This window comes from Streptomyces sp. NPDC091280, assembly GCF_044768565.1.
Taxonomy (GTDB): domain Bacteria; phylum Actinomycetota; class Actinomycetes; order Streptomycetales; family Streptomycetaceae; genus Streptomyces.
Map to the genome: position 1 here is coordinate 574,546 of NZ_JBIVUZ010000004.1, position 47,677 is coordinate 622,222.

The following is a 47,677-nucleotide window of genomic DNA, read 5'->3' on the forward strand; positions in this document are numbered from 1 at the left end:
CCTGGTCATGTCGACGCTCGACGTGGTCGCCGGATGCGGCGCCCGCCCCGCCGACTTCCTCGACATCGGCGGCGGGGCATCCGCCCGGATCATGGCCGACGCACTGTCCGTCGTCCTCCGCGACCCGGCCGTGAAGTCGGTGTTCGTCAACGTCTTCGGCGGCATCACCGCGTGCGACGCGGTGGCCGACGGCATCGTACGGGCGCTGGAGACGGTCCGGCTGACCAAGCCGCTGGTCGTCCGGCTCGACGGGAACAACGCGGCCCGCGGCCGGGCGATCCTCGACGGCCACGCCCATCCACTGATCCAGCAGGCCACCACCATGGACGGCGCCGCCCGCCGCGCCGCCGACCTCGCCAACACGCACTGAGGAGCCGGGACATGGCGATCTATCTGACCAAGGAGAGCAAGGTCCTAGTCCAGGGCATGACCGGCGGCGAGGGCATGAAGCACACCCGCCGGATGCTCGCGGCCGGCACGGACGTCGTCGGCGGCGTCAATCCCCGCAAGGCGGGCAGCACGGTCGACTTCGACGACCGGGTCGTCCCCGTCTTCGGGTCGGTCGCCGACGGTATGCGGTCGACCGGAGCCGATGTCACCGTCGTGTTCGTGCCGCCCGCCTTCGCCAAGGCCGCCGTGACCGAGGCCGCCGACGCGGGCATCGGCCTCGCCGTCGTCATCACCGAGGGCATCCCGGTCCACGACACGGTCGCCTTCACGGCCCACGCCAGGTCGCAGGGCACCCGGATCATCGGCCCCAACTGCCCCGGCCTGATCACCCCCGGCCAGGCGAACGCGGGCATCATCCCCGCCGACATCACCAAGCCCGGCCGCATCGGCCTGGTCTCCAAGTCCGGCACGCTCACCTACCAACTCATGTACGAGCTGCGGGAGATCGGCTTCTCGACCTGCGTCGGCATCGGCGGGGACCCCGTCGTCGGCACCAGCCACATCGACTGCCTCGCCGCGTTCCAGGACGATCCCGACACCGAACTCGTCGTCCTCATCGGGGAGATCGGCGGCGACGCGGAGGAACGGGCCGCCGCGTACATCCGCGACCACGTCACCAAACCCGTCGTCGGCTACATCGCCGGCTTCACCGCACCCGAGGGCCGCACGATGGGCCACGCGGGCGCCATCGTGTCCGGCTCCTCCGGTACGGCGGCGGCGAAGAAGGAGGCACTGGAGGCCGCGGGTGTCCGGGTCGGGCGGACGCCGACGGAGACCGCCCGGCTGGTGCTGGACCGGCTGGCGGAGGCGTGAGAACCGGCACGTGATGTCACTCATAGTCCATGTGACGTGACTGTCGGGCGCCTTCGGGTCCAACTAGCGTCACCTGTACGACGGTTCCTGTGCGGGACCGTTCCCTGCCTCACCCCGCCCCGACTGTGCACCGAGAGCGGAGCAGAAGCATGGCATCAACCCTCAAAGCAGGTACGTCCTGGCACGACGCCTGGCGGCGTTGTCTCGCCCTCGCCCCCGAGGCGTTCCAGGACGACCGTGTCCTCAACCTCTGGAACGCCTCCTGGCAGCGGGACGGCCGGGTCCTGCCCGCCACCACCCCCGTCGACGGCAGCCCCATCGCCGGACCGCCCCGTCTGGACCGGTCCACCGCCCACCAAGCCGTCCGCGCCTCCCTCGACCAGCACCGCGCCTGGCGGCACGTCCCGCTCGGCGAACGCAGGGCCCGCGTCGCCGCCACCCTCGACGCCCTCACCGAGCACCGTGAACTCCTCGCGCTGCTGCTGGTCTGGGAGATCGGCAAACCCTGGCGGCTCGCCCAGGCCGACGTGGACCGTTCCATCGACGGCGTGCGCTGGTACGTCGACGGCATCGAACCGATGCTCGCCGACCGCACCCCGCTGGACGGCCCGGTGTCGAACATCGCGAGCTGGAACTACCCGATGAGCGTCCTCGTCCACGCCATGCTCGTGCAGGCGCTGGCGGGCAACGCGGTCATCGCCAAGACCCCGACCGACGGCGGCGTCGCCTGCCTCACCCTGGCCTGCGCGCTCGCCGCACGCGAGGGAATCCCCCTCACCCTCGTCAGCGGCAGCGGAGGCGAACTGTCCAAGGCGCTGGTGCGGGCGCCCGAGATCGGCTGCGTCTCCTTCGTCGGCGGACGCGACACCGGGGCGGCGGTGGCCACGGCCGTCGCCGACCTCGGCAAACGCCATGTCCTGGAACAGGAGGGACTCAACACCTGGGGCATCTGGAACCACACCGACTGGGACGCGCTCACCGCGGTCGTCCCCAAGCTCTTCGACTACGGCAAGCAGCGCTGCACCGCGTATCCGCGCTTCGTCGTCCAGCGCGAACTGTTCGACGAGTTCCTCACCGCCTACCTCCCGGCGGTCCGAACTCTGCGTGTCGGCCACCCACTTGCCGTCCAGCACGCCGAAGACCCCTACCCCGAGCTGGACTTCGGCCCGGTGATCAACGCGGCCAAGGCCAAGGAACTCCGCGACCAGGTGGCCGAGGCGATCGACCGCGGCGCCGTACCGCTGCACCGCGGCCGGTTGTCCGAGGCCGACTTCCTTCCCGGGCAGGACACTTCGGCCTACGTCCGCCCCGTCACGCTCCTCAACCCGCCGCCGTCTTCGCCGCTGCACCACGCGGAGCCGTTCGGACCGGTCGACACCATCGTCCTGGTCGACACGGAGGCGGAGCTGCTGGCCGCGATGAACGCGTCCAACGGCGCGCTGGTCGCCACCCTGTCCACCGACGACCGGGCGACCTACGAGCGACTGGCCCCGCAGATCCGGGCGTTCAAGGTCGGCCACGGCAAGCCGCGTTCGCGCGGCGACCGCGACGAGCTGTTCGGCGGGTTCGGCGCCTCCTGGCGCGGCGCCTTCGTCGGCGGCGAACTCCTCGTCCGCGCGGTGACGCAGGGGCCGGTGGGGGAGCGGTTGCCGGGCAACTTCCCGGAGTACCAGCTCATGCCGTGACCGGGTACCGACCCATGCCGTGACCGTTGCTCGCGAGTTCACGCGGTGATCCGTCCGCTCAGGCGGTGATCCGTGGCCGGGCCGCACCCGCGTGCGTCGAGTGCGGTCCGGCGATGATCTCGTCGGCCAACCATCTGGCCACGCCCCTCGGATACGGCCGGGGCAGGTTCAGCACGATGTGGTTCATCCCGGCGTCGACGAGCCGCCCGACCGTCTCCCGGGTCGCGGCCGGCTCGTCGTACGACACCAGGACCTGCACCGAACGCGTGATCCCGGACGGGTCGCGGCCCAGTTCGGCGCAGTGCGCGTCGAGGACGCGGGCGCGCTCGGCGACGTACTCGACGGAGTTGTGCGGCGGTCCTGGAACGTTCCATATGTCGGCGTGCTCGGCGACCAGTCGCAGGAGCCGTGTGCCCCAGCCGCCGATCAGCAGCGGGGGACCAGGCCGCTGCACGGGTTTCGGCGCGCAGCGCGTGCCGTTGAGCCGGTAGTGGCGGCCCTCGAAGTCGAAGACGTCCCGGGTCCACATCCCCTTCAGGATCGCGACGGTCTCCGCGAGCCGTTCGACGCCCTCGGCCGGCGGGACGAGTGGGAGACCGTAGGCCGCGTACTCCGCGATCGCCGGATTGGCGCCCGGGATTCCTCCGGCGCCCGGCGGCTGACGCGTCCCGCCGACGCCCAGCCCGAGCACGAGACGCCCGCCCGAGATCACGTCCACGGTGGACGCCATCTTGCCGAGCAACGCCGGTGGCCGGACGCGGTTGCTGGTCACGAGGAGTCCGAGCCGCAGCCGCTCGGTCTGCGCGGCGAGCCCGGCGAGCAGGGTCCACCCCTCGTGCGCCTGTCCGTCCCCGGGCCCGGCGACCGGCAGCAGGTGGTCCCACAGCCAGGCGTCCGCGATCTCCGTGACGGCGTCCGCCTCCAGCCAGACCCGGCGGATGTCCTCGTACGACACATGCATCGGTGTGGTCTTGATCCCGAAGCGCACAGCGGTCTTTTCCATCGCCCTCTCCGACTTCTTCGTGTTCTCCGCGGTCTCGTCCGCTCCAACCGTCAGCATAGAAAATTATCAGCAACCCTGACGATCAGGAGAGGGATTCGCTCGGGATACAGTCGACGGATGGCCAACGATCAGTTCCCCAGCCCGCTGGAGTCCCGGCTCGGTTACCTCCTCAAGCACGCCCAGGCCAAGCTGGCCAGGGCGTCGGCCGAGGCGCTGGCGCCGCACGGTGTCGACGGTCATGAGCTGGCGGTACTGGTGGTGCTCGCGGCGGGGGAGCCGTTGTCGCAGGTGGAGGCCGCCGGGCGGCTCGGCGTCGACCGCACCACGATGGTGTCGCTGATCGACGGCCTGGAGGACCACGGGCTGGTGGTGCGGCGGCGCAGCCCGCAGGACCGCCGTAAGAACATCGTCGAACTGACGCCCGAGGGGCAGGACTGTCTGCACCAGGCGGAGCGGGCCCGGCGCGCGGCGGAACGGCAGTTTCTCGCTCCGCTGGACGAGGCGGGGGCGGCCTCGCTCGTGCGGGCGTTGCAGACCCTGGTGCTCGACGGGCGGGGGCCGGAATCCGGCGCGCGACCGTAGCGGTCCGTTCACCCCTGGTGGTGGAAGTACCCGCAGGTGGCAGGCCTCGCGCCGCTGCTTCCGCGGGGCTGGATACGCAGGTGAAAGGCACCCCGAAAGCTTGGTATTGTTGTCCATGTCGCCGCCGGGAACACTCCCGGCAGTGCGGCAGACACCTAGTCCGGGTGGCGGAATGGCAGACGCGCTAGCTTGAGGTGCTAGTGCCCTTTATCGGGCGTGGGGGTTCAAGTCCCCCCTCGGACACTTATTGATCACTGATCTTTATCCGCACGATGAGTGCTGGCCACGCTTTGGCCAGCACTCTTCCTGTTTCGTGGTCGTGTGTCGGGTCTTCGTGGAACAGAGGTCGTGCGGTGTGACCGCCCCATAGGTTCACCGCGTCCCAGGAGGTGAGGCCGTGACCACGTACGGCACGATCTTGATTCCTGTGCCGCTCGAACAGGCGGCCCCCGTCCTGCGCGAGGTTTGCGCGGCCGGTTACGCGACTCCCGCCGGGCCGGGATTCTGCCTCGCGCATCCGGACCGGTTCGTCGGCGGCAATGGTGTCTTCGCGCTCGCCGGGCCGATCAGTGCGGAGTTGGGCGTCCCGGTGCTGGCCGCCTTCCAATACGACGGTGACCGACTGGAGTTGGAGGTCTGGCGGGACGGAGTTCGAGCCCACCGCTACGACTCCTGGCCGGACCGGGACGATGAGAGCGTCGGCGACGTGCCCTCGGGCGCGGATCCCGCCGCGTTCCTGGACTTCGCCGCCGGACCCGTGGACAGCCACCGTTTGGCCTCCGCACTCGCGGACACCCCGATCGACGTGGAGGACATGGACGTCGACGGCGAGCCGGGGTACGTCTGGGCCCAGGCCCTGCACTGGGACGTGCTGTGTGCGCTCGGTCATCCGGACGAGGTGATCCGCCGCGCGCAGCGGGACCACTGCCACATGCGCGCCGCGCCGCAGGTCGTCGCGGAGGTGCTGGGCAGCGCCGAACTCGTCGTCCTGGGCGCGGCCGATCGCGCGGCCGATCGTCCGGCCTGAAGCCCGGCCCGCGCTCTGGAATTGTTCTCGCGAGGCAGTACGGCACATGACACGGCGTCTGCCAGGGGTTTCGTCTCGCGCACTCCACGGGCGGGGTGGCCCCGGTCGTGCACGGCGCCCGGCGCCCGGCGCTCGCTCGAACTCCCCGCTCTGTTGATCACCGGATCGAGTGGCGCGACCAGCGCATCCGGCCGTTTTCAACGGTCCTCGTCACCGCTGCTCGATCACGCTGCACGCGCGACAAACCAGGGAACGTCCGGCAGGCTGCCGGAATGAAATCTCGGACTGATGGCATGTGGTGGGGAACGGCGATCGAAGCGCCGGACCCCGGCGGTCTGGCGAGGTTCTACGCCGAACTGCTCGGCTGGCACATCGGACACGAGGAGCCGGGAACGGCCGTCATCGCCGCCTCACCACAAGGGCCGTTCTTCACGTTCCAGCGGGCGGACGACTATCGGACCCCGGTCTGGCCTCCGGCCGACGGAGAACAGCGTCCGATGATGCACTTCGACTTCCAGGTGGGCGACCTGGACTCGGCGGTCGCGGAGGCGGTCGCCCTGGGCGCCACGGTCGCGGAGTGCCAGCCGCAGGCGAACGTCCGCGTGCTCTTCGACCCAGCCGGCCATCCCTTCTGCCTCTGCTACGACGAAGGATGACCGACTGCATCGCGCGTCACGGGATCGATCCACACCTTCAGTGACTGTCGTTGCTCGATGCCGTCGTGACGCGTCGTAGGCCGTAGAGCGCAGCGCCGAGGACGAGGACCGCGGCGCCGGAGATGACGGCGCTCATGGGCAGGGCGAAGGCGAGGGCCGCGCAGCCGGTCAGGCCGATGGCCGGGATCAGACGGTTCGGTCGGCCCTCTTCCTCGGTGAGGGTCCAGGCGGAGGCGTTGGCGACGGCGTAGTAGGCCAGGACGGCGAAGGACGAGAAACCGATCGCACCGCGCACGTCCGTGGTCGCGGCCAGGACGGTGACCACCGCGCCGACCGCGAGTTCGGCGCGGTGGGGAACACCGAAGCGAGGGTGCACGGCGGCCAGGACGTGCGGCAGATGACGGTCCCGGGCCATCGCGAGGGTGGTCCGGGAGACCCCGAGGATCAGTGCGAGCAGTGAGCCGAGCGCGGCGACGGCGCCGCCGATACGGACGGTCGGCACCAGCCAGTCGGCGCCCGTGGCGCGCGCCGCGTCCGACAGTGGGGCGGTGGCGTCCGCCAACCCGCGTGGTCCCAGCAGCGTCAGGACGGCGACCGCGACGAGCGCGTAGACGGCCAGGGCGATCCCGAGCGCGATGGGGATGGCGCGCGGGATGGTCCGGGCGGGGTCGCGGACTTCCTCGCCGAGAGTGGCGATGCGGGCGTAGCCGGCGAAGGCGAAGAAGAGCAGTCCCGCGGCCTGGAACAGCCCGGCTGCGGTCGTGTCCGGGCCGATGTCCAGCCGTGCGGAGTCCGCGTGGGCGGAGGTCAGGGCGGTGACGACCACGACGGCGAGCACGGTCAGGACGACGGTGACGACGGCGCGGGTGAGGAGCGCGGACTTCTGCACCCCGGTGTAGTTCACCGCGGTCAGCGCCACTACGGCGGCCATGGCCACCGCGTGGATCTGGTCGGGCCAGAGATAGGCGCCGACCGTGAGGGCCATGGCCGCGCAGGAGGCCGTCTTGCCGACGACGAACGCCCAGCCGGCCAGATAGCCCCAGAAGTCGCCGAGGCGCTCGCGGCCGTAGACATAGGTACCGCCGGACTGCGGGTAGCGGGCGGCCAGCCGCGCCGAGGACGTCGCGTTGCAGTAGGCCACCACGGCTGCCAGCGCCAGAGCGAGCAGCAGCCCGGAGCCGGCGGCTTCGGCCGCCGGGCCGAGCGCGGCGAAGATCCCGGCTCCGATCATCGACCCCAGACCGATCACCACCGCGTCCGACAGGCCCAGACGCCGCTGCATCCCACCCGCGCCCGGCGGGCTGCTCTCCGCGTTCATCGCCGGCTCCTCCTCGTACTTGGGGCACGGTAGCCGAGGAGGGGCGGGTCATCGCCGGTGGGCTTGCGACCTCGACTCGGCCCACGCAAAAGACTGCCGATGTCGTACGACGGCCCCGGCACCGAACGTCGTAGCGGCGAGGCGAAAGCGAGTGCGGCGGTCAGGCCAGCCAAGGACGGTGGGTCCTAGGACCGTCCCCTTCGGACTCGCCTGCTCGACGGTGAAGTCGCCCGCCGAGTCCGGCCGGACCACCATCTCGGATCCGGCCGACTCTCCCATGCCCTGGTCGGTCTCAGACTCCGGTGACTCGGCGGATCCAGGCGCGGTGGGCGGCGATGCTGCTGTACTCGTCGGGGCCGAACAGGACGCCGACCTGCTTGCCCTTGTAGAAGGCGGGGCCGCCGGAGTCGCCGGGTTCGTCGTCGCCGGTGAGCTTCTTGGTCCGGATGGCGCGGCCGATGATGTCGTCGTGCTTGACGGAGTTGACGCGCTCGGTGGCGGTCCGCAGGTTCTTCGGCTGCGACTTGAAGCTGCCGTATCCGTAGATGTCGACGACGGCGCCCTTGCGCGGGTCGGTGTCGGCGAGCTTGACGTGCGGCGCTCGGACCGGCTTGGCGAGACGGAACAGGGCCACGTCGTCGAGGCCGTCGCTCTCCATGTGCCTGATCCGCGTCACGTCGGCCTTGACGCCGTGGCCGATCCGTACGGAGGCGATGCGTACGGTCATCCGGGCCGGCTCGTCGTTGTAGCAGTGGTAGGCGGTGAGCACCCACCTGTCACTGAGCATCGTGCCGGTGCAGGCGAACCGGCCGTCGGAGTAGACCTGTACGGCCCAGGGCGCGGCGTGGACGGCCCGGCCGCCGCTGATCGCGTGGGCGGAAGTGGCGGGCACGGCGAACGCGGCGGCAAGTCCTATGACGGCGGCGGTCGCGAGTCGTTGGCGGTGTCGCACAGGGGGCTCCTCGGGGGGTGGGCTGGTGCGTGATCGGACTCGCACAGCCTCGCGGAGCGGCGGCTACAGCCACCTCCGCCATTCGGCCAGGAATGGGAGGCTGAGGCGGTCGTAGATCGGCGGGTGTCGGTCTTTCGGCCGAGGAGGAACGAGATACCAGCTGTTGGGGTGCCGGGCGGCCGGCGTGGTGATGTCGCCGGCCGCCCGGTCTTTCTCAGTTGGCGAGGCTGAAGTCGCCGCCGACCGGGGCGGCGATCTTGTCGACGCCGGTCAGGGCGGTCAGCGTGGTCACGGGAGTGCTGCTGTCGGTGGTGGTGCCGTTGCCCAGCTGGCCGGAGCCGTTGTTGCCCCAGGACCGGACCGTGTTGTCGCCGAGCAGGGCGATGGTGTGCTCCCGACCGCCGGCCACCAGCTGGACGCCCCTGATGCCCGGCACCGTGACCGGGGTGGTCCGGTGGTCGGTGGTGCCGTCACCGAGTTGTCCGGACATGTTCTGGCCCCACTCCTTGAGCTTGTTGTCGCTGTCGGTCACGGCCAGGCTGTGGTTGCAGCCGGCCGCGATCTGGGAGACGCCGCCGGTCCAGCTGCCCTGGGTGTCGACCGGGGTGTAGCGGTTGACCGTGCTGTTGTCGCCGAGCTGGCCGGTGGCGTTGTAGCCCCATGCCTTGACCGCGTTGCCGCTGCTGCCGGGGGCGCCGGCCAGGGCGAGGCTGTGGTTGCAGCCGGCCGCGATCTTTGTGATGCCGGTCAGTCCGCCGACCTGGGTGGGGACGTTGCGGCTGGCGGAAGTGCCGTCGCCGAGCTGGCCGTTGATGTTGTAGCCCCACGCCCACACCGTGCCGTCCTGGCGGAGCGCGAGACTGTGGTTGAGGCCCGCCGCGATGGCGACCACCTTGTTGAGGCCCTCGACCCTGACCGGGACGCTGCTGTCCGCGTTCGTGCCGTTGCCGAGCTGGCCGTAGTTGTTGCGGCCCCAGGCCACGACCGTGCCGTCGTCCAGCAGGGCCAGGCTGTGCCAGCCGCCGGCGGCGATGTCCCGGGCGCTGGAGAGGTTGACGACCTGGCCCGGCGCGTTGTGGGAGAACACCGAGCCGTCACCGAGCTGCCCCGACCCGTTCGCGCCCCAGGACTGCACGGTCCGGTCGGTCAGCAGGGCCAGGCCATGACCGGTCTGGGCCCCGCCACCGCCGGCGGCGATCTTCACCACCTCCGCGCTGGTCAGCCCGAGCACCGTGGTCGCCGTCGTACGGAAGTCGGTCCAGGTGCCGTCCCCGAGCTGGCCGGAGCGGTTGTTGCCCCAGGACTTCAGCCGCTTCTCCTGCCGCGCCTGGGCGTGCCCCGCACCGGGAGAGGCTGCGTGCGCGGCGATCGGAACGAGCGCGACAGCCAGCGAGCAGAGCGCGGCAGCCAGCCTGCGGCCTGTACGAATGGGATACACGGAGAAGTCCTTCCGAAGATCACGAATCTGCTGTGATCTTCGTAGCGGTCTCGGAGGGACCTACGGCGCAATCCGGCGACAGTGCCACCCGGTCGGCCGACTATGCCGTTTCGTTCGGAGCGGGCGGGCGGGCGGGCGCGCGGGCGAGCGGGCGGGCGAGTGTCAGATTGTCCGAGCGTCGGATTGTTGGCTTGGTGTCGCGTTGATCGATGCCCAGCGGGCCCGGGCGATCGAAGAGGAAGGCCATTCGGCCCGTACGGGCCGGGTCACCCGGCTCGAAGGCGACCGCACACCGCGCCGGCCGTCCGGCATGCTCACGCGCAATCCACCACACCATGGGTACCGCTTCCTGCTCCTTTCCTTGTGTCCCGCTTCTCTGTGCCGCTGTTCGGTCGTCCGGTCGTCCCGGTCTTCTACGGGGCTTCAGTGGCTGAGTCGGGCGAACCGGCGCAGGGCCAGCGGGAAGAACACGGCGAGCAACGCCAACGGCCAGAGCACGGCGGGCAGAACATGCCCGGAGGAACCGCCGACGCTGCCGAACAGGTCCCGTACCGCCGTCGCGGTCTGGGACATGGGGTTCCACTCCACGACCGTGCCCAGCCAGTCCGGCATGGACGCGGGCGTCGCGATGGCGTTGGACAGGAAACCCACCGGCCAGACCAGGATCTGCACGGCCTGCACCAGCTCCGGTTTGCCGGCCACCAACGCCAGATGGATGCCGATCCACAGCATCGCGAACCGGAACAGGAGCAGGAGTCCTACGGCGCCGAGGAAGCCGCCCACCGTGGCGTGCGCCCGCCAGCCGATCGCGTACCCGACGCCGATCATCACGACGAGGCTCACCGTGGACTGAAGCATGTCCGCCGCCGAACGACCCACCAGAACAGCGCCGTTGGCCATCGGCATCGACCGGAACCGGTCGATCACACCCTTGTTGAGATCCTGGGTCACCGCGAGCACCGTGCTCTCCAGGCCGAAGGCCATGGTCAGCGCGAGGATGCCCGGCACCAGGTAGTCGATGTAGTCGCCGCCGACGTTCCGGCCGCCGCCGATCAGATAGCCGAACATCAGCAGGATCATCACAGGGAAGATCACGCCGACGGCCACCCGCACCGGTTGCCTGCCCCAGTGGGCGAGTTCACGCCGGGTCATGGTCCAGGAATCGCTCAGCGCGAAGGCCAGACCACCATCGCGCTCGGACACCGCGTCCGTCGTGCCCACCGCGCTCATACCGCCTCCCTGGTCCGGGTCCCGTCCGTCGACCGGGCCTCCTCGGAACGTCCCGTCAGCCGTAGGAACACCTCGTCCAGCGTGGGCCTGCGCACCGCGATGTCCTCCGCCTCGATGTCTGCGGACTCCAGCGCCCGCACCACCTGGGTGAGCGCGCTCATCCGGTCGGTCACGGGCGCGCTGAGGCTCCGGCGGTCGGTGTCGACCGTGACCTCGTCGGCCGGGAATGGCATCAGCGCCACCGCGTCGGCCAACCGGCGGGCATCGCGCAGGACCACGTCGATGCGGTCGCCGCCGGTGCGGGTCTTCAACTCGTCGGCGGTGCCGTCGGCGATGACCTGCCCGTGGTCGACCAGCGAGATCCGGTCGGCGAGTTGGTCGGCCTCCTCCAGGTACTGGGTGGTCAGCAGGACCGTGGTGCCGCGCCCGACCAGTGAGCGCACCGAGGCCCACACTTCGGCCCGGCCGCGCGGGTCGAGGCCGGTGGTCGGCTCGTCGAGGAAGAGCACCTCCGGCTCGGTGATCAGCGAGGCGGCGAGGTCCAGCCGGCGCCGCATGCCGCCGCTGTACCGCTTGACCTGCTTGTCGCCGGTGTCGGCGAGGTCGAACCGCGCCAGCAACTCGTCGGCCCGGGCACGTGCCCGCCGGGCGCCGAGGTGGTGGAGGCGGCCGAACATCTCCAGGTTCTGCCGACCGCCGAGTTCCTCGTCGAGTGCCGCGTGCTGGCCGAGCAGTCCGATCCGGGCCCGCACGCGGGCGGCGTGCGTCGCCACATCGAACCCGGCGACCCTCGCGCGGCCCGAGTCCGGCCGCAGCAGCGTGGTCAGAACGCGGACCGCCGTCGTCTTGCCCGCACCGTTCGGACCGAGGAGGGCGTGCACGGTGCCGCGTCCCACCCGCAGGTCCAGCCCGTCCAACGCGGCCTTGTCCCCATCCCCGTAGCGCTTCCGTACACCCTCGACTTCGATCGCGTCGGCCATGTGTCCCCTCCGCCTTGTGTAGTCAAGCTTGACTACTTCTCGCCGGGCAAGGTAATGCCCGCGCTGCGGATTAGTCAAACTTGATTACCTCGGAGCGGCTCCGCCTACGGCACTTCGTGTCACTGCGAGCGGGTGATGGCCGCGCTCAGCCTCGTCATCGCTGCCCTCGCCCTCGCCGTCGCCGTCGCTGTCGCCATCGCCGCAGGCGTCGGCGACGTAGACACAGAACTGGAGGCCCTGCTTCAACTGGGCACCGTGCACTGGCATCAGGCCCTGCGTCTTCTGCGAGACGCGCTCGAATCATTTCGCGAGCCGGGTGACCTGCGGACGCGCGCGGACTCCAGACTGCGCCTACTGGCTCGGCGTATTCACCTTCTTCCCGAGTGGTCGGAGGCGGTCGCGGAACCCGGACGCGCCCGGTCCGGAATGGCAACTGGGCTGGGGGGCATGGGAGATGCCGCTTCTGAAAGGGGCTAGCCCCGATCTCTGTCGTGCCGCCAGAAGGAACGCCCGGCCTGATTCAGGCGGATCCCTGCAAGGAATTGATCGCCGCCAGCGCCCAGAGGAGCGCCAGGGCTCCCAGGATCAGGATCAGGATCCGGAACGGATCATCCTGGTCGCCCACGACAGGCATATGAACCCTCTGGCCGGTACAGAAGCTCCACGCTGTCGCCCTCTGACAGTGGGCTGCGCAGCGCGTGTGCTCCGCCCTCGCCGACGACCTCTTGGCCGTCACCATGAACTCGCCAGGCATTGCGCCCCATCGCCACGCTGACGCCGGTGAGGCCCGCCACGAGCAGCGTCCGCACCATGAATTCCCCCATACGAGAGCCTTGGTTGCCTCCGTCGTCCGTCCCGAGCGCGCGTACGGCGGTTCAGTTCTCGTCGAGGTCGAGGTCGAGGTCGAGGTCGAGGTCGAGGTCGGGCTCCGGTGATCGCTGTCCCCGCGGGATCCCCGCCTCGGACGCGCCGCGTCCTCATGAACTCGGGTACCGCATTTGCAGGACAGTCCTTGAGGGGCGACGTTTACCTTCATGGATGAATCTTGGCAGCTGGTAGGGGAGACTGCGGTTGAGCCGTTCAATGTTGAAGTTTAACTTTCCAGTATGTGCTTTCTTCGGTAGGCTTCCTTTCTCTGGGGGTGGAGTGGACGGCACTGAATTACCGAACAAGTGCAGTCATCTGTTCAGGCTCGCGTTGGGTGATGATCCGGGTCGGTGGCGTCAGGTTTTTCCGGGTGATGTGGAATCCTTTCGCTCCTTCTGGTACAGGCCGAAAGACTGCGAGAGAACATTTCTCACCGGTCGGCTGGTGGACGACAAGCTGCTGCTCGATGTCACCTCGGCGCCCTGTGACATCAAGATAGAACATCGCGAGAGTCGTCCAGAATTTCCGAAGAGAGCGTTATGGGTGCTCGCCCACGTCATCAGCGGCAGCGTGGTCGTGGAGCAGGGCAGCCGCACGGCGGTGCTCGGGCCGGGCACTCTCTGGATCTGTGACCTGGGGCAGGAGACCGGGCTGCACACCAGCGTCAACGCACATCTCTCGCTGATCAGTCTCCCCTGTGACGAGCCCGCCGTGAACACCACGCTTTTCGGCAATACGGCCATCAGGGCCATCGCCGGAGGGCCGGGAATCAGCAACGCGACGGCGAGCCTCCTGCGGACCGTCACGGCGGATCTTCCCCAGTTCAGCGAAGACTCGATCCGTACCGCACATCGATCGATAGGGTTACTGCTCCACTCGGCCCTGCACGATTGTCGCCGCGGTGGTGACCTGTGGACCGACGGTCAGGAACGGAATTTCGTTCTGAATGTGCTGCGGTTCATCAGGGACAACCTGGCGGACACGGAACTCGGTCCCGCGATGATCGCCAGGCACTTTCACATATCACTGCGTCAATTGCATCGTATCTTCGAAGGCGAATGCCGAGGCGTCGCGCACGAGATTCTGCATCAGCGGATCGACCACTGTGCCCGGGAACTCCGGGACCCGGCACAGCGGCACATGAAGGTGAGTCTGATCGCGGCCCGCTGGGGAATCACCGACGCGTCGAAGTTCTCACGGCAGTTCCGGTCCGTCCTGGGCGTGTCCCCCAGGGAGTACCGCGCCGGCCACGGGACCGGCTGAGCCCCGCGCGGCTCGGCCCGCCGTCAGGGCCAGGGCGTGGACGGGGCAGAGCGCGACGGCCCGGCGCGTCCCGGGGGCCTCGGCGGCAGACGGTTCGGGGACGAGGACGACGACCCGGCCGTCGTGCTCGGCCTGATCGAACACACCGGGCGCGACCCGTACGCACAGACCTCCGCCGACGCACACGTCCCGGTCGGCGGTCACCCGCACCGCTCCGGCCGGAACGGCCGCCGTCACCAGGTCACCCGCAGCGCGCTCAGGCCGAACACCAGGCTGGAGGCGCGGAACTCGACGTCCTCGTACGGGTCGGCCGGCGCGAGGGCGGGGAAGCGGCGCAGCAGGGCGGGGAAGGCGATGCGCATCGCCATCCGGGCCAGCGGTGCCCCCAGGCAGTGGTGCACCCCGTGGCCGAACGCGATGTGCCCGCCGGGCTCCCGCGTGATGTCCAGGACGTCGGGATCGCCGACCAGGGTGCGGTCGCGGTTGGCGGCGGGGATCGACAGGATCACGAACGAGCCCTCCGGGATGACGGTCCCGGCGATCTCCACCTCGGTCGTCGTCGTGCGCGGCGGCAGCGAGTGCGCGATGGACAGCCAGCGCAGCAGCTCCTCGACGGCGGGTTCGACCCGCGCGGGATCGTCGCGGACCAGGGCCAGTTGGTCGGGGTGGCGCAGCAGGGCCAGGGTGCCGAGCCCCAGCATGTTGGACGTGGTCTCGTGCCCGGCCTGGAGCAACAGCCCGGCGATTCCGGTCAGTTCGTCGGGACGTAGATCGTCGCCGTACTCGCGGGCGAGCATGCCCAGCATGTCGTCGCCCGGTTCCGTGTACGCGCGGGCCACGAGACCGGCCATGTACTCCCGGTCCTCACGGCGTGCGGCGCTCCGCTCCTCCATCGGCAGGGACATGTCCAGCAGGCGCGCGGAGCGGTTCTTGAAGTCCTCGCGGTCGGCGTACGGGACGCCGAGGAGTTCGCAGATCACCAGCATCGGCACCGGCAGCGCGAAGTGCGCCATCAGGTCGGCCGGTTGCCCGGCCCGCTCCAGATCGTCGAGGGCCGCCTCGATGATCTCCACGGTCCGCGCCTCCAGGTGGCGCATCCGGCGTTCGGTGAAGACGGGGATGAGCATCCGGCGCAGCCGGGTGTGTTCCGGAGGGTCGAACCCGAGCAGGTTCCCGGCGCGCATCGCGGTCAGTTCGGCCTCGCTGACGTCGCCGCCGCTGGTCAGCCCGAACAACGGGGTGCGGGCCAGGCTGAACCGGGCCGAGTCCGACAGGACTTGGCGGACGTCGTCGTAGCGGCAGACCAGATAGGCCGGCATCCCGAACAGCGTGGGGACGCGCAGCACGCCCTGGCCGTCCCTCGCCCCGGCCAGTTCCTCGGCCGGGTCCAGCCCGTTGCGGCGCATCTCCAGTGGCAGCAGCTCCGGTGCTTCGGTCATCGCCTCTCCACCATCCCTCGTTTTCGTTTGTCTGCGTTCTGCGTTCTGCGTTCTGTCCGAATTCCTGTCCTGGGGCCGGGACGCGTGGCGCGTCCCGGCCCGGGCCTTTGTGGAAGGAGGCCGGTCAGACGGGGTCGGCGCGGGGCCGGACCGCCCTACACCCGCTCGGAGGCGATGACCAGGTAGTCGATGCTGCCCTCGCGGAAACCCTGGAGGAAGGGCTCCTCGACGCCGGTGCGCAGCCGGGAGTGGGTGCGCAACTCCCAGTAGGGGATGGCTTCTTCGGTGTAGCGCTGCACGTGGTAGGGGACCAGGCCGTTGGCCGTCAGCGCCTCGAAGTAGGTGGAGCGCCGGTGCATGGCGCAGAGGTAGTGCTCGTCGATGAGCCGGGAGGCCTCCGAGCGCGGGTCCACGGCGTCGTTGCGGCACCAGGTGACGGCCACGTACCGTCCGCCCGGACGCAGCACGCGGGCGAACTCGGCGAACGCCTTGTGGATGTCGACGCACATCGTGGTCTCGTTGGACACGATGTGGTCGAAGGTTCCGTCGGCGAACGGTGTCTGGACCATGTTCGCGAAGTGGAAGGCGACCCGGTCCGCGCTGCCCCGGTCCCGGGCCAGGCCCTGGGTGAACTCCACATGGTGGGCGCAGTAGTTGACGCCGTCGACGCGGCAGCCGAACCGGTCGGAGATCATGAAGGACGTTCCGCCGCGTCCTGAGCCGGCGTCCATGACGCGGGCGGTGGGCGGCACGTCCCCCAGCGCGTCCAGGATGAGACCGGTCTCCCGGGTCTCCATGCGGTGCAATTCCTGGAGGATGGCCTCCTCCCGGCGTTCCGCGGGGGTCTCCAGTACCGCGTGGTCGTAGTCGCCGATGCCGTAGTGGTGGTGGTAGAGGCCGTCCTCGGTGCCCAGCAGCAGGTTGATGTCGTCGCTGCGCTTGGCGTCCCAGTAGCCCCGCTGCTCCGTGTCGTGTTCGCCGAGGGTGACTACGTCCAGGTTCGGCATGGGTCCGTTCCTCCAGGGTGGTTCGGGTAGGGGAGAGTTCGGCTGCGGTGGGTCAGACGCGTTCGGAGGCGACGACGAGGTAGTTGAGGGTGCCGTCGCGGTAGCCCTCCAGGAAGTCGTCCTCGACGCCGGTGCGCAGCCCACTGTGGTTGCGCAACTCCCAATAGGGCATGGCCTCGTGGGTGTAGCGCCGGACGCGGTAGGGAACCAGGCCGGATGCCGCGAGCGCCTCGAAGTAGGTGCTCCGCCGGTGCATGTGGCAGACGTAGTGGTCGTCGATCCGCCGGGTCGCCGCCGAGCGCGGGTCGACCGCGTCGTCGCGGCACCAGGTCGTCATGACGTAGCGCCCGCCGGGCCGCAGCAGCCGGGCGAACTCGCGCATGGCCTCGAACGCGTCGGTGTACATGGTCGTCTCGTTGGAGACCACGAAGTCGAACGAGCCGTCCGGGAAAGGGGCCTTGAGCATGTTGCCCAGATGGAACCGGACACGGTCGTCCCAGCCTCGCCTGGCCGCGATCCGTTCGGCGAACTCCACATGGTGCTCACAGAAGTTGACGCCGTCGATACGGCAGCCGAGTTCCGCGGCGAGGGTGAACGCGGTGCCGCCGCGGCCCGATCCGGCGTCCATGCCGCGCGCCGTGGTCGGCACCGGTCCGAGGGTGTCGAGGATCAACCGGACCTGTTCGTTCTCCATGCGGTGCAACTCCCGCAGGATCGACTCCTCGCGCCGGTCGGGGGGAGTGTCCAGGACGGTTCGGTCGTAGTCGCCGATGGCGTAGTGGTGGTGGTACAGGTCGTCCTCGGTGCCCAGCAGCAGGTTGATGTCGTCGGACTTCTTCGCGTCCCAGTGGGCCTTCAGGGCGCGTTCGTACTCGTTGCGCGCGTGGCTTCCGGTCCGTGTGGTGGTGGTCATGTGCCGCCCCTCTGCTTCGGTCAGGTCGGTCGGGGTGAACGCCCGGCGGGATCAGGTGTGTTGTCCGCGGTCCAGGCGATGGACGCGCAGCGCAGCAGGGACATCGCCGACGGCTCGGTGGGATCGAGGCCGACCAGGGCGCGGATCCGGCGCAGGCGGTAGTCCAGGGTGCGCGGATGGATGCCCAACGAGGCGGCGGTGTCGCCTCGTTGGCCGTGGTGGGCGATCCACGCGGTGAGCGTGTCGGCGAGTTTCGCGTCGGCGACCGCCTCGCGGATCAGCCAGGTCGCCTGGCAGAGGGTCGCGGGGTCCGCGCTCAGCACGATGCGCTCGAAGAGCAGTGACCGCGTCGGGTAGCACCCGGCCGGGTAGTCGAGGCGACGGACGCTCGCCATGGACGCCTGGCAGTCCGCGGCTGTCCGGCGGATCTCCGTCATGGCCACGGCGGGGGAGACGAGGGTCCACAGCGGTGCCTCCGCCTCCTGGGCCGCCGCGCGATGGACGGCGTCCGCGGTGTGCTGGTCGACGGCGCCGGGCAGCACCAGGGCGAGGTCGTCGCCGACGAGCGCCCAGCAGACGTCGTCGCCCTCGATCCGCTCGGCGACCCGGCGCCAGACGCGTTCGGCGCCCTCCCCGGAGCCGTCCCCGTGCCGCCGACGGGACAGCAACAGGACCGTGGCCGGGGTGAACCTCGCCGGGTCCAGCCCCGTGGGAGCCGAGTCGGCCGGACTCCCGCACACCAGTGCCCGCCCGATGAGTTCCCGGTCGGAGACGCCCCGGCCGCGCTCCAGCAGGTACGGGTGGTAGGCCGCGGCGGCGCCGTGGGTGAGCGCGAGGACGGCCGGCCGGCAGAACGACACGAAGTCCATCAGGCCGGCCACCGACTCCGGCGGGCACCGCTCCAGGACGTGCCCGAGGGCCGCCCGCACGCCCACCCTCACGACGTGGAGGATCTCGTCGCCCGTGAGCGCGTGGTCCGCGCAGATGCGTGCCGTCTCGCGCAGCGGCCCGGCCCCGGCCTTGCGGACGTCCCCGCCCTCGGTGAAGGCGTCGACGACGTGGGACCACACGGCGTTGAGCGACTCCTCGTACCGTGCGCGCTGCGTGCCGGTGATCCTCGTCTGCGTGGGGACCGCCCGGTCGGCCGCCGCCACCACGGCGGTGACGACCGTGTGCCGGCACGACGTCAGAACCGAGGCGATGGAGCCGGGATCGCCCGGAGTTCCGCCTGTCCCAGCCATGGTCATCCGCTCTCCTCGGTGAGGTCACGCGCAGACGGAGTTCACGACGGGGTGGCCGAGTGCGGCGAGCACCTCGTCGGTCCGCCGGCAGACGACGAGCCGCCGGGCGGTGGCGGGGGTGACGAAGCCCTCCCGGACCGCGTCGTCCAGGAAACCGAGCAGCTGGCGGTAGAAGCCGTCGCCGTCCAGCAGCACGCAGGGCTTGTCGTGCAGCCCCAGATGCGACCAGGTGAGGGCCTCGAAGAACTCCTCCACGGTGCCCAGTCCGCCCGGCAGCGCGACGAAGGCATCCCCCAACTCGGCCATCAGGGCCTTGCGTTGGTGCATGTCGGCCACGACATGGAGTTCGCTCAGCCCCTGATGCGCGGCGCCCTCATGGGCGTTGAGGTTCTCGGGGATGACTCCCACGACCGTTCCGCCGGCGTCGAGCGCCTCGTCCGCGAGCGGGCCCATGAGCCCGACGGTGGCCCCGCCGTAGACCAGCCGCAGGCCCGCCCCGGCCAGGGCCCGGCCCAGCGCTCCGGCCGTACGCAAATAGGTGTCGGCGAGATCCGGCTTTGCTCCGCAGAACACGGTGACGCTATTCACCATCTCAGGAATCCGCCTTCGCTTTCGGAGCGGAACGGGGAAATCCGACGAGACTCGATCGTGTCAGAACCGGGTTCGATGTTCTTGGCATCCGGTGCACACATTGTTGCCAAAGAGTGCCACCGCGTATGTGAGAGGTGAGAGGAGGTGAAGAGTTTCTAAGGCCTATCCCTCGCGTGGCACCGGAGCGGGAAACTGCGCCCTGAAATGTATACGATTCCAGAATTCGAGGCCCCACATGACCGATGCACGCACGGCGGCCGACCGGCGCGGGCGCGCGTTCGCGCTGCTCGCCATGACCCAGTTCGCCGTCGTCCTCGACATCACCATCGTGACCGTCGCCCTGCCCTCGATCGAGACCTCGCTCGGGTTCTCCCGGGCGGGCCTGGCCTGGGTGGTCGACGCCTATCTGCTCACCTTCGGCGGCTTCCTGCTGCTCGGAGGCAGGGCCGCGGACCTGTTCGGCCGCAAGCGGGTGTTCCTCGGCGGCCTGGCGCTCTTCGGTCTGGCCTCCCTGGCCTGCGGCCTCGCCGTGACCGGCGGACAGCTCGTCGCCGCCCGCGCGGCCCAGGGCCTCGGCGGGGCCGTGCTCTCACCGGCGGCGCTGTCCTTGGTGGCCGTGACCTATCCGCAGGAGGCGGAACGCAACAGGGCCATGGGCATCTGGGGCGCGGTGGCCGGGGCCGGCGGGGCCACCGGAGTGGTCCTGGGCGGCCTGCTCACCCACGGCCTCGGCTGGCAGTGGGTGTTCTGGGTCAACGTCCCGCTCACCCTCGGCGGGGCCCTGCTCGGCATCCGCCTCATCACCGACGCCGACCCCGGACGCGGCGCGCCCTGGCGGGAGTTCGACGTCCTGGGCGCGCTCACGGTCACCGCCGGACTGTCGGCGCTGCTCTACGGCCTGATCCGGACCGGTGAGCACGGCGTCGGCTCGCCGCTCACCGTGTCCGCGTACGCGGCCGCCCTCGCCCTGCTCGGCGCCTTCGCCGTCGTCGAACTTCGTGTGCCGGTACCGCTGATCGACTTCGCCGTCTTCCGCTCCCGCACACTGTCCGCCGCCAACGGCATGATGCTCGCGTTCATGGCGGGCGTCGTGGCCACCAACTTCTTCGTCACCCTCTACGCCCAACAGGTCCTCGGCTACGGCCCGGTCGGGGCCGGCCTGTCGCTCCTGCCGCTGGCTCTGGGACAGGTGCTGTTCGCGCGGCTCGCCCCGCACGTGTCGACCCGGCTCGGACTGCCGGGGACACTGCTGGCCGGGATGGCCGCCGCGGTCGCCGGCTTCGGCTGGTTCGCGCTGCTCAGGCCCGACGGCTCCTTCACGGCCGACATCCTCGGCCCGGCACTGCTGGTGTCCGTGGGCGGCGGCTTCGGCTTCGTCGTGCTGATCGTCCTGGCCGTCTCCGACGTCGCACCGCACCGGGCGGGCCTGGCCGGCGGGCTGATCAACATGTCGCAGCAGCTCGGCGGCGCCCTCGGACTCGCCGTACTCGCCTCCCTGGCCACCTGGTACGCCGAGGACCGGGTCCATCACGGCACCCCCCTCCATCCGGCGCTCACGGACGGCTTCCGACTGGGCTTCCTGGCCGCCGCCGTACTCGTCCTGGCCGCCGCCCTCGGCACCGCCCTGGCCCTGCGAGCCCGCGCCACGACGGCCCGGACACCGGCTGCCGACACTCCCTCGCAGCCGGTCCCCTCGCCCTGAGCCGTCGTACCGCAAACCCCGGCGCTTTTACCGGAATGTAAAAGCGCGGAAGCCGATTGTGCCTGCGTGAGCATTGCGCACACCGAATTGGTTTCATAGGCTCGGTATCTGCCGAACACCCATCCACCGGACGGCGCCCGCAGGGCACACCTCCGGGATTTCCGAGGGAAACAGGATGACGACATCCACTGCATTCGGCTACGACGACCTCCCCGATCTCATCGCCCGAATGACCGGCGACGAACGCCACGATTTCTCGTCCTCGTCGACCAAGGAAGTCCTCTGGGTGCTTTACGACCGCGTACTCGACGTGGGGCCCGACCGCACCGACGACGAGGACCGCGACCGCTTCCTGCTCTCCAAGGGCCACGGCCCGATGGCGTACTACGCCGTGCTCACCGCGAAGGGGTTCCTGCGCCCGGAGCAGTTGAGCGGCTGGGCCGCCTTCGACTCCCCGCTGGGCTTCGCCCCGGACCGCGCCAACGTGCCGGGCGTCGAGATGTCGGGCGGTTCCCTGGGCCACGGACTTCCCCTGGGGGTGGGAGTCGTCCTGGGCCTGCGGATCCGACGGCGCACGAAACCAAGGGTGTTCGTACTGATCGGCGACGGCGAGTTCGACGAGGGCAGCAACCACGAGGCGATGGCCTACGCCGGACGGGCCGGCCTCGGCCAACTCACCGTCATCGCCCTGGACAACGGAACCGCGAGTCAGGGCTGGCCGGGCGGCATCGACCGGCGGTTCGCCGCCGAGGACTGGGACACGGCCGTCGTCGACGGCACGGACCACGACGAGATCTTCGCCGCCCTGACCCGGGAACACCCCGACAGGCCGCTGGCCGTCGTCGCCACCGTCAGCCGCTAGCCGCCATCTGTCAGGAGGCGAACACCATGAACTCCCCCACCGCACCCGCCACCCAGAGCGTCCCCCGGGACATGTGGAGCGCGTTCGGCCGGGCGATGTCCGGCGCGCTCGACAGCGACCCGCGGGCGGCCGTCGTACTGGCCGACATCGGCACCCATCTCTTCAAGGACGCCAGGCGGAAACACCCTCAGCGGGTGATCAACGTGGGCATCAGGGAGCAGCTCATGATGGGCGTGGCCGGCGGCCTCGCGATGTGCGGTCTACGGCCCGTCGTGCACACCGTCGCGGCCTTCCTCGTGGAACGCCCCCTGGAACAGATCAAGTTGAACTTCGGGCAGCAGAACGTCGGCGCCGTCCTCGCCAGTTGGGGCGCCTCCTACGACCTCTCCGAGTTCGCCTTCTCCCACTTCACCCCCGGCGACGTCGCGGTCCTCGACTCGATGCCCAAGTGGACCGTCCACGTGCCGGGCCACCCCCAGGAGGCGGGCGAGCTGCTGCTGCGGTCCCTGCCCGGCGACGACCGGGTGTACCTGCGGCTGTCCAGCCAGACCAACAAGGAGCCGCACCCGGTGTCGGCGTCCTTCACCCCGGTCCGACGCGGCGCGCGCGGTGTCGTCCTCGCGGTCGGCCCCACCCTCGACCGGGTCCTGTCGGCGACCGAGGGGCTCGACGTGACCGTGCTCTACGCCTCGACGATCCGGCCCTTCGACACGGCCGGACTACGGGCCGCCGTCCGCTCGGCGACCGCCGCCGATGTCGTCCTGGTCGAGCCCACGCTGGCCGGCACGTCGGCGCACCACGCGGCCTCGGCCCTCGTCGACGTGCCGCACCGGCTGCTCGCGCTCGGGGTCCGAAGGGACGTGGAGGTCCGCAGCTACGGCACGCCCGAGGACCACGACTTCCGGCACGGCCTGGACGCCGCGAGCCTCGGCAAGAGCATCCGCTACTTCCTCGGCCTCTAGAGCGAGACAGCACCAGGGAAAGCCGTTCCCCGCGCGGAGAGAGAAGGGGTCCCATGCAGGCCGAGCGCGTGCGTACCAGGTCGAAAGTCCACGCGATCGTGGGCCCGACCGGAGTCGGCAAGAGCGCGGCGGCGACCGAGCTGGCGTCGGCCACCGGTGCCCCCGTCCTGGTGGCCGACCGCATCCAGTGCTTCACCGACCTGGCGGTGACCACCAGCCGGGCCACCGACGAGAACGCGCACGGCGTCCACCGGATCTGGCTCAGCGACCGCACCATCGGCGACGGTGACATTCCGCCGGACGACGCGGTCGACATGGTGGTGACCAGGCTCGGCCAACTCGTCGCCCGCCACCGGCTCGTGGTCGTCGAGGGCGGCTCCATATCGATCATGCTCGGACTCGCCGAACGGATCGACGACCTGCCGTTCCCCGTCACGATCCAGGTGATGCGCATCACCGACCCCGACGGCTACCGGACGCGGCTGCGCGCACGGGCCCGCCAGATGCTGCTGCCCGACCGGTACGGCAGAAGCCTGCTCACCGAGTTCGCCGCCGTGTGGGCCGTACCCGCCCAACGCGTCTTCCTCGCCGCGCTGCCCGGCCCGGACCGCATCCTCGACTGGTGCGAGCGGCACGCGATCGAGCCGGGGAGCGTCGACCGTGTCGCGTTCGCCCCGGCGATGCTCGACGCGTTGTCGCGCAGCATCGGCGACCGCCACGCCGAACACGGCTTTCTGCAGGACCAGATCTTCTCGGAGGTCTTCGATTAACGTCACCGAACTTCCCCGTACCGGCGGCCTGTGGTGCACCGACGACGCTCAACTCGCCCGTGCGGCCGACGACTTCGGCCACTGCGTGCACGCGCGGCCGGCCGCGGTCCTGCTGCCCGCCTCGACGGCCGACATCCAGGAAGCGGTGTCGTTCGCGGCGGCACGCGGACTGCGGCTCGTCGCCCGCGGCGCCGGGCATTCGACGTACGGGCAGAGCCAGGCCGCGGGCGGGATCGTCGTCGACATGACGACCCTGGCCGCCGTGCGTGAGGTCGAGCCCGGTCACGCCGTGGTGGCCGCGGGGACGCTCTGGTCGCAGGTCGTCGACGCCGCCCGCGCCGGGGGACAGACGCCCCCGGTGCTCACCGACTACCTCGCGACCACGGTCGGCGGCACCCTCTCGGTGGGCGGATTCGGCGGCGCGAGCCACCGCCACGGCGCGCAGACCGACAACGTGACGGCCCTGGAGGTCGTCACCGGAACCGGCGAGCTGACGACCTGTTCGGCCACGGAGAACCGCGACCTGTTCGACAGCGTGCGCGGCGGCCTCGGCCGCTTCGGCGTGATCACGGAGGCCACCCTCCGGCTCACCCCCGCGTTCGACAACACCCGCTGGTACAAGCTGTGGTACGACGATCTCGCGGTGTTCCTCACCGACCAGAGCCGGCTCGTGGCCGAGGCCCGATGCGCCCATGTGCAGGGCAGGATCGTCCCGGCCGGGAACGGCTCCTGGCGCTACCGCGTCGAACTGGCCGAGCACTACGACCGCCCGCACCCGCCCGACGACCACGAACTGCTCCGCGGCCTGCGCCACACGCCCGGCACCGAGGAGACCGAGGACCTCACGCACGCCGACTTCCTCGACCGCATGGCGGACGGGGAACGCAGGCTCCGCGCGGCAGGCGACTGGTTCCACCCCCACCCCTGGCTCAACCTCATGCTGCCGAGCGGGACGACGGAGTCGTTCGTCCGCCGCGCGCTCGGCACACTGACCGGGGAATCCCTTGGCCGGGCCGGACTCGTCCTCGTCTACCCGCTGCCGACACGGCACCTGGCCACGCCGCTGGTCCGCAGACCGGCCGGCGCCACCGCCTTCATGGTCGCGCTGCTGCGCACGGCCCGCCCCGGCACCCAGCACACCTCCATCGCGGCCAATCGCGCCCTCTACGGCCACGCGCTGGCCGCCGGCGCGGTGGCCTATCCGACGAACGCCCTGCCGATGTCGCCCGAGGACTGGCGTCGGCACTACGGCCCCCGGTGGCCCGACGTCGTACGGGCCGGGCGTCGGTTCGATCCGCGCGGAGTCCTCGCGCCCGGACACGGAACACAGGCCGGCTGAGCGGCCGGTCTGCACGGCACCAGTCACCCTGGGAAGGAAAGCCATGCGGGTTGTCATCGTCTTTCCGCACGTCGGATACTGCACCGGGTGGCGTCCGCACCTGGCGACCGAGGTCAAGAACGGCTCGACCTACCACATCGCGCAGGCGCTGACGTATCTGTACAGCACCGCGCGCCACTACACGCCCCATGTCCAGGTCGTCGACTTCAACTTCGGCACCTACCAGGACAACGTGCAGCGGGTGCTCGACTACCGCCCGGACGCCGTGCTCATCTCGTCCACGGTCAACTCCTACGACAGCACCCGGCAGATCTCCGTCGACGTCACCCGCCGGTCGCGGGCCAAGCTGTTCGTCGGCGGCCCCGCGGTCAGCTCCAACTACTTCCTGCGGCCGGACCTGTTGAAGCTCGACGTCGACTGCGAGTTCGTCGTGACGAACCGCGACATCTTCGCCTGGGCCAAGCAGGTGTTCGGCCGCGCGGACGACCTGAAGTTCCGTACGTTCCGGCCGGACAACTCCTGGATCGCCGAGACCTACGCCCCCGAGGTCCGCGACAAACTCCGGTACACGGTCGTCACCAGCATCGGCTGCACCTACAAGTGCACGTTCTGCCTGAACCCGATGGTGTACAAGATCAACTACAAGGACCCGGACATCCTCCGGGAGGAGATCCACTACCTGCGGGAGGAGTACGGTGCCGACGCCGTCTCCGTGGCGGACCCCTTCTTCTTCATGCGGCAGGAGCACTCCGACGACATCATGGACGTGTTCGCCGACTCCGGCATCCGCTGGTCGCAGCAGACCTGCCTGGTGACCCTCACCGACCGGAACCTGGAGCGGATGGCCGAGACCGGATGCCACTCCGTGCTGGTCGGCATCGAGAACTTCACCAGCAAGGAGATCAACAAGCCGGTCGAGGTCACCGAGTTCGAGGACCGTCTCGAAGTCGCGGCGGGCATGGGCATCTCGATCAAACCGAGCTTCATCTCGGCCCTGTTGGACATCGACTACGAGGTCGACCTCGGCCAGATCCGCTACATCCGCAGCATCATCGACCGCGGACTGGTCCCCAACTACCACATCCAGTCCAACATCTACACGCCCTACATCCCGGACGCCCGGGACCGGCTCCTCGACGTGCCGTTCCGGTTCTGGGGCGTGATGCCGGTGACCGCCCAGGACGAGGAGCACTGGCGGCAGAACCTCAACCTGTGCGACATGATCTACGAGTTGGTGTTCCCCGAGACGGCCGCGCGGTACCAGGAGGTACGCGCGGAGTACCTCGACCTCTTGGCACACAAGGACACGATGTGGATGACGCACCGCCCGGTGCCCCACGTGCCCCCGGAGAAGCGGATCCATCTGCTGACCTCCGGCAAGGTCCGGGTGTGACGGCGTGACCTCCTCCCAAGCGGTCGCCCTGCTGGCCGGACTGGCCGTCGTCATCGCCGCCGCCGGCCTGCTCGGCGGCCTCGCCCGCAGGCTCGGCCAGCCGCCCGTCGTCGGCGAGATCCTCGCCGGGGTCGTCCTCGGCCCGACCCTGTTCGGCGGCGCCCTGTCCCGCGCCCTCCTGCCCACCGACATCCGGCCCTTCCTGACCGCGCTGGCCGACATCGGAGTCGCCGTCTTCATGTTCCTGGTCGGGCTCGAACTCGACGGAACGCTGATCCGCGGCACCGGCCGGATCGCGGCCTCCGTCTCCCTGGCCGCGCTCCTGCTCCCGTGCGGACTCGGCGCGATCCTGGGCCTGTACCTGCTGCACGACCACCCCAGCGCAAACCACGCGGGCTTCGTCCTCTTCATGGGCGCCGCCATGTCCATCACCGCGTTCCCGGTGCTCGCCCGCATCCTCACCGACCGGGGCATGCACCGCACACCGCTCGGCGCCCTGGCACTGAGCTGCGCCGCCCTCAGCGACGTCCTCGCCTGGTCACTGCTCGCCGTGGTCGTGGCGATCGTCGCACCGGGCGGTGACCCGTGGCGGACGCTGCTGTTCCTGCCGTACCTGCTGCTGATGCTCCATCCGGTCCGCAGGCTGGCCGGCCCGCTCCTGAAACGGCTGACACCGACCGGGCGGCCGACCGCCGCGCTCCTCGCCGCGATGTTCACCGGCCTGCTGCTCTCCGGGGCGGCCACCGAATGGATGGGCCTGCACTTCATCTTCGGGGCGTTCCTGTCCGGTCTCGCCGTCCCGCACACGGGCACCGACCGGCTCCGCGCCGACCTGCACGAGCGCATCGGACTCGTCAACAACGTCCTGCTGCTCCCGGTCTTCTTCCTGGTCGCCGGCCTCCAGGTCGACCTGTCCCGGCTCAGCTGGTCCGACCTGCGCGAACTGGGCCTGATCCTCCTGGTGGCCGTCGGCGGCAAGCTCGTCGGCGCCTACGCGGGCGCCTTCGCGGGCGGCCTGGACCACCGCGTGTCGTCGGCCCTGGCCGTCCTCATGAACACCCGCGGCCTCACCGAACTCATCATCCTCAGCGTCGGCCGCCAACTCGGCATCCTCGACGGCCGGTTGTACTCGCTCATGGTCGTGATGGCCCTGCTGACCACCGCCATGACGGGACCGCTCCTGGAGAAGGTCTACCCACGCGGGCTCGCACTACGGGCAACCCCGCAGGACGTGACCCGCAGGCACCGGGAACGGATCGCGGTGGGCGACCAGGGGTGACGGGACTCGGCCCGGGGCCGTGGTTACCATAGTTGCATGAATGCGCAAGAAGGGGCGTGGGACGAGGAGGCCGCGGAGCGGGCCGTGGCGGTGCTCAAGGCGGTGGCCGATCCCTCGCGCTATCGCCTGCTGTGGGCGCTGAGCGGACGCGAACTGCCGGTGAGCGAGCTGGCCGGGATCCTGGGTGCCCATGTCGCCGCGACCTCGCAGCATCTGGCGAGGCTGCGGTCGGCCGGGCTGGTCACCACGCGACGGGACGGGACGCGTATCTACTACCGGGCGGCGGACGCGCGGGGGCTGCTGGAGGAGGCGCAGCTGGTGGCGCGGCGGGGCGACCGCGACCCCGGCTCCGGTGGCGGGGCGGGTGAGGAGACGGCGGTTGCCGTGCGGGAGAACGCCGTCGCGACGCGTCCGGCACGCGGGCGACGACCGGCGCTGGGGTAGGAGACCGGCGGATCCAGTGGCGCCGGTCGGTCGCAGGTGCGGTCGTGTCGGCAGAGTGTCAGAGACGGCTCACGTCTGGTCAAAGGCCCGTCCACGGGCGGGAGTTGCCGGGGATTTCGGGCCGGTGCCGTCAGCGTCGGTCCGTCCGCCCCCGTGAACCGTCTCGGTCGCCTTCGTCGTCCTGGTCGAGCCGGTACTCCTGGGGTTCGGCGTCGTAGGAGTACAGCTCGGCGTAGCGGCCCCAGTCGGTGGCCGTCTCCAGCTGTGCGGTGACCTGTTCGCTGGTGAAGTGGTGGGCGAGGATGTCGCGGAAGAAGCCGGCGCGCAGGGTGCCGCCGGGGTTCTGGCGCAGACTGCGGGTGATCAGCTGGACCAGCGGGGCGCGCAGCACCGCCTCGGCGAAGATCTTCTTCGACTCCTGGACGTCGGCGTCCGCGAAGGCCGTGCCGGTGTCGGTCAGGAGCAGGTCGTCGCCGCTGAGGGTGGTGAAGCCGAGCAGGTCGAGGGCGTCGACCTGGGGGAGGATGTCGTCGATCTCCAGGCCGAGATCGTCGGCGAGTTCGGCGAGGTCGCAGCGGCCGTCCTGGTGCAGGACCATCTCGGCGAGCCCGGAGAGGCCGTCGACGCTGGCCTGCGGAAGCGGGGTGTTGGCGGGGGTGCGCTTGTCGAGTTCGACGCCCTCCGTACGGCCCGGGGTCCGGCCTTCCTTGTGGCGGCCGGTCATCGTCCGGTAGACGCGGTCGATGAGGTCCTCGAAGGCCGCCGCGTCGCGGTCGCGCGGGCGCTCCAGGCGGACCTCGAAGACCTCGCGGATGGTGCCGTAGGGGCGGGAGCCGAGGACGACGATCCGGTCGGCCATCAGCACCGCCTCCTCGATGTTGTGGGTGACCAGGACGATCGCGCGGGTCGGGAACTGGCCCGACTCCCACAGCTCCATCAGCTCGCCGCGCAGGTTCTCCGCGGTCAGTACGTCGAGCGCGGAGAACGGCTCGTCCATCATCAGCACGTCCGGCTCGACCACCAACGCCCGTGCGAAGCCGACGCGTTGGCGCATCCCGCCGGACAGTTCCTTCGGGTACGCCGACTCGAAGCCGTCCAGGCCGATGAGGTCGATGGCCTGGCGGGCGGCCTCGGCACGCTCGGCGGCGCCGACTCCCTTGGCCTCCAGGCCGAGTTCGACGTTCTGCTGCACGGTGAGCCAGGGCAGCAGGGCGAAGGTCTGGAAGACCATGGCGGTGCCCGGGTTGGCACCGGTGAGCGGGGTGTTCTTGTAGGTGACGGTGCCGGAGGAGGCGGGCACGAGCCCGGCCAGGCAGCGCAGCAGCGTCGACTTGCCCGAGCCCGACTTGCCGAGCAGGGCGACGACTTCGCCGGCCCGGACCTGGAGGTCGATGCCGGACAGGACGGGGAGTTCGCCGTCGGCGCCCGCGTACGACTTGGTCAAACCGACGGTCTCCAGCAGGAGTTCGCCGTTGGTGAGCGTGGTCATGGCAGTTCCTGTGCTGTTCAGAGGGAGTAACGGGTCTCGGCCAGCCGGTACAGGCGGCGCCAGAAGAAGCGGTTGAGGGAGACGACGTACAGGCTCATCACCGCGACGCCCGCGATGAGTTTCGGGAAGTCGCCGTGCTCGGTGGCCCGGGCGATGTAGGCGCCGAGGCCGGTCGCGACGAGGGTCGTGCCGCCGAAGCCGACGACCTCGGAGACGATCGAGGCGTTCCAGGCGCCGCCGGACGCGGTGATCCCGCCGGTGACGTACGACGGGAAGATCCCCGGGATGATCAGCCGCTTCCAGCGCTGCAGGCCGGTCACGCCCAGGTCGTCCATGGCCTCGCGCAGGTCGGTCGGGATGGCCATGGCGCCGGCGATGGTGTTGAAGAGGATGTACCACTGGGCGCCGAGCGCCATGAGGAAGACGCCGCCGATGTCGATGGTCAGCCCGGTCTTCAGGAAGAACCAGACGGCCAGCGGGAAGAGGAAGTTGGCGGGGAAGGACGCCAGGACCTGCACGACCGGCTGGGCGATGCGGGTCAGGCGGGGCGAGAAGCCGATCTTCACGCCGACCGGGACCCAGACCAGGGTGGCGACCACGACCAGGACCGCGACACGGGCGAGGGTGGCCAGGCCGAGGAGGAGCGGTTCGCCGAAGACCCCGAGGCCGGTGCGGTCGTAGAGGTAGTGGCCGAGGTCGAGGAGACCCCAGAGGATCAGTCCGCCCGCCACGACCGTGAACACCACGTCCCCCGTGCGCTGTCGGCCGCGGTCGACGGTCAGCGGGCGGTCGTCGACGCCGAGGAGGCGGCCGGCCCGGCCGAGGGCGCGCCCGGCGGGGCGCAGGGCGCGGCCGAGCAACTGCGGCCAGTGGGAACGCCGTAGGAAGTCCAGGACGTACGACCGCTGGACCTCGCTCGCTTCCGACTGCTCGTTCTTGAAGCGCTCGGCCCAGGCCGTCAGCGGGCGCCAGAACAGGAAGTTCACGCCGATCACCATGACCGCCATGGTGAGGATGGCCCAGCCGACCTTGCCCAGGTCGCCGTCGGCGATCGCGGCGCCCGCGTAGGAACCGACGCCGGGAAGGGCGTAGTCGGTGTTTCCGAGGGTGACCGCCTCGGAGGCGACGAGGAAGAACCAGCCGCCGCCGAAGCTCATCATGCCGTTCCAGACCAGGCCGATCATGCCGGAGGGCAGCTCCACCTTCCAGAACCGCATCCAGCGGGTGAAGCCGAACGACCGTGACAGCTCGTCGAGTTCACGGGGGAGGGAGGTGAGGGAGTAGTAGAAGCTGAACGTCATGTTCCACGCCTGCGAGGTGAAGATCGCGAAGATCGAGGCGCACTCCAGGCCCAGCATCGAGCCGGGGAACAGGGCGACGAACCCGGTCACGGCCACCGTCAGGAAGGCGAGGACGGGGACGGACTGGAGGATGTCCAGGGCCGGGATGAGGATGCGTTCGAGCCTTCTGCTCTTCGCGGCGGTATAGGCGTAGACGAAGGTGAAGACGGTGGACAGGGCGAGCGCCACGAACATGCGCAGCAGGGATCGGGCCGCGTCGTAGGGGAGTCGGCCGACGCTCGTGTCCACGTGCGTGGACCGGCTGGTGGTGAACGAGACCGTGGTCCCCTGGCCGACCCTGAGGGTGAGGTAGAGGAGCACCAGCACGGCGGCGGCGACCACCACGTCCACCCAGGAGAAGCGGGCGGAGAAGGGCGACCGCAGGGCCGGCGGGGGCGTCGGGCGGGGTGCGTCTGTCCGGAACGGCATCACGAGAACCTCCGACCGCACGGCGTGTCAGGACCTGCCAGGGCATGGCAGGACACGGCGACAGCATGCGTGCGGCGAGCAAGCGGACGGTGAGAGTCGGGGGACCGTCACGGCCGTATGCGCGCTCGGGGCGTGGTGGCCGTCATCGACGGAAGCGGATCAGCGGCTGCCGGGGAGGCAGCGGCGCGGACTGGGTGGGTCGACGTCCATCGGTGCCTCCCTTCGGGCAGCGGTTCCGGCGGCGGACAGGCGGTGCCGACAGGTAGTGTGCCGCTTCTTGCGTCGATACGCAAATAATGCCTCTGACCTTTCTTGTTGCGTGAACATGCAAATGTGATGGTGCGTGGACACGGGCCCTCGCCGAGCCCCTGGTCCGGTAGCCGGCGGTCCTTCCGTCACCGGACGGCCGCCGGCTCTTCCTCCGGAGCGGGTGGTTCTCAGGTACCCGGTTTGAGTCCCACCCCCGCCAGCATCGCGAGGTCGGGGTCGGCCTGCTCCCCGAGCTCGGGGCGCCATACGGGAGCGCGGACCACACCGGGGGAGAGCAGGTCGAAGTCGGCGAAGAGCGCGGTGAGTTCGGCCGTGTCGCGCCAGATGACCTCACTGACCGCGCCCCGGTACTGCTCCGCCGCCTCCGGAGCCCGCCGCGGAACCGTCTCGGCGCCCGCGTGGGAGAGGACCAGCGCGCTGCCGGGGACCAGCGGCGCGGTGAAGTGGCGCACCAGCTCCAGCGGATGCTCGCTGTCCGGCACGAAATGCAGCACGGCGGCGAGAATCAGGGCCACCGGGCGGTCGAAGTCGATCAGCCGGCGGGTTTCGTCCGCCTCCAGGATCTTCCGCGGCTGGTGCAGGTCACCCTGGAAGACCGCGGCCCTCGGCTCGTCGGCGAGCAGCGCCCGGCCGTGTGCGACGGCCACGGGGTCGATGTCGACGTACACGACGGTGCTGTCGGAGTGCGCGGACAGGGCGACGTCGTGGACGTTGCCCTCTGCGGGGATGCCGGACCCGATGTCCAGGAACTGGCGGATGCCCAGGGCCGACAGCTCGCGGACCGCCCGGCGCAGGAACGCGCGGTTGGCGCGGAGGGAGGCGACAAGCCCGGGGTTGCCCGTGCGGACCCGGTCCCCGAGTTCCCGGTCGACCGCGAAGTTGTGGGTGCCGCCGATCCAGTAGTCGTAGACCCGGGCGATGCTCGGTGTCTCGATGTCCACGTCCGGCGGTGCCCAGTCGGGGCGTGTGGTGTCCAGTCGTTTCATGTCTGTCTCCTGAAGTGGGTGGCCGTGTCAGGCGGTGAGGACCGGGAGTTCCTCCAGACCGCGCATCATCAGGCTGCTGCGCCGGCGCAGTCCGGTGCCGTCCACGGCGAGCCGCAGGGCCGGGAAGCGGGCGAAGAGACGGCTGATGACGATGTGGCCTTCGAGCCGGGCCAGCGGGGCACCCAGGCAGTGGTGGATGCCGTGCCCGAAGGCGACGGAGGCGTTGTGCGGACGGGTGATGTCCAGCCGGTCGGGGTCGGGGTAACGGGCGGGATCCCGCCCGGCCGCACCGAGCGAGATCGTCACGAACTCGCCCTCGGGGATCAGCACCCGGCCGACTTCGACGGGTTCCGTGGTGAAGCGCCAGGTGGCGTTGGTGACCGGACCGTCGTAGCGCAGGAACTCCTCGACGGCCGCGGGCCACAGCGTGGGATCACCGGCCAACTGCTCGGCGACCTCGGGGTGTTGGAGCAGAGCCAAGGTGCCGTTGCCGATGAGGTTGACCGTCGTCTCGTGGCCGGCGACCAGGAGCAGGAACGCCATGGAGATCAGTTCGTCGTCGGTCAGCTGATCGCCCTCCTCGCTCACCCGGACCAGGTCGGTGAGCATGTCGTCGGCCGGCCGGACGCGCTTGCCCTCGATCAGGTCCCGCAGGTAGGCGATCATCGACACGCTGGCGTCCCGGACTTCGGGCGTGCCCGCGCCGGAGACCAGCAGGTTGGACCAGCGGCGGAACTCCGACCGGTCGTTCGGCGGCACACCGAGCAGCCAGCAGATCACCGTGAACGGCACCGGGAAGGCGAGCGCCTCCATCAGATCCGCCCGCCCGCTTCGGGCCATGCCCTCCAGCAGTTCGTCGGTGAGGCCGGTGATCCTGGGCCGGAGTGCCTCGATCCGGCGGGCGGTGAAGGCCCGGCCGACCAGCCGGCGCAGCCGGGTGTGGTCGGGGGGATCGCTGTCCAGCATGTGCACGCTGAGGACCTGGGGGAACTGGCTGTGGTCGCCGGACTCCGCCAGGAACGCCCGCTGCTTCTCCGCGTCGGCGAAATTGCGCGGGATCAGGTCCCGGCCCACCCGCATGTCCTTGCTGAGGCGGGGATCGGTGAGCAGTTCCCTGGCCTGCTCGTACCCGGTGACCAGCCAGGTGCGCAGCCCGTTGGGCGTGACGACGGGCACGGCCGGCGCGCTCCGCCGCAGGGTGGCCAGTACCCCGTGCGGGTCCTGGTGGAAGGCGGGGGTGAACAACTCGACCGGCGGCGGGGCCGGGTTGGGTGCGGTGGACATGCTCAGTCTCCTTCCACGGCGGGCACCGGTCGGTCGCTCTCGTAGCGGGCGAGTTCCCGGTAGATCTCGAACGGGCGGTCCCGCTGGAGATCGCGATACGGCCGCAGCGGCGCGGTCTGCTCCTTGTGCGCGAGACCGCGCTCCCATGCCTCGAAGGCCGCCCGGTCGCGCCACCGGCTCACCACGACCAGCGCGCGCGGGTCGCTCACGGCATGCAACAGCCGGTTGCCGAGCAGCCCGGGTGTGCCCGCCATACGGCGGCTGGCCTCGTGGTAGGCGCGGACCACCTGCTCGGCGTCGTCGCTCAGGTGGTGCAGCACCACTTCCAGCGGGGGCGCCGTCACCGGGCCCCCCGCTCGGTGACGGCGGCGCCGGTGAGCGCGGCGACGACGTGCATCGTCGTCATGGAACCGCCGCTGCGGTAGGGGTGGAGCCTGCGGCGGTGGTCCACATGCCCGTCACTGGTCTCGAACTCGCGGAACAGAGGCTCGTTCACCCAGTCGCTCACGATGTAGTAGATGCCGTTCTCCTCGGCACTGCGGGACAGCCACTGCCCGAGATTGGCCGGGTGGCCGGTGACCGAGTCGCCGACCTCCTGCCAGACCTTCTCGAAGTCGTGCTCCATGCCGGGCCGGATCTCCATCCGCAGCATGACCCGGAAGACCTGTTCGGCCATGTCAGATCCCCCCGTCGACGCTGAGCGTCTCGCCGGTGATGTAGGCGGCGTGGTCACCGAGCAGGAACAGCACCGGGCCGGCGATCTCGTCGACCGTGCCGAGCCGGGCGAGGGCCGTCTTCTGGGCGTAGGTGGCGCGCAGGCCCGCGGCCCGTTCGGCGGGCATGTCGTCGAAGGCCTCCGTCTCGATGACGCCGGGAGCCACCACGTTGACGCGGATCCCGCGGGGCCCGAGCTCCTTGGCGAGCGATCGGGTCAGACCGGTCATCGCGGCCTTGGCGGCGGTGTAGTGCGCGCGCAGCGGTATGCCGGCCGCGGCCCCGCGCGAGCCGATGTTGACCACCGAGGAACCGGCGCCGAGCAGCGGGAGCGACTGCTGGATGACCCGGTAGGCGGCGGTGAGGTTGGTGTCGATGATCCTCGACCACTCCTCGGCGGGCAGGTCGGCGAAGGGGATGTGACTGATCACGCCCGCGTTGTTCACGATCCCGTCCAGGCGCCCCCAGCGGTCCTTGACCTCGGCGACCAGCCGGTCGACCTCGGCGATGTCGCCGAGGTCGGCGCGGAGCACGTGGTGGTCGCCGCCGGTCTCCTTCAGAGCGGCGGTCAGGGTGGCGACGGCCTCGCTCTCCTGCCGGTAGCAGGTGACGACGTCGGCGCCGGCCCGGGCCGCGGCCAGTGCGATGCCCCGCCCGATGCCCCGGGTGCCGCCGGTGACGAGCAGCTTCTTGCCGTGCAGTGCGAGTTCCACTGGGTTTCCCTTCGTTGGCTTGTCGGCGGGCCGCGCGGTCACACGCAGCCGTCGACGTGGATGTTCTGGCCGGTGATGTAGGCCGCGTGGTCGCTGGCGAGGAACAGCACGGTGCGGGCGATGTCGTCGACGGTGCCGAGCCGGCCCAGGGCGGCGAACGAGGAGAACCGTCCGCGCTCGCGCTCGGCGTCCGCCGCGGGCATCTCGTCGAGCGCCTCGGTGGCGATCCGGCCCGGCGAGACGGTGTTGACCCGGATGCCCAGCGGACCGAGTTCGCGGGCGAGTGAGCGGGTCATACCGACCAGCGCCGCCTTCACCGCCGTGTAGTGCACACCCCCGGCCATGCCGAGGAAGGCCACGGTGCTGCCGATGTTGACGACGCAGGAGCCCGCGGCCAGCAGCGGCAGGGCGCGCCGGGTCACCAGGTGGGCGGCGGTCAGGTTGCCCCCCAGGGTGGCCGCCCACTCCGCGTCGTCCAACTCGGCGTAGGGCCGGGGCCGGAACATGCCCGCGTTGTTGACCACGGCGTCGAGTCCGCCCAGGCTCGCGTCGCACTCGGCGAACAGCCGGTCCACGTCCGCCCGGTCGGCCGCGTCGGCCCGCACCACCTGGTGCTTGCCCGGCGTCCTGGCGAGCTCCTGCTCAAGGGTGGCGACGGCCGGACCCGGGGTGCGGTAGCAGGTGACGACGCTCGCACCGGCGCGGGCGGCGGCCAGTACGATGCCGCGGCCGATGCCCCGGGTGCCACCCGTCACCAGCATCCGCCGCCCCTCCAGCTGTCGGCCGGCCCGCGCGGCGGCCTCCACCTTGGCCTTGATCAGCCGCATCTGCACGGCGGTGTTGCGGTTGAGGCGCGCTGTCATGCCGGCGTCGTCGACCGGCGCCCCCGGCTTCATCGCGAAGTCCTGGATCCAGCGCATCCGGACGCCGTCGGGCCCCTCTTCGTACTCCCAGCGGATGTGCATGTGGGCGAAGGGGCCGGTCTCCACCCGCTGCGCCCGGACGGTGCGGGTGACCGGGTCGGGGGTGCGTTCGGACACCCAGCTCCAGGCGGTGCCGCTCTCGTCGGGGTACAGGGTCAGCCGGAAGGTGACCGTGTCGCCGTCCCGGCCGAGGATCTCCGCCGACGCGTACTCGCTGAACAGGTCCGGCCAGGAGGACACGTCGTTGGTCATCGACCACACGAGGTCGATCGGGGCGTCGATCACGACCGCGTTGTCGGTGTGCCCGGCCATCAGATGCTCACCTCCGCCAGCCTGGCCAGGACATAGGCGAGGGCCTCACGCGGAGTCTGGGTGTGCTCAAGGTCGCCGTCGGGGATGTGCACGCCGTACTCGCGCTCGACGCGGTTGGCGAGTTCCAGCAGTGCGAGGGAGTCGTACCCGAGGTTCGCGAACGCGGTGTCGGCGAAGTCCGGGCCGTCGAGGTCCGTGTGATCGTCGACGCCCGCGCTCGCGAGCAGGATCCGTTTGATGTCGTCGAGGGTGAACCCGTCCATGATGAGCCGCCTTCCAGTCGTGGTGAGGTCGTTGTCGGTCACTTCTCGGGGTCGTCGCGGTCCGCCGCGCCGACGACCAGCGCCGACACGAAGCCGCCGTGGCCGCGGGCGAGGACCAGGGCGGTGCGCGGTCGGGTGGGGCGTGGACGGTCCAGCACGAGATCGATCTCGCAGCCTTCGCGGACACGGTCCGGCCCGGCGGTGTGCGGTACGACCCCGGCCGACAGGGCGAGCAGCGCGGTCGCCGTGTCGAGGGCCGCACCGCCCGCGTACAGCCGTCCGGTGAGCGTTTTCGGCGCGGTCACCGGCACAGCTCCGGGACCGAAGACCTCGGTGACGGCCCGGGCCTCGGCGAGGTCTTCGGCGGGCACTCCCGAGGCATCCGCGAAGACCATGTCGATCCGCTCCGGCGGCAGAGCGGCGTCGTCCAGCGCCCGCCGGATCACTGACGCCGGCACGGAGTGGCGGGGGCCGCGGGCGGCGGTGCCCGGGGCCGGGCCGCTCCCGGCGCCCGGGTCGAAGCCGGCGGCGTAGCCGAGGAGTTCGCCGTAGGCCCGGGCGCCGCGCTCGCGTGCCTCCTCGACGCCCTCCACGACCAGCATGGCGCCGCCCTCGCCGGGTACGAAGCCCGAGGCCGCGGCGTCGAACGGCAGATACGCGCGCGCCGGGTCGTCCTCGGTGGACAACTGCCCCGAGGACAGCTGCGCCACCAGGCCGTACGGGCACAGGGAGGCGTCCGTGCCACCGCTGAGCACGAGCCGGGACCCGGTGTCCAGCAGCCGGCGGGCCTGGCCGAGGGCGTCGAGGCCACCGGCCTGTTCGCAGCAGATCACCCCGCACGGGCCGCGCATGCCGTGCCGGATGGACACCTGCCCGGTGGTGGCCGCGTAGAACCAGGCGATCGACTGGTAGGCACCGACCCAGGAGGAGCCGTTCTGGTAGAGGTTCTCCATCTCGTGCTGGCCGAACTCGGTGCCACCGGACGAACTCGCGGTCACCACCGCCATCTCGTACTCGGGCACCCGCGCGGGATCCACGGCGGCGTCCGCGAGGGCCGCGTCGGCGGCGGCCAGGGCGAAATGCGTGAACCGGTCGGTCTGTTTGACCAGCCGCCCGGGGATCTGTTCGTCCACCCGGAACCCGGGCACCTCACCGGCGATCCCGACGGGGTAGCCGGTCGGGTCGAACCGGGTGATCCGCCCCAGGCCGCTCTTGCCGGCGAGCACCGCCTCCCAGTGCCTGGCGGCGCCGATGCCGGTCGGCGCGATCACGCCGAGCCCGGTGACCACCGCCCGCCTCCGGTGGCCGGGACGGATGCCGGAGGCGCTCATGCGGCCTCCCCGCGAACGCCGCCGGCGGCCCGGGCCGGGTGCGGTCGACGCCGGGTCCCGACGGGCCGGCCCAGCACCATCGCGGTCTGGAAGCCCCCGAAGCCGCTGCCGACGCTGAGTACCCGCTCCATGCGGTGTTCACGGGCCGTCACCGGAACGTAGTCCAGATCGCACTCCGGGTCGGCGACGGAGAGGTTGGCGGTGGGCGGGACCACCTGGTGGCGCAGGGCCAGGGCACAGGCGGCGATCTCCAGGGAGCCGATCGCGCCGAGCGAGTGACCGATCATCGACTTGATGGAGCTGACCGGCACCTCGTGGGCATGCCGGCCGAGGCTGCGCTTGAACGCGGCGGTCTCGTGCCGGTCGTTCTGCTTGGTGCCGGAGCCATGGGCGTTGATGTAGTCGATGTCACCGGGGTCCAGGCGGGCCCGGTCCAGCGCGACCCGGATCGCCTCCGCCATCTCGCGGCCGTCCGGCCGGAGGCCCGTCATGTGGAACGCGTTGCTGCGCCCGGCGAAGCCGAGGATCTCGGCGTACACGGGTGCGCCGCGGCGCCGGGCGGACTCGGCCTCCTCGATCACCATCACGGCGGAGCCCTCCCCGAGGACGAAGCCGTCACGTCGGCCGTCGAACGGGCGGGAGGCATGGGCGGGATCGTCGTTGTTGGCGGTGGTGGCCTTGATCGCGTCGAAGCAGGCGGAGGTGATCGGCGACAGCGGGGCGTCGGTCGCGCCGGCCAGTACGACGTCGACGCTGCCCTCCTCTATCAGCTGGACGCCGTGTCCGATGGCGTCCAGGCCCGAGGTGCAGCCGGTGGAGATCAGCGCGACCGGCCCTTCGGCCCCGGCCTGCCGGGCGACCTCCGCGGCGAGGGTGCTGGGCACCATGTAGCCGTAGAGATGCGGTACGCCGTAGCTGTGGTCGACGAGCCAGTCGCGGCCACCGTCGGAGAGCACCGCGTACTCCTCCTCCAGGCCCATCGTGCAGCCGACGGCGCTGCCGAGGCTCACCCCGACCCGGCCCGGATCGCCGCCGGGCAGTTCGATGCCGCTGTCCTCGACGGCCTCCCGGGTGGCGACGACGGCGAACTGGGCGGCCCGGTCCATGCGCCGGGCCTGTTGCGGGGTGAGACCGGCGGCGAGAGGGTCGAAGTCGCACTCGGCGGCCACTTGGGACCGGAACCCGGTGGGGTCGAACAGGCTGATCCGGCGGGTGGCGGTGCGTCCGGCGGTGAGCAGTTCCCAGTAGGCGTCACGGCCGCGTCCGCCGGGTGCCACGACACCCACGCCGGTGATGACCGCGCGGCGGGTCGGGCCGCTCACCGTGCCCTCCCCACATCCGGGTCGCCGGCGTTCCCGTCGAGCGGCTGCTCGGTGTCGACATGGCCGAGTTCCGGGCTGGGGGCGAGCGGGGACAGGTGGAAGACCACTTCGGCCGGCACGGTACCGGTGTTGACCAGTCGGTGCCGGGCACCGATGGGTACCAGCAGCGAGTCCCCGGGCCCGAGGGGCACCGGCACGTCTTCCAGCCGCATCTCCAGCCGGCCCTGGACCACGTGCAGGAATTCCTCGGAGTACGGGTGCAGATGCTCGGTGACGAACTCGCCGGGGGCCAGTCGCAGCACTCCGCCGAAGCCCGAACTGCAGCCGACCGTACGGGGGCTGAGGGTGACCCGGATGTCGCCGCCGCGCTTGGTGTTGGCGGCGACCGTGTCCATGTGCACCTTGGTCGTGGCGGGGGCGCTCATTCGGCGCCCAGGTGTGCGGAGGTCGGCGCCGTGCGGACGGGGCCCTGCTGCGGAGTCCACGAGTAGAAGGGCACGGCCATCGCGTCCTTCGGCTCGCGCCAGTCCGGGTCGTAGGGCGATATGAACGCGCCCAGGCGGGTGTTGATCTCGCTGTAGAGCGGGTGGCTGCGTGCCTTGTAGAGGTTGGGCGCGATGTCCTGGTCCGCCTCGACGAGATGGAAGTACAGGTCGTGGAAGGCGAACAGGGTGCGCCGCGACACGCCTACCATGTGCGGCAGTTCGGTGCTGTCCGAATCAGCGAAGACCTGCGCGACGCCCTCGGCGTCGGCGAGGTTCATCCTGGCCACGATCAGCGTTCGGTGCACGGTGTCCTCCAGGGCTTGTCTTCTTGTGCGTTCACCCTGGTCGGAACGGTTCGAAGGATTCTGGAGGCCCTCTGGAGAACGGCTCGGCGCGCCGACGGCCGTCCGGCACAGCCCGAAAGGCCCGTCGCACCCCGGGGTGCGACGGGCCTTTCGGGCTGTGCCGGTGGCGGGCTTCGCCGGACGTGCTCAGACGCCGGGAGCCGCTGTTTTCAGGAGCGTGACGGGTGCGATGCGGTGGACGACCGGCTCGGTCACGGCGCCCGAGCGGAGTGCGCCGCCCGGCTGGACGCGGGCCATGCCGGGCAGCAGCTGGAGCAGGACCTGCCGGGTGAGCGCGGGTACCGCGTACGCGGGCTCACCGTCCGGGGACGGGGACTCCTTGACGAGGTGGACGTCCACCAGGAATTCGAGCAGCGCCTCCATGTCGTCGGCGCGGTTCGGCATCAGGGCGCGGACGTCCTCGATGCGCCAGTGCGGCTGGAAGCGACGCAACAACAGGTGCAGCAACTCCTGGGAGGAACGGGGCAGATGGCGGTAGCTGAGCGCCACGGTGCTCATCAACGACTGTGTGCCTGCCGGGAGTTCGAGAAGCAGGCGCTTGTTCCTGCGCAGCCGGTCGACCAGGCGCCAGGCCGGCCAGCCCGGCCGGTCGGCCAGCCGTCCGGCCACGGCCCGTACGACCAGCGGCAGCCCCTCGCTCATCCGGATCAACTCGTGCACGGCGGTCGTGTCCTCGTGCTGTCTGCGGTCCTGCGTCACCCGGTCGTACAGCTGCCGGGACTCGTCGGCGGACAGGGCGGGCAGCACGATCTTCCGGCCGGCGGAGAGACTGTGCGCGCGGAAGCGGTTGGTGGCGATCACCGCGCAACCCGCGCCGCCGGGCATCACGGCCCGCAGCTGGGAGGCGGTGAGCACATCGTCGACCACCATCAGGACCTTGCGGTCCGCGGTCCAGCTGCGGAACAGCCGGCTGAGCTCGTCGAGTCCGCCGGGCTGCTTCTCCCGTGCGATCCCGCAGGCTCCCAGACAGGCGGACAGCACGTTCACGAGCTGCTCGGTGCCGTCGCCCACGGTGGAGAGATCGACGAACAGCTGCCCGTCGGGAAAGTGCGGGCGAAGGCGGTGCGCGGCGTGGATCGCGAAGGTGCTCTTGCCGACGCCGGGCGGACCATGGACCTCCACCACGCGCATGCCGGTACCGTCCCAGTCGGCGCCGAGGAAGGTCTCCAGCTGGTCCAGCTGCTGCTCGCGGCCGATGAAGTCGCTTATGTCATGCGGCAGTTGGGCCGGCCGGGGTGGCACCGGACGGGGCGACGGCACGGGCGGAGCGGCACTCCGCCCGCGGCCGGCCGATGCGACGAGGGTTCCCCGGTCGGACAGGATCTCCTGGTGCAGGCGCTGGAGCTGGAGCGAGGGCTCCAGGCCGAGTTCGTCGACGAGGTGGCCCCGCAGGGTGCGGAACACCTCCAGTGCGTCGGGTCGGCGGCCACAGCGGTGCAGTGCTCTCATCAGCTGTCCGGCGAAGCCCTCATGGGTGGGGTGATCGCCCAGAGCCTCCGCCAGCTCGTCCAGTACGACGTGGTGCCGGCCGAGTTCGAGTTCCAGGGAGAATCGTTGCTCCTGGGCGTTCTTGCGCCGTTCTTCGAGTTTGGTCGACCACGCGGACAGCCGGCGGCCCGAGCTGATGTCCACGAGGGCCGCCCCGTGCCAGACGCCGAGTGCTTCCTTGAGTACGCGTACCGCGTCTTCCGGGGCGCCGGCGCGTTCGTGCGCCTTGCCTCGCTCCACCAGCAGTTCGAAACGGTAGGCGTCCACGGTCTGCTTGTCGTGCAGCCGCAGTTCGTACCCGCCGACGCGGGTGAGGAGAGCCGGGGACCCTTGCGGCGGACGGGAGCCGAACGGTTCGCCCTGCTGTCCGGTGGCCAGCCGTAGTCTGCGGCGCAGTTGGTAGATGTAGGTCTGGAGGGTGGTCAGTGCGCTCAGCGGCGGGTGGTCCTCCCATAGCTCTTCGCACAGTTGGTCGACGGTGACAAGCGCGTTGGCGTTCAGCACCAGCAGGGCCAGTACCTGACGCAGTTTCGGGGCCGACGGGGTCACGTCGTCGCCGTCCCTGGAAACCCGCATCGAGCCCAGCAGGCCGATCTCTATCACTAAGTTCCCCCTGAGTTGCCACCTTGTGGGCCGCCGGCCGACGGCATTGCCGTTTGGCGAATGGCGTCGGCTCTTCTCTTTCCTGTACCCGTGCCCCCCGCGGTAAACGCAGCCAAGTCGAATGCGGCAGCTGCGGTAAGCCGAGATCCGGCCACTGTCTTCGGTCGAATCAGCGACGGATGTTGGAAAGGCGAGGGTGAAAATGGATCGCCGAAGACGCGATAAAAGCAAAGGAAAGAGAAAGGACTCCTGGGGGCCTCTGTAGGTGAGACCCCCGGGATCGGAACTAGATGCTTGAATGCATCTTATTGCAAGGCGCATGTGTGGGACAAGGGGCACATCTCCGGTCTCGCGTCGGTCGTCGTGAGCTTCCTCACAAGCGAAGTTCAACGTTGTACGAGGTCAGCCATGTGTTGAGCTGGAGGACCATTTCCATGCTGGCTCGCTCCACCCAGGCGAAGGCTCCGCTCGGCGCGCCGGCCGCGTCCAGCGCCGCGCCCGTCGCCTCCGCGTCCAGCAGGGGGGTCACCCGTGCCGAAGCGTCCTTTGCCAGTTCGCAGAACCGGTCGCGCACGAATTCGCCGTACGCGGCCTCCTGCACGGTCGGGTAGGCACTCTTGGGGCGTTCCAGCACTTCGCGGGGAAGGAGGTCGGCGACGGCCGACCTCAGCAGGCTTTTCTCCTGTCCGTTCACCCGCTTCAATTCGGCCGGGACGCTGTAGACGTATTCGACCAGTGCCCGGTCGCAGAACGGCGGGCGCAATTGCACTCCGTGCGCCATGCTCATCCGGTCCGCCCGGTCCAGGTGCGTCGGTGCCCACCGGGTCAGAGCCAGGTACGTGATCTCCCGGGCCCGTCGCTCGGCCGGTGTCTCGCCCGCCAGGTGCGGGACCTCGGTGAGCGCGTCCCGGTAGTGCTGGTCGGCGTACTCCATGAAGTTCAGCTCACGGCGCAGCGAACGGTCCACGAGGGAACAGCCGAGTCCGCCGGCCGCGGCGTCGTGACCGCGCTCGAAGGAGACCCAGGGGAAGGTCGTCGAGTTGCTGTGCCGGGGGTCGTAGGACCAGAAGTAGCCGTTGAACACCTCGTCCGCGGTCTCCCCGGAGAGCACGGCGGTGACTCCGGCACCCCGGAGGGCCTCGAAGAACAGCAGCAGCGAGACGTCCATGTCACCGAGCGGGGAGGGCACGTCCTGGCACCGCAGGGCGGCGCTGTGCGCCCGTGGGTCCGAGAGCGCCGAGGTGTCCAGCAGGATCTCGGTGTGATCGGTGCCGATGTGCCGCGCCGCCAGCGCCGCATAGGGGGCGTCGGGGGTGGCCCGCATGGTCGGATGGGGCTCGAAGTTCTCCGCGTATCCGGTGAAGTTGACGGAGAACGACCGCAACGGACCCGTACCGGCGGCGGACCGTGTCTGTGAGGCCAGTGCCGTGAGGGCGCTGGAGTCGATGCCGCCGGACAGCATCGCGCCGACGGGAACGTCCGCCCGCAGATGCGAGGAGACCGCCTCGGCCAGGAGCCGGCGCACGGTGGCCACGGTGGCCTCCGGACCGTCCTCGTGCCGTCGCGCGGGCAGCGCCCAGTAGCGGCGCCGGCCGACGCCGTTGTGGCGAGCCGTCAGGACATGGCCGGGCAGTACCTCGGCCATGCCCCGGAAGACTCCGGTACCCGGTTTGCGGCTGTGCGCGAACAACTCGCGCAGCCCGTCGGCGTCCACCACGGCAGGCACGGCCGGGTGGGCCAGCAGCGCCTTCGGCTCCGACCCGAACAGCACACCGGACGGAGTCCGGAAGTAGCACAGCGGTTTCACGCCCAACCGGTCGCGGACCAGGTGCAGTTCCTGCCGTCGCGCGTCCCACACGGCCAGGGCGAAGAGACCCTCCAGGTGGGCCGCGAACTCCACGCCCCACTCCAGGAACGCGTGCACGGCGACCTCGGCGTCGCCGCGGCCGGTGAACCGGTGGCCCTTCGCGGTCAGCCGGGCCCGCAGCTCGGGCTCGTTGGTGAGCACGCCGTCGAGCACCAGCACGGCCTCGGGACGGCCACCGGCCGACTCGACGCACACCGGCTGCCGCCCCTCCGACGGGCCGAGCAGCGCCAGCCTCCGGTGAGCCAGCGCCGCATGCCCCTCGATCCAGTCCCCGGCACCGTCCGGCCCTCGATGGGCCAGGGTGTCCGCCATCGCCCGTACGGTGCGCGCCTCGGGCACCAGGTCCCGCGTGAAGTCCACCCAGCCGGCCAGTCCGCTCATCGTCGGGTCCTCTCCTTCTCCGAATCGGGAACGTCCGCCGTGTCGGCGGCCGTTGTGGGCACGACGGTCACCAGGGAAAGACCGTGGCGTGCGACAGCCGTACGGAACTCCACCAGCCCGGGTGTGCCGCCACCGCGCACCGCGATGCCCAGCCGACGCGGTGCCGCCTCTCCGTACCGCTCGTAGAGCTCCCAGTAGGCGCGGGCCGTGTGCTCCGCGTCGGTCACCAACGTGAACCGCACGGGGCTGATCCGGCCGCGCCAGGTGAGGGAGCCGTCCGCGCCGTCACGGAAGTTCCACCGCCAGGCGCTGCCGGTCGCCACGACCATCTCGTCGCCGAGACCGTGCATCCCGGCGGGTACCGTGTACGCGCGCCCCGTGCGACGGCCGGTGAAGTGCAGCAGGGCGAGGCGCTCGGCGAGCGGTCCTGGCTCCGGCCGTGAGAGCAGGTCCCGCATCCGGGCGTCGGCTTCCGCCCGTTCCTCGCCGTTCGGCAGGTCGCGTACGACCTCGGGGCTCATGACGCCACCACTGCCGCGGCCGAGAGCGCGCACCCCATGAAGGCGCAGCAGGTGCGCACCAGATGCCACCCCCGCCACGCCGGCCGCGGATCCCGCCAGCCCGGGCCCAGGTCCTCCGGGCGGGTCTGCTTGACCTGCCGGTTCATGGGCACGTTCCTGGTCTGCGACACCACGGCCACGCCGGCCATGAACAGCGCGGCCAGCGCGAACAGCAGCCGCGGACCGCCGTGTGCCCGGACGGCGAACCCCACGTCGATCGCCGTGGAACCGGTCACGACGAACGGCATGATCCGGTCGTACCGCCGGCCGAGCAGCCGATGGGTGTCCACGTACCGATCGGGCGTCATCGCGATCAGCGCGGGAACCACGCTGATCGCGACCGCGAACAGCACCCCGGCCACCACGCCGGTGCCCAGCAGCACCAGCACACTCAACGCCTCCACCATCGTCGCGATCCTCCTCCAGTGCCTGACACGTTGATCGGGTGGGTCGAACCTGTCAGCCGGGGCTCGTGCACCACTCGAAAACATCTGGGGGCGCAGGCATCCCGGTGCAGTTGTCCTCGCACGCGCCACCAGGCCTCTTCGAGCGGGAGGAGGTTGTATCGGGCCGCCCGTGTCCGAGCACATCCGCACCGTCCAGGAGCGCGTATGACAGACGAGACGACCGACGTACTGATCGTGGGTGGCAGCATGGTGGGGCTGGCCCAGGCGCTGTTCCTGGCCCAGCAGGGACTGCGCCCCCTGCTCGTGGAGCGGCACCCGGAGATCTCTGCCCACCCGCGCGCCCAGGCGGCGAGCCCCCGCACCATGGAGCTGATGCGCGCGCTCGGCCTGGAGGAGGCGGTGCGCGCCAACGAGAACCCGCACGCGCACTACGGTGACGTCCTCCAGGCCGAGTCGCTCACCGGAGCCGAACTGGGCCGTTTCGACGGGCCGTTCCGGCACGACCCGACCGAAGTGGGCAGCACCGGATGGACGTTGATCGGGCAGGACCGCTTCGAACCGGTGCTGCGGGCGCGCGCCGAGGAACTGGGGGCGGACCTCCGGTTCGCCACCGAGATGACCGGTTTCGCGCAGGACTCCGACGGCGTCACCGCGGTGCTCCGCGACCTGCGGCCGGGCGCCGGGGACGCGGAACACACCGTGCGGGCGCGGTACCTGATCGCCGCGGACGGAAGCCGGGCGCAGGTGCGCGAGCGGCTCGGCATCGGCCGGCACGGCCAGGGCACCTTCGGCCGTCAGATGAACATCGTCTTTCACGCCGACCTCGACCCGTACGTGGCCGGCCGTGCCTTCTTCCTCTGCTTCGTCACCAACGACCGGGTCAAAGGCGTTCTCGGCAAGCTCGGCGGCGACGACTCGGACCGCTGGGTGCTCGCGCCCAGCCTGCCGCCGGGCGCCGGCCACGAGGAGTACGGCACGCAGGACTGTGTCGCCCTGGTGCGGGCCGCGGCCGGAGTGCCCGACCTGCCCGTGCGGATCGAGTCGGCGACCAGCTGGGAGATCGCGGCCTGGGTCGCCGACCGCTTCCGGTCCGGTCGGGTGCTGCTGGCCGGCGACTGCGCCCATGTGATGCCGCCCACCGGGGGGTTCGGCGGGAACATGGGTGTCCAGGACGCGCACAACCTGGCCTGGAAACTCGCCCTCGTGCTCAAGGGCCGGGCGGGTCCCGGGCTCCTCGACAGCTATGAGCAGGAGCGGGCGCCCGTCGCCGAGTTCACCGTCGACCAGGGGGTGATCCGCTACCTGCAACGCAGCGGCCTCGACGAGGCATCGGCCGCCCGGCACCGACCGGAGACCACGGTGCTCTTCGGCCACGTCTACCGCTCCGGTGCCGTGCTCGCCGAGGACGACCGCGACGGCGCGCCGGTGGAGGACCCCACGGCGCCCTCCGGCCGCCCCGGCACCCGCGCACCGCACCTGCCCCTGGTCAGGGAGGGCAAGGAGGTACCTCTGCACGATCTGCTGGGCCGGGACTTCTGGCTGCTGGCCGGACCCGAGGGCGGCGCCTGGGAGAGCGCCTGCGCCTCGGCCGCCCTGCCCACCGACGTCATCTTCCACCGGGTCGGCGCGCAGGAGCCCGCGGAGACGGTGGAGCGGTTCCTCGCCCGCTACGCCGTCGGTGCCGGCGGTGCCGTACTGGTGCGGCCCGACGGGTTCGTGGCCTGGCGTACGCGAGAGCTGCCGGACCGTCCCGCGCGGACACTGTCGGAGGTGCTCGACCGGATCCTCGCCCGCCCGCCGCGCTGACCGGGCGGGCACAAGGACGTGCGCGGGGGGGGGCGCGCCCCCCCCGGCCCCCCGGGGGGGGGGGGGGGGGGGGGGGGGGGGCCCGGGGGGGGGCGGGGCGCGCCGGGACGCCCCACCCCCCCCGCCACCCACC

46 protein-coding genes, 1 tRNA gene and 1 pseudogene (1 of these 48 cut by a window edge) are annotated in these 47,677 nt (G+C 70.7%); 17 read left to right on the plus strand and 31 right to left on the minus strand.

Features of this window, described 5'->3' with window-relative positions; all coding sequences use genetic code 11:
- The 3 genes from sucC to ACIQPR_RS15830 all read left to right on the plus strand — a co-directional run.
- Window positions 1-370, plus strand: partial view of an ADP-forming succinate--CoA ligase subunit beta gene (gene sucC, locus ACIQPR_RS15820; RefSeq protein ID WP_403647762.1) — the 3' portion only. 761 nt of this gene lie to the left of the window's left edge; 370 of the gene's 1,131 nt are visible here — the last part of the coding sequence; its start codon lies beyond the left edge, outside the window; it ends in the stop codon at window positions 368-370.
- Between the two features lie 11 nt (window positions 371-381).
- The gene (gene sucD, locus ACIQPR_RS15825) at window positions 382-1,263 is read left to right on the plus strand and encodes a succinate--CoA ligase subunit alpha (RefSeq protein WP_403647766.1); all 882 of its coding nucleotides are present in this window, start codon (window positions 382-384) and stop codon (window positions 1,261-1,263) included.
- A 149-nt stretch (window positions 1,264-1,412) separates the two neighbouring features.
- The gene (locus ACIQPR_RS15830) at window positions 1,413-2,948 is read left to right on the plus strand and encodes an aldehyde dehydrogenase family protein (protein WP_403647769.1); all 1,536 of its coding nucleotides are present in this window, start codon (window positions 1,413-1,415) and stop codon (window positions 2,946-2,948) included.
- A gap of 58 nt (window positions 2,949-3,006) precedes the next feature.
- On the opposite strand, the gene ACIQPR_RS15835 is transcribed toward ACIQPR_RS15830, so the two are convergent.
- Window positions 3,007-3,951, minus strand: coding sequence for an LLM class flavin-dependent oxidoreductase (locus tag ACIQPR_RS15835; RefSeq protein ID WP_403647771.1), 945 nt, complete (start codon window positions 3,949-3,951; stop codon window positions 3,007-3,009).
- Between the two features lie 117 nt (window positions 3,952-4,068).
- Between ACIQPR_RS15835 and ACIQPR_RS15840 the strand changes: the two genes are divergently transcribed.
- From ACIQPR_RS15840 to ACIQPR_RS15855, 4 genes are all read left to right on the plus strand, one after another.
- Window positions 4,069-4,533 (plus strand): MarR family winged helix-turn-helix transcriptional regulator, encoded by a 465-nt coding sequence (locus ACIQPR_RS15840; RefSeq protein WP_403647774.1) that lies wholly within the window; start codon window positions 4,069-4,071, stop codon window positions 4,531-4,533.
- A gap of 158 nt (window positions 4,534-4,691) precedes the next feature.
- Window positions 4,692-4,776, plus strand: a tRNA-Leu gene (locus ACIQPR_RS15845).
- Window positions 4,777-4,930: 154 nt separating this feature from the next.
- Window positions 4,931-5,560, plus strand: coding sequence for a hypothetical protein (locus ACIQPR_RS15850; protein WP_403647776.1), 630 nt, complete (start codon window positions 4,931-4,933; stop codon window positions 5,558-5,560).
- Window positions 5,561-5,832: 272 nt separating this feature from the next.
- The gene (locus tag ACIQPR_RS15855) at window positions 5,833-6,216 is read left to right on the plus strand and encodes a VOC family protein (protein WP_403647779.1); all 384 of its coding nucleotides are present in this window, start codon (window positions 5,833-5,835) and stop codon (window positions 6,214-6,216) included.
- Window positions 6,217-6,253: 37 nt separating this feature from the next.
- Here ACIQPR_RS15855 and ACIQPR_RS15860 read toward each other — a convergent pair whose 3' ends face one another.
- From ACIQPR_RS15860 to ACIQPR_RS15885, 6 genes are all read right to left on the minus strand, one after another.
- Entirely contained in the window at window positions 6,254-7,534 is a 1,281-nt protein-coding gene (locus ACIQPR_RS15860; protein WP_403647781.1) for an APC family permease, read from the minus strand.
- A gap of 292 nt (window positions 7,535-7,826) precedes the next feature.
- Window positions 7,827-8,486 carry a S1 family peptidase gene (locus ACIQPR_RS15865; protein WP_403647784.1) on the minus strand — a complete coding sequence of 220 codons (660 nt, stop codon included), beginning with the start codon at window positions 8,484-8,486 and terminating at the stop codon, window positions 7,827-7,829.
- Window positions 8,487-8,700: 214 nt separating this feature from the next.
- On the minus strand, window positions 8,701-9,924 hold the full coding sequence (locus tag ACIQPR_RS15870) for an RCC1 domain-containing protein (protein ID WP_403647787.1): 1,224 nt from the start codon (window positions 9,922-9,924) through the stop codon (window positions 8,701-8,703).
- A gap of 423 nt (window positions 9,925-10,347) precedes the next feature.
- Window positions 10,348-11,154, minus strand: a complete 807-nt coding sequence (locus ACIQPR_RS15875) for an ABC transporter permease (protein ID WP_403647790.1) — start codon at window positions 11,152-11,154, stop codon at window positions 10,348-10,350.
- A complete protein-coding gene (locus tag ACIQPR_RS15880; protein WP_403647793.1) occupies window positions 11,151-12,134 on the minus strand; it encodes an ATP-binding cassette domain-containing protein in 984 nt (327 codons plus the stop codon). The genes ACIQPR_RS15875 and ACIQPR_RS15880 overlap by 4 nt, the downstream gene beginning before the upstream one ends.
- Window positions 12,135-12,218: 84 nt before the next feature.
- Window positions 12,219-12,401: a hypothetical protein gene (locus tag ACIQPR_RS15885; RefSeq protein WP_403647796.1), complete on the minus strand. Its 183-nt coding sequence runs from the start codon at window positions 12,399-12,401 to the stop codon at window positions 12,219-12,221.
- Between the two features lie 1,044 nt (window positions 12,402-13,445).
- Here ACIQPR_RS15885 and ACIQPR_RS15890 point away from each other — a divergent pair.
- A complete protein-coding gene (locus ACIQPR_RS15890) occupies window positions 13,446-14,264 on the plus strand; it encodes a helix-turn-helix domain-containing protein (RefSeq protein WP_403647799.1) in 819 nt (272 codons plus the stop codon).
- Here the strand turns inward: ACIQPR_RS15890 and ACIQPR_RS15895 are convergent.
- The 6 genes from ACIQPR_RS15895 to ACIQPR_RS15920 form a co-directional block, all read right to left on the minus strand.
- Window positions 14,196-14,501, minus strand: coding sequence for a ferredoxin (locus tag ACIQPR_RS15895; RefSeq protein WP_403647802.1), 306 nt, complete (start codon window positions 14,499-14,501; stop codon window positions 14,196-14,198). The two genes, ACIQPR_RS15890 and ACIQPR_RS15895, sit on opposite strands and share 69 nt — an antisense overlap.
- Window positions 14,498-15,703: a cytochrome P450 gene (locus tag ACIQPR_RS15900; RefSeq protein ID WP_403647806.1), complete on the minus strand. Its 1,206-nt coding sequence runs from the start codon at window positions 15,701-15,703 to the stop codon at window positions 14,498-14,500. The genes ACIQPR_RS15895 and ACIQPR_RS15900 overlap by 4 nt, the downstream gene beginning before the upstream one ends.
- Before the next feature lie 155 nt (window positions 15,704-15,858).
- The gene (locus ACIQPR_RS15905) at window positions 15,859-16,710 is read right to left on the minus strand and encodes an SAM-dependent methyltransferase (protein WP_403647808.1); all 852 of its coding nucleotides are present in this window, start codon (window positions 16,708-16,710) and stop codon (window positions 15,859-15,861) included.
- Between the two features lie 52 nt (window positions 16,711-16,762).
- Complete coding sequence (locus ACIQPR_RS15910) at window positions 16,763-17,623, minus strand: methyltransferase domain-containing protein (protein WP_403647811.1); 861 nt, start codon at window positions 17,621-17,623, stop codon at window positions 16,763-16,765.
- A gap of 20 nt (window positions 17,624-17,643) precedes the next feature.
- On the minus strand, window positions 17,644-18,864 hold the full coding sequence (locus tag ACIQPR_RS15915) for a PucR family transcriptional regulator (protein WP_403647814.1): 1,221 nt from the start codon (window positions 18,862-18,864) through the stop codon (window positions 17,644-17,646).
- A 24-nt stretch (window positions 18,865-18,888) separates the two neighbouring features.
- Entirely contained in the window at window positions 18,889-19,455 is a 567-nt protein-coding gene (locus ACIQPR_RS15920; RefSeq protein WP_403647817.1) for a TIGR00730 family Rossman fold protein, read from the minus strand.
- A 235-nt stretch (window positions 19,456-19,690) separates the two neighbouring features.
- Here ACIQPR_RS15920 and ACIQPR_RS15925 point away from each other — a divergent pair, with 235 nt between their 5' ends.
- The 8 genes from ACIQPR_RS15925 (at window position 19,691) to ACIQPR_RS15960 (ending at window position 28,206) form a co-directional block, all read left to right on the plus strand.
- Window positions 19,691-21,157 (plus strand): MFS transporter, encoded by a 1,467-nt coding sequence (locus ACIQPR_RS15925; protein WP_403647820.1) that lies wholly within the window; start codon window positions 19,691-19,693, stop codon window positions 21,155-21,157.
- Window positions 21,158-21,332: 175 nt separating this feature from the next.
- The gene (locus ACIQPR_RS15930) at window positions 21,333-22,019 is read left to right on the plus strand and encodes a thiamine pyrophosphate-dependent enzyme (RefSeq protein WP_403647823.1); all 687 of its coding nucleotides are present in this window, start codon (window positions 21,333-21,335) and stop codon (window positions 22,017-22,019) included.
- Window positions 22,020-22,045: 26 nt separating this feature from the next.
- The gene (locus ACIQPR_RS15935; RefSeq protein ID WP_403647826.1) at window positions 22,046-22,981 is read left to right on the plus strand and encodes a transketolase family protein; all 936 of its coding nucleotides are present in this window, start codon (window positions 22,046-22,048) and stop codon (window positions 22,979-22,981) included.
- A 53-nt stretch (window positions 22,982-23,034) separates the two neighbouring features.
- Window positions 23,035-23,751 (plus strand): isopentenyl transferase family protein, encoded by a 717-nt coding sequence (locus tag ACIQPR_RS15940; RefSeq protein ID WP_403647829.1) that lies wholly within the window; start codon window positions 23,035-23,037, stop codon window positions 23,749-23,751.
- Window positions 23,752-23,836: 85 nt separating this feature from the next.
- Window positions 23,837-25,090, plus strand: a complete 1,254-nt coding sequence (locus ACIQPR_RS15945; protein ID WP_403647832.1) for an FAD-binding protein — start codon at window positions 23,837-23,839, stop codon at window positions 25,088-25,090.
- A gap of 43 nt (window positions 25,091-25,133) precedes the next feature.
- A complete protein-coding gene (locus tag ACIQPR_RS15950; protein ID WP_403647835.1) occupies window positions 25,134-26,483 on the plus strand; it encodes a B12-binding domain-containing radical SAM protein in 1,350 nt (449 codons plus the stop codon).
- Between the two features lie 4 nt (window positions 26,484-26,487).
- The gene (locus ACIQPR_RS15955; protein WP_403647838.1) at window positions 26,488-27,762 is read left to right on the plus strand and encodes a cation:proton antiporter; all 1,275 of its coding nucleotides are present in this window, start codon (window positions 26,488-26,490) and stop codon (window positions 27,760-27,762) included.
- Between the two features lie 36 nt (window positions 27,763-27,798).
- Window positions 27,799-28,206, plus strand: a complete 408-nt coding sequence (locus ACIQPR_RS15960) for an ArsR/SmtB family transcription factor (RefSeq protein WP_403647841.1) — start codon at window positions 27,799-27,801, stop codon at window positions 28,204-28,206.
- A 130-nt stretch (window positions 28,207-28,336) separates the two neighbouring features.
- Here the strand turns inward: ACIQPR_RS15960 and ACIQPR_RS15965 are convergent, their stop codons facing one another.
- From ACIQPR_RS15965 to ACIQPR_RS16050, 18 genes and pseudogenes are all read right to left on the minus strand, one after another.
- Window positions 28,337-29,695: a nitrate/sulfonate/bicarbonate ABC transporter ATP-binding protein gene (locus tag ACIQPR_RS15965; protein ID WP_403647844.1), complete on the minus strand. Its 1,359-nt coding sequence runs from the start codon at window positions 29,693-29,695 to the stop codon at window positions 28,337-28,339.
- A gap of 17 nt (window positions 29,696-29,712) precedes the next feature.
- Window positions 29,713-31,464, minus strand: coding sequence for an ABC transporter permease (locus ACIQPR_RS15970; RefSeq protein ID WP_403647847.1), 1,752 nt, complete (start codon window positions 31,462-31,464; stop codon window positions 29,713-29,715).
- 437 nt (window positions 31,465-31,901) lie between these two features.
- On the minus strand, window positions 31,902-32,720 hold the full coding sequence (locus ACIQPR_RS15975) for an SAM-dependent methyltransferase (RefSeq protein WP_403647850.1): 819 nt from the start codon (window positions 32,718-32,720) through the stop codon (window positions 31,902-31,904).
- A 27-nt stretch (window positions 32,721-32,747) separates the two neighbouring features.
- Window positions 32,748-34,004 carry a cytochrome P450 gene (locus ACIQPR_RS15980; protein ID WP_403647853.1) on the minus strand — a complete coding sequence of 419 codons (1,257 nt, stop codon included), beginning with the start codon at window positions 34,002-34,004 and terminating at the stop codon, window positions 32,748-32,750.
- A 2-nt stretch (window positions 34,005-34,006) separates the two neighbouring features.
- On the minus strand, window positions 34,007-34,348 hold the full coding sequence (locus tag ACIQPR_RS15985; RefSeq protein ID WP_403647855.1) for an antibiotic biosynthesis monooxygenase family protein: 342 nt from the start codon (window positions 34,346-34,348) through the stop codon (window positions 34,007-34,009).
- Window positions 34,345-34,680: an antibiotic biosynthesis monooxygenase family protein gene (locus ACIQPR_RS15990; protein ID WP_403647858.1), complete on the minus strand. Its 336-nt coding sequence runs from the start codon at window positions 34,678-34,680 to the stop codon at window positions 34,345-34,347. Before ACIQPR_RS15990 ends, ACIQPR_RS15985 begins: the two co-directional genes overlap by 4 nt.
- Before the next feature lies 1 nt (window position 34,681).
- Entirely contained in the window at window positions 34,682-35,431 is a 750-nt protein-coding gene (locus ACIQPR_RS15995; protein ID WP_403647861.1) for an SDR family NAD(P)-dependent oxidoreductase, read from the minus strand.
- Between the two features lie 38 nt (window positions 35,432-35,469).
- Entirely contained in the window at window positions 35,470-36,192 is a 723-nt protein-coding gene (locus tag ACIQPR_RS16000) for an SDR family NAD(P)-dependent oxidoreductase (RefSeq protein WP_403647949.1), read from the minus strand.
- A gap of 27 nt (window positions 36,193-36,219) precedes the next feature.
- Window positions 36,220-36,666 (minus strand): annotated as a pseudogene (locus ACIQPR_RS16005) (SRPBCC family protein); the annotation flags it as partial.
- Window positions 36,666-36,929, minus strand: coding sequence for an acyl carrier protein (locus ACIQPR_RS16010; protein WP_403647864.1), 264 nt, complete (start codon window positions 36,927-36,929; stop codon window positions 36,666-36,668). The pseudogene ACIQPR_RS16005 and the gene ACIQPR_RS16010, both read right to left, overlap by 1 nt.
- Before the next feature lie 38 nt (window positions 36,930-36,967).
- Complete coding sequence (locus ACIQPR_RS16015; RefSeq protein ID WP_403647867.1) at window positions 36,968-38,260, minus strand: ketosynthase chain-length factor; 1,293 nt, start codon at window positions 38,258-38,260, stop codon at window positions 36,968-36,970.
- Window positions 38,257-39,582: a beta-ketoacyl-[acyl-carrier-protein] synthase family protein gene (locus tag ACIQPR_RS16020; RefSeq protein ID WP_403647870.1), complete on the minus strand. Its 1,326-nt coding sequence runs from the start codon at window positions 39,580-39,582 to the stop codon at window positions 38,257-38,259. The genes ACIQPR_RS16015 and ACIQPR_RS16020 overlap by 4 nt, the downstream gene beginning before the upstream one ends.
- Window positions 39,579-40,007, minus strand: coding sequence for a cupin domain-containing protein (locus ACIQPR_RS16025; RefSeq protein ID WP_403647873.1), 429 nt, complete (start codon window positions 40,005-40,007; stop codon window positions 39,579-39,581). Before ACIQPR_RS16025 ends, ACIQPR_RS16020 begins: the two co-directional genes overlap by 4 nt.
- Window positions 40,004-40,372, minus strand: coding sequence for a TcmI family type II polyketide cyclase (locus ACIQPR_RS16030; protein WP_403647876.1), 369 nt, complete (start codon window positions 40,370-40,372; stop codon window positions 40,004-40,006). Before ACIQPR_RS16030 ends, ACIQPR_RS16025 begins: the two co-directional genes overlap by 4 nt.
- Before the next feature lie 186 nt (window positions 40,373-40,558).
- Window positions 40,559-42,523 carry a BTAD domain-containing putative transcriptional regulator gene (locus tag ACIQPR_RS16035; protein ID WP_403647879.1) on the minus strand — a complete coding sequence of 655 codons (1,965 nt, stop codon included), beginning with the start codon at window positions 42,521-42,523 and terminating at the stop codon, window positions 40,559-40,561.
- Window positions 42,524-42,896: 373 nt separating this feature from the next.
- Window positions 42,897-44,771 carry an asparagine synthase (glutamine-hydrolyzing) gene (asnB, locus tag ACIQPR_RS16040; protein WP_403647882.1) on the minus strand — a complete coding sequence of 625 codons (1,875 nt, stop codon included), beginning with the start codon at window positions 44,769-44,771 and terminating at the stop codon, window positions 42,897-42,899.
- The gene (locus tag ACIQPR_RS16045) at window positions 44,768-45,292 is read right to left on the minus strand and encodes a hypothetical protein (protein WP_403647885.1); all 525 of its coding nucleotides are present in this window, start codon (window positions 45,290-45,292) and stop codon (window positions 44,768-44,770) included. Before ACIQPR_RS16045 ends, asnB begins: the two co-directional genes overlap by 4 nt.
- Complete coding sequence (locus ACIQPR_RS16050) at window positions 45,289-45,720, minus strand: anthrone oxygenase family protein (RefSeq protein ID WP_403647887.1); 432 nt, start codon at window positions 45,718-45,720, stop codon at window positions 45,289-45,291. The genes ACIQPR_RS16045 and ACIQPR_RS16050 overlap by 4 nt, the downstream gene beginning before the upstream one ends.
- Before the next feature lie 222 nt (window positions 45,721-45,942).
- Between ACIQPR_RS16050 and ACIQPR_RS16055 the strand changes: the two genes are divergently transcribed.
- The gene (locus ACIQPR_RS16055; RefSeq protein WP_403647890.1) at window positions 45,943-47,544 is read left to right on the plus strand and encodes an FAD-dependent monooxygenase; all 1,602 of its coding nucleotides are present in this window, start codon (window positions 45,943-45,945) and stop codon (window positions 47,542-47,544) included.
- Window positions 47,545-47,677 lie beyond the last annotated feature (133 nt).

Coding starts and splice junctions, on each gene's coding strand:
- ACIQPR_RS16025 (WP_403647873.1), bottom strand. CDS start 40,007: ATGAGCGCCCCCGCCACGACCAAGGTGCACATGGACACGGTCGCCGCC.
- ACIQPR_RS15980 (WP_403647853.1), bottom strand. CDS start 34,004: ATGTCCACCGCACCCAACCCGGCCCCGCCGCCGGTCGAGTTGTTCACC.
- ACIQPR_RS15925 (WP_403647820.1), top strand. CDS start 19,691: ATGACCGATGCACGCACGGCGGCCGACCGGCGCGGGCGCGCGTTCGCG.
- ACIQPR_RS16000 (WP_403647949.1), bottom strand. CDS start 36,192: ATGCTGGTGACGGGTGGCACCCGGGGCATCGGCCGCGGCATCGTACTG.
- ACIQPR_RS16015 (WP_403647867.1), bottom strand. CDS start 38,260: ATGAGCGCCTCCGGCATCCGTCCCGGCCACCGGAGGCGGGCGGTGGTC.
- ACIQPR_RS15880 (WP_403647793.1), bottom strand. CDS start 12,134: ATGGCCGACGCGATCGAAGTCGAGGGTGTACGGAAGCGCTACGGGGAT.
- ACIQPR_RS15905 (WP_403647808.1), bottom strand. CDS start 16,710: ATGCCGAACCTGGACGTAGTCACCCTCGGCGAACACGACACGGAGCAG.
- sucD (WP_403647766.1), top strand. CDS start 382: ATGGCGATCTATCTGACCAAGGAGAGCAAGGTCCTAGTCCAGGGCATG.
- ACIQPR_RS15840 (WP_403647774.1), top strand. CDS start 4,069: ATGGCCAACGATCAGTTCCCCAGCCCGCTGGAGTCCCGGCTCGGTTAC.
- ACIQPR_RS15965 (WP_403647844.1), bottom strand. CDS start 29,695: ATGACCACGCTCACCAACGGCGAACTCCTGCTGGAGACCGTCGGTTTG.
- ACIQPR_RS15975 (WP_403647850.1), bottom strand. CDS start 32,720: ATGAAACGACTGGACACCACACGCCCCGACTGGGCACCGCCGGACGTG.
- ACIQPR_RS15900 (WP_403647806.1), bottom strand. CDS start 15,703: ATGACCGAAGCACCGGAGCTGCTGCCACTGGAGATGCGCCGCAACGGG.
- asnB (WP_403647882.1), bottom strand. CDS start 44,771: ATGAGCGGACTGGCCGGCTGGGTGGACTTCACGCGGGACCTGGTGCCC.
- ACIQPR_RS15915 (WP_403647814.1), bottom strand. CDS start 18,864: ATGGCTGGGACAGGCGGAACTCCGGGCGATCCCGGCTCCATCGCCTCG.
- ACIQPR_RS15885 (WP_403647796.1), bottom strand. CDS start 12,401: ATGCCAGTGCACGGTGCCCAGTTGAAGCAGGGCCTCCAGTTCTGTGTC.
- ACIQPR_RS16045 (WP_403647885.1), bottom strand. CDS start 45,292: ATGAGCCCCGAGGTCGTACGCGACCTGCCGAACGGCGAGGAACGGGCG.
- ACIQPR_RS15960 (WP_403647841.1), top strand. CDS start 27,799: ATGAATGCGCAAGAAGGGGCGTGGGACGAGGAGGCCGCGGAGCGGGCC.
- ACIQPR_RS15940 (WP_403647829.1), top strand. CDS start 23,035: ATGCAGGCCGAGCGCGTGCGTACCAGGTCGAAAGTCCACGCGATCGTG.
- ACIQPR_RS15910 (WP_403647811.1), bottom strand. CDS start 17,623: ATGACCACCACCACACGGACCGGAAGCCACGCGCGCAACGAGTACGAA.
- ACIQPR_RS16010 (WP_403647864.1), bottom strand. CDS start 36,929: ATGGACGGGTTCACCCTCGACGACATCAAACGGATCCTGCTCGCGAGC.
- ACIQPR_RS15990 (WP_403647858.1), bottom strand. CDS start 34,680: ATGGCCGAACAGGTCTTCCGGGTCATGCTGCGGATGGAGATCCGGCCC.
- ACIQPR_RS15830 (WP_403647769.1), top strand. CDS start 1,413: ATGGCATCAACCCTCAAAGCAGGTACGTCCTGGCACGACGCCTGGCGG.
- ACIQPR_RS15970 (WP_403647847.1), bottom strand. CDS start 31,464: ATGCCGTTCCGGACAGACGCACCCCGCCCGACGCCCCCGCCGGCCCTG.
- ACIQPR_RS16055 (WP_403647890.1), top strand. CDS start 45,943: ATGACAGACGAGACGACCGACGTACTGATCGTGGGTGGCAGCATGGTG.
- ACIQPR_RS15930 (WP_403647823.1), top strand. CDS start 21,333: ATGACGACATCCACTGCATTCGGCTACGACGACCTCCCCGATCTCATC.
- ACIQPR_RS15935 (WP_403647826.1), top strand. CDS start 22,046: ATGAACTCCCCCACCGCACCCGCCACCCAGAGCGTCCCCCGGGACATG.
- ACIQPR_RS15855 (WP_403647779.1), top strand. CDS start 5,833: ATGAAATCTCGGACTGATGGCATGTGGTGGGGAACGGCGATCGAAGCG.
- ACIQPR_RS15860 (WP_403647781.1), bottom strand. CDS start 7,534: ATGAACGCGGAGAGCAGCCCGCCGGGCGCGGGTGGGATGCAGCGGCGT.
- ACIQPR_RS15875 (WP_403647790.1), bottom strand. CDS start 11,154: ATGAGCGCGGTGGGCACGACGGACGCGGTGTCCGAGCGCGATGGTGGT.
- ACIQPR_RS15950 (WP_403647835.1), top strand. CDS start 25,134: ATGCGGGTTGTCATCGTCTTTCCGCACGTCGGATACTGCACCGGGTGG.
- ACIQPR_RS15920 (WP_403647817.1), bottom strand. CDS start 19,455: ATGGTGAATAGCGTCACCGTGTTCTGCGGAGCAAAGCCGGATCTCGCC.
- ACIQPR_RS15835 (WP_403647771.1), bottom strand. CDS start 3,951: ATGGAAAAGACCGCTGTGCGCTTCGGGATCAAGACCACACCGATGCAT.